The sequence below is a fragment of the Pseudomonas sp. R2-7-07 genome (assembly GCF_003852355.1).
Classification (GTDB): domain Bacteria; phylum Pseudomonadota; class Gammaproteobacteria; order Pseudomonadales; family Pseudomonadaceae; genus Aquipseudomonas.
The window spans coordinates 5,375,872-5,430,432 of the sequence record NZ_CP027759.1 but is presented as its reverse complement, the minus strand read 5'-3'; the positions used below and the strand labels follow the sequence as shown (position 1 = coordinate 5,430,432).

59 protein-coding genes and 2 pseudogenes (2 of these 61 cut by a window edge) are annotated in these 54,561 nt (G+C 61.7%); 33 read left to right on the top strand and 28 right to left on the bottom strand.

Annotated features, from left to right (window positions below):
- Together ftsX and rpoH are read left to right on the top strand one after the other, a co-directional pair.
- Positions 1-711 carry the 3' portion of a permease-like cell division protein FtsX gene (gene ftsX / locus C4J86_RS25060; protein WP_124368703.1) on the top strand. It extends 312 nt beyond the left edge of the window, so the window shows 711 of its 1,023 coding nt (coding positions 313-1,023); the start codon falls outside the window, past its left edge; its stop codon occupies positions 709-711.
- A gap of 130 nt (positions 712-841) precedes the next feature.
- Positions 842-1,696, top strand: a complete 855-nt coding sequence (gene rpoH, locus C4J86_RS25055; RefSeq protein ID WP_003176698.1) for an RNA polymerase sigma factor RpoH — start codon at positions 842-844, stop codon at positions 1,694-1,696.
- Between the two features lie 131 nt (positions 1,697-1,827).
- Here the strand turns inward: rpoH and mtgA are convergent, their stop codons facing one another.
- On the bottom strand, positions 1,828-2,550 hold the full coding sequence (gene mtgA / locus C4J86_RS25050) for a monofunctional biosynthetic peptidoglycan transglycosylase (RefSeq protein ID WP_124372178.1): 723 nt from the start codon (positions 2,548-2,550) through the stop codon (positions 1,828-1,830).
- 74 nt (positions 2,551-2,624) lie between these two features.
- Between mtgA and C4J86_RS25045 the strand changes: the two genes are divergently transcribed.
- The 4 genes from C4J86_RS25045 to trmB all read left to right on the top strand — a co-directional run bounded on the left by C4J86_RS25045 (position 2,625) and on the right by trmB (position 4,861).
- Positions 2,625-3,005: a DUF423 domain-containing protein gene (locus C4J86_RS25045; RefSeq protein ID WP_124372177.1), complete on the top strand. Its 381-nt coding sequence runs from the start codon at positions 2,625-2,627 to the stop codon at positions 3,003-3,005.
- 71 nt (positions 3,006-3,076) lie between these two features.
- Positions 3,077-3,277 carry a sulfur carrier protein ThiS gene (gene thiS / locus C4J86_RS25040; RefSeq protein ID WP_124430710.1) on the top strand — a complete coding sequence of 67 codons (201 nt, stop codon included), beginning with the start codon at positions 3,077-3,079 and terminating at the stop codon, positions 3,275-3,277.
- Positions 3,278-3,331: 54 nt separating this feature from the next.
- A complete protein-coding gene (locus C4J86_RS25035; protein ID WP_124372175.1) occupies positions 3,332-4,126 on the top strand; it encodes a thiazole synthase in 795 nt (264 codons plus the stop codon).
- Positions 4,127-4,135: 9 nt separating this feature from the next.
- Entirely contained in the window at positions 4,136-4,861 is a 726-nt protein-coding gene (trmB, locus tag C4J86_RS25030) for a tRNA (guanosine(46)-N7)-methyltransferase TrmB (RefSeq protein ID WP_124372174.1), read from the top strand.
- A gap of 142 nt (positions 4,862-5,003) precedes the next feature.
- Here the strand turns inward: trmB and C4J86_RS25025 are convergent, their stop codons facing one another.
- The 9 genes from C4J86_RS25025 to C4J86_RS24985 all read right to left on the bottom strand — a co-directional run bounded on the left by C4J86_RS25025 (position 5,004) and on the right by C4J86_RS24985 (position 11,647).
- Entirely contained in the window at positions 5,004-5,327 is a 324-nt protein-coding gene (locus C4J86_RS25025; protein WP_016972961.1) for a DUF3392 domain-containing protein, read from the bottom strand.
- Between the two features lie 19 nt (positions 5,328-5,346).
- Entirely contained in the window at positions 5,347-6,549 is a 1,203-nt protein-coding gene (hemW, locus tag C4J86_RS25020) for a radical SAM family heme chaperone HemW (protein ID WP_124372173.1), read from the bottom strand.
- Positions 6,546-7,142 carry an RdgB/HAM1 family non-canonical purine NTP pyrophosphatase gene (gene rdgB, locus C4J86_RS25015; RefSeq protein WP_164487805.1) on the bottom strand — a complete coding sequence of 199 codons (597 nt, stop codon included), beginning with the start codon at positions 7,140-7,142 and terminating at the stop codon, positions 6,546-6,548. Before rdgB ends, hemW begins: the two co-directional genes overlap by 4 nt.
- Positions 7,139-7,573, bottom strand: a complete 435-nt coding sequence (locus C4J86_RS25010; protein ID WP_124372171.1) for a DUF4426 domain-containing protein — start codon at positions 7,571-7,573, stop codon at positions 7,139-7,141. Before C4J86_RS25010 ends, rdgB begins: the two co-directional genes overlap by 4 nt.
- Positions 7,574-7,594: 21 nt before the next feature.
- Entirely contained in the window at positions 7,595-8,215 is a 621-nt protein-coding gene (metW, locus tag C4J86_RS25005) for a methionine biosynthesis protein MetW (protein ID WP_124364809.1), read from the bottom strand.
- A gap of 7 nt (positions 8,216-8,222) precedes the next feature.
- The gene (locus C4J86_RS25000; protein ID WP_124372170.1) at positions 8,223-9,362 is read right to left on the bottom strand and encodes a homoserine O-acetyltransferase; all 1,140 of its coding nucleotides are present in this window, start codon (positions 9,360-9,362) and stop codon (positions 8,223-8,225) included.
- A gap of 133 nt (positions 9,363-9,495) precedes the next feature.
- Positions 9,496-10,083 (bottom strand): YggT family protein, encoded by a 588-nt coding sequence (locus C4J86_RS24995; RefSeq protein WP_124372169.1) that lies wholly within the window; start codon positions 10,081-10,083, stop codon positions 9,496-9,498.
- 25 nt (positions 10,084-10,108) lie between these two features.
- The gene (gene proC, locus C4J86_RS24990; protein WP_124372168.1) at positions 10,109-10,927 is read right to left on the bottom strand and encodes a pyrroline-5-carboxylate reductase; all 819 of its coding nucleotides are present in this window, start codon (positions 10,925-10,927) and stop codon (positions 10,109-10,111) included.
- A gap of 33 nt (positions 10,928-10,960) precedes the next feature.
- Complete coding sequence (locus tag C4J86_RS24985) at positions 10,961-11,647, bottom strand: YggS family pyridoxal phosphate-dependent enzyme (RefSeq protein ID WP_124372167.1); 687 nt, start codon at positions 11,645-11,647, stop codon at positions 10,961-10,963.
- Between the two features lie 57 nt (positions 11,648-11,704).
- Here C4J86_RS24985 and C4J86_RS24980 point away from each other — a divergent pair, with 57 nt between their 5' ends.
- Positions 11,705-12,739: a type IV pilus twitching motility protein PilT gene (locus C4J86_RS24980; RefSeq protein WP_124372166.1), complete on the top strand. Its 1,035-nt coding sequence runs from the start codon at positions 11,705-11,707 to the stop codon at positions 12,737-12,739.
- Positions 12,740-12,875: 136 nt separating this feature from the next.
- Here C4J86_RS24980 and C4J86_RS24975 read toward each other — a convergent pair whose 3' ends face one another.
- Positions 12,876-13,514, bottom strand: coding sequence for a C40 family peptidase (locus C4J86_RS24975; RefSeq protein WP_124364803.1), 639 nt, complete (start codon positions 13,512-13,514; stop codon positions 12,876-12,878).
- Between the two features lie 249 nt (positions 13,515-13,763).
- Here C4J86_RS24975 and C4J86_RS24970 point away from each other — a divergent pair, with 249 nt between their 5' ends.
- Positions 13,764-14,192, top strand: a complete 429-nt coding sequence (locus C4J86_RS24970) for a TM2 domain-containing protein (protein ID WP_124372165.1) — start codon at positions 13,764-13,766, stop codon at positions 14,190-14,192.
- A gap of 132 nt (positions 14,193-14,324) precedes the next feature.
- Here C4J86_RS24970 and C4J86_RS24965 read toward each other — a convergent pair whose 3' ends face one another.
- From C4J86_RS24965 to gshB, 7 genes are all read right to left on the bottom strand, one after another.
- Positions 14,325-15,596 carry a dihydroorotase gene (locus C4J86_RS24965; protein WP_124372164.1) on the bottom strand — a complete coding sequence of 424 codons (1,272 nt, stop codon included), beginning with the start codon at positions 15,594-15,596 and terminating at the stop codon, positions 14,325-14,327.
- A complete protein-coding gene (locus tag C4J86_RS24960; RefSeq protein WP_124364800.1) occupies positions 15,593-16,597 on the bottom strand; it encodes an aspartate carbamoyltransferase catalytic subunit in 1,005 nt (334 codons plus the stop codon). The genes C4J86_RS24965 and C4J86_RS24960 overlap by 4 nt, the downstream gene beginning before the upstream one ends.
- A gap of 25 nt (positions 16,598-16,622) precedes the next feature.
- A complete protein-coding gene (pyrR, locus tag C4J86_RS24955) occupies positions 16,623-17,129 on the bottom strand; it encodes a bifunctional pyr operon transcriptional regulator/uracil phosphoribosyltransferase PyrR (RefSeq protein ID WP_124372163.1) in 507 nt (168 codons plus the stop codon).
- A gap of 147 nt (positions 17,130-17,276) precedes the next feature.
- Positions 17,277-17,714: a Holliday junction resolvase RuvX gene (ruvX, locus tag C4J86_RS24950; protein WP_003213744.1), complete on the bottom strand. Its 438-nt coding sequence runs from the start codon at positions 17,712-17,714 to the stop codon at positions 17,277-17,279.
- Positions 17,714-18,283 (bottom strand): YqgE/AlgH family protein, encoded by a 570-nt coding sequence (locus C4J86_RS24945; protein WP_124368687.1) that lies wholly within the window; start codon positions 18,281-18,283, stop codon positions 17,714-17,716. The genes ruvX and C4J86_RS24945 overlap by 1 nt, the downstream gene beginning before the upstream one ends.
- 61 nt (positions 18,284-18,344) lie before the next feature.
- The gene (locus C4J86_RS24940) at positions 18,345-19,250 is read right to left on the bottom strand and encodes an energy transducer TonB (RefSeq protein ID WP_124368685.1); all 906 of its coding nucleotides are present in this window, start codon (positions 19,248-19,250) and stop codon (positions 18,345-18,347) included.
- A gap of 77 nt (positions 19,251-19,327) precedes the next feature.
- Entirely contained in the window at positions 19,328-20,281 is a 954-nt protein-coding gene (gene gshB, locus C4J86_RS24935; protein ID WP_124372162.1) for a glutathione synthase, read from the bottom strand.
- A 239-nt stretch (positions 20,282-20,520) separates the two neighbouring features.
- Here gshB and pilG point away from each other — a divergent pair, with 239 nt between their 5' ends.
- From pilG to C4J86_RS24895, 8 genes are all read left to right on the top strand, one after another.
- Complete coding sequence (gene pilG, locus C4J86_RS24930) at positions 20,521-20,928, top strand: twitching motility response regulator PilG (protein ID WP_124364796.1); 408 nt, start codon at positions 20,521-20,523, stop codon at positions 20,926-20,928.
- 46 nt (positions 20,929-20,974) lie between these two features.
- Positions 20,975-21,340 (top strand): twitching motility response regulator PilH, encoded by a 366-nt coding sequence (gene pilH / locus C4J86_RS24925; protein ID WP_034116227.1) that lies wholly within the window; start codon positions 20,975-20,977, stop codon positions 21,338-21,340.
- Positions 21,341-21,352: 12 nt separating this feature from the next.
- The gene (locus C4J86_RS24920; protein ID WP_124372161.1) at positions 21,353-21,877 is read left to right on the top strand and encodes a chemotaxis protein CheW; all 525 of its coding nucleotides are present in this window, start codon (positions 21,353-21,355) and stop codon (positions 21,875-21,877) included.
- Positions 21,874-23,925, top strand: coding sequence for a methyl-accepting chemotaxis protein (locus tag C4J86_RS24915; protein WP_124372160.1), 2,052 nt, complete (start codon positions 21,874-21,876; stop codon positions 23,923-23,925). The genes C4J86_RS24920 and C4J86_RS24915 overlap by 4 nt, the downstream gene beginning before the upstream one ends.
- A 99-nt stretch (positions 23,926-24,024) precedes the next feature.
- Complete coding sequence (locus C4J86_RS24910) at positions 24,025-29,838, top strand: Hpt domain-containing protein (protein WP_124372159.1); 5,814 nt, start codon at positions 24,025-24,027, stop codon at positions 29,836-29,838.
- Positions 29,831-30,286, top strand: coding sequence for a chemotaxis protein CheW (locus C4J86_RS24905; RefSeq protein ID WP_124372158.1), 456 nt, complete (start codon positions 29,831-29,833; stop codon positions 30,284-30,286). Before C4J86_RS24910 ends, C4J86_RS24905 begins: the two co-directional genes overlap by 8 nt.
- A gap of 331 nt (positions 30,287-30,617) precedes the next feature.
- A complete protein-coding gene (locus tag C4J86_RS24900) occupies positions 30,618-31,001 on the top strand; it encodes a polymorphic toxin type 44 domain-containing protein (protein ID WP_124372157.1) in 384 nt (127 codons plus the stop codon).
- Entirely contained in the window at positions 30,979-31,398 is a 420-nt protein-coding gene (locus C4J86_RS24895; RefSeq protein WP_124372156.1) for a hypothetical protein, read from the top strand. Before C4J86_RS24900 ends, C4J86_RS24895 begins: the two co-directional genes overlap by 23 nt.
- Before the next feature lie 174 nt (positions 31,399-31,572).
- Here the strand turns inward: C4J86_RS24895 and C4J86_RS24890 are convergent, their stop codons facing one another.
- Complete coding sequence (locus C4J86_RS24890; RefSeq protein WP_020301914.1) at positions 31,573-31,860, bottom strand: HigA family addiction module antitoxin; 288 nt, start codon at positions 31,858-31,860, stop codon at positions 31,573-31,575.
- A gap of 14 nt (positions 31,861-31,874) precedes the next feature.
- A complete protein-coding gene (locus tag C4J86_RS24885) occupies positions 31,875-32,153 on the bottom strand; it encodes a type II toxin-antitoxin system RelE/ParE family toxin (protein ID WP_065938127.1) in 279 nt (92 codons plus the stop codon).
- 509 nt (positions 32,154-32,662) lie between these two features.
- Between C4J86_RS24885 and C4J86_RS27180 the strand changes: the two are divergent.
- Positions 32,663-32,901, top strand: a pseudogene (locus tag C4J86_RS27180) (DUF6124 family protein).
- A gap of 50 nt (positions 32,902-32,951) precedes the next feature.
- A pseudogene (locus tag C4J86_RS27175) lies at positions 32,952-33,398 on the top strand (hypothetical protein).
- Here C4J86_RS27175 and C4J86_RS24870 read toward each other — a convergent pair.
- Positions 33,380-33,937: a GNAT family N-acetyltransferase gene (locus C4J86_RS24870; protein ID WP_124372155.1), complete on the bottom strand. Its 558-nt coding sequence runs from the start codon at positions 33,935-33,937 to the stop codon at positions 33,380-33,382. The pseudogene C4J86_RS27175 and the gene C4J86_RS24870 sit on opposite strands and share 19 nt — an antisense overlap.
- Positions 33,938-34,338: 401 nt before the next feature.
- On the opposite strand from C4J86_RS24870, the gene mdcA reads away from it, so the two are divergent.
- From mdcA to madM, 9 genes are all read left to right on the top strand, one after another.
- On the top strand, positions 34,339-36,009 hold the full coding sequence (gene mdcA, locus C4J86_RS24860; RefSeq protein WP_124372154.1) for a malonate decarboxylase subunit alpha: 1,671 nt from the start codon (positions 34,339-34,341) through the stop codon (positions 36,007-36,009).
- Positions 36,010-36,843: a triphosphoribosyl-dephospho-CoA synthase gene (locus C4J86_RS24855; protein ID WP_124372153.1), complete on the top strand. Its 834-nt coding sequence runs from the start codon at positions 36,010-36,012 to the stop codon at positions 36,841-36,843. It abuts the gene before it with no gap.
- Positions 36,843-37,142: a malonate decarboxylase subunit delta gene (locus tag C4J86_RS24850; RefSeq protein WP_124372152.1), complete on the top strand. Its 300-nt coding sequence runs from the start codon at positions 36,843-36,845 to the stop codon at positions 37,140-37,142. Before C4J86_RS24855 ends, C4J86_RS24850 begins: the two co-directional genes overlap by 1 nt.
- A complete protein-coding gene (locus C4J86_RS24845) occupies positions 37,135-37,977 on the top strand; it encodes a biotin-independent malonate decarboxylase subunit beta (protein ID WP_124372151.1) in 843 nt (280 codons plus the stop codon). The genes C4J86_RS24850 and C4J86_RS24845 overlap by 8 nt, the downstream gene beginning before the upstream one ends.
- Positions 37,974-38,744, top strand: a complete 771-nt coding sequence (gene mdcE / locus C4J86_RS24840) for a biotin-independent malonate decarboxylase subunit gamma (RefSeq protein WP_124372150.1) — start codon at positions 37,974-37,976, stop codon at positions 38,742-38,744. Before C4J86_RS24845 ends, mdcE begins: the two co-directional genes overlap by 4 nt.
- Complete coding sequence (locus tag C4J86_RS24835) at positions 38,738-39,334, top strand: malonate decarboxylase holo-ACP synthase (protein ID WP_124372149.1); 597 nt, start codon at positions 38,738-38,740, stop codon at positions 39,332-39,334. Before mdcE ends, C4J86_RS24835 begins: the two co-directional genes overlap by 7 nt.
- Complete coding sequence (gene mdcH / locus C4J86_RS24830) at positions 39,331-40,230, top strand: malonate decarboxylase subunit epsilon (protein ID WP_124372148.1); 900 nt, start codon at positions 39,331-39,333, stop codon at positions 40,228-40,230. The genes C4J86_RS24835 and mdcH overlap by 4 nt, the downstream gene beginning before the upstream one ends.
- A gap of 67 nt (positions 40,231-40,297) precedes the next feature.
- Entirely contained in the window at positions 40,298-40,702 is a 405-nt protein-coding gene (madL, locus tag C4J86_RS24825; RefSeq protein WP_124364782.1) for a malonate transporter subunit MadL, read from the top strand.
- 1 nt (position 40,703) lies between these two features.
- Positions 40,704-41,468 (top strand): malonate transporter subunit MadM, encoded by a 765-nt coding sequence (gene madM / locus C4J86_RS24820; RefSeq protein WP_046069909.1) that lies wholly within the window; start codon positions 40,704-40,706, stop codon positions 41,466-41,468.
- A 119-nt stretch (positions 41,469-41,587) separates the two neighbouring features.
- Here the strand turns inward: madM and C4J86_RS24810 are convergent, their stop codons facing one another.
- Entirely contained in the window at positions 41,588-42,508 is a 921-nt protein-coding gene (locus C4J86_RS24810; RefSeq protein WP_124372146.1) for a LysR substrate-binding domain-containing protein, read from the bottom strand.
- Between the two features lie 144 nt (positions 42,509-42,652).
- Between C4J86_RS24810 and C4J86_RS24805 the strand changes: the two genes are divergently transcribed.
- Positions 42,653-43,270, top strand: coding sequence for a hemolysin III family protein (locus C4J86_RS24805; RefSeq protein ID WP_124372145.1), 618 nt, complete (start codon positions 42,653-42,655; stop codon positions 43,268-43,270).
- 76 nt (positions 43,271-43,346) lie between these two features.
- On the opposite strand, the gene C4J86_RS24800 is transcribed toward C4J86_RS24805, so the two are convergent.
- Positions 43,347-44,249, bottom strand: a complete 903-nt coding sequence (locus C4J86_RS24800) for a LysR family transcriptional regulator (protein WP_124372144.1) — start codon at positions 44,247-44,249, stop codon at positions 43,347-43,349.
- A 107-nt stretch (positions 44,250-44,356) separates the two neighbouring features.
- On the opposite strand from C4J86_RS24800, the gene C4J86_RS24795 reads away from it, so the two are divergent.
- The 3 genes from C4J86_RS24795 to C4J86_RS24785 are packed head-to-tail and all read left to right on the top strand — an operon-like array spanning position 44,357 to position 46,885.
- Positions 44,357-45,598, top strand: a complete 1,242-nt coding sequence (locus C4J86_RS24795) for a D-amino acid dehydrogenase (protein ID WP_124372143.1) — start codon at positions 44,357-44,359, stop codon at positions 45,596-45,598.
- Positions 45,599-45,607: 9 nt separating this feature from the next.
- A complete protein-coding gene (locus tag C4J86_RS24790) occupies positions 45,608-45,958 on the top strand; it encodes a RidA family protein (protein ID WP_124372142.1) in 351 nt (116 codons plus the stop codon).
- Between the two features lie 24 nt (positions 45,959-45,982).
- On the top strand, positions 45,983-46,885 hold the full coding sequence (locus tag C4J86_RS24785) for a transporter substrate-binding domain-containing protein (protein ID WP_124372141.1): 903 nt from the start codon (positions 45,983-45,985) through the stop codon (positions 46,883-46,885).
- Positions 46,886-47,023: 138 nt separating this feature from the next.
- Here the strand turns inward: C4J86_RS24785 and C4J86_RS24780 are convergent, their stop codons facing one another.
- Entirely contained in the window at positions 47,024-47,743 is a 720-nt protein-coding gene (locus C4J86_RS24780) for a 16S rRNA (uracil(1498)-N(3))-methyltransferase (RefSeq protein WP_124372140.1), read from the bottom strand.
- Between the two features lie 84 nt (positions 47,744-47,827).
- Positions 47,828-49,234, bottom strand: coding sequence for an adenosylmethionine--8-amino-7-oxononanoate transaminase (locus tag C4J86_RS24775; RefSeq protein WP_124372139.1), 1,407 nt, complete (start codon positions 49,232-49,234; stop codon positions 47,828-47,830).
- 272 nt (positions 49,235-49,506) lie between these two features.
- Here C4J86_RS24775 and C4J86_RS24770 point away from each other — a divergent pair, with 272 nt between their 5' ends.
- Together C4J86_RS24770 and C4J86_RS24765 are read left to right on the top strand one after the other, a co-directional pair.
- Positions 49,507-50,058, top strand: a complete 552-nt coding sequence (locus tag C4J86_RS24770; RefSeq protein ID WP_124364774.1) for a cytochrome b — start codon at positions 49,507-49,509, stop codon at positions 50,056-50,058.
- A gap of 32 nt (positions 50,059-50,090) precedes the next feature.
- On the top strand, positions 50,091-50,669 hold the full coding sequence (locus C4J86_RS24765; protein ID WP_124372138.1) for a YceI family protein: 579 nt from the start codon (positions 50,091-50,093) through the stop codon (positions 50,667-50,669).
- Between the two features lie 184 nt (positions 50,670-50,853).
- Here C4J86_RS24765 and C4J86_RS24760 read toward each other — a convergent pair whose 3' ends face one another.
- The 3 genes from C4J86_RS24760 to C4J86_RS24750 form a co-directional block, all read right to left on the bottom strand.
- On the bottom strand, positions 50,854-52,734 hold the full coding sequence (locus tag C4J86_RS24760; protein WP_124372137.1) for a DEAD/DEAH box helicase: 1,881 nt from the start codon (positions 52,732-52,734) through the stop codon (positions 50,854-50,856).
- Positions 52,735-52,956: 222 nt separating this feature from the next.
- Complete coding sequence (locus C4J86_RS24755; RefSeq protein ID WP_124372136.1) at positions 52,957-53,760, bottom strand: ABC transporter substrate-binding protein; 804 nt, start codon at positions 53,758-53,760, stop codon at positions 52,957-52,959.
- A gap of 63 nt (positions 53,761-53,823) precedes the next feature.
- A protein-coding gene (locus C4J86_RS24750; protein WP_124364770.1) for a hypothetical protein crosses the window boundary here: on the bottom strand, positions 53,824-54,561 show its 3' portion. 345 nt of this gene lie beyond the right edge of the window; 738 of the gene's 1,083 nt are visible here — the last part of the coding sequence; its start codon lies beyond the right edge, outside the window — the gene reads right to left on this strand; the stop codon is at positions 53,824-53,826.

Genomic DNA, 54,561 nt, shown 5'->3' with positions numbered 1-54,561 from the left:
CTGAACCTCGACGCCAGCACCAAGGACGGCGAGGGCCTGCGCGACGAGATCAAGAACCTGCCAGGCGTGGCGGATGCCGAATACATCAGCCGCGATCAGGCGCTGGAAGAGTTCCAGCAACAATCCGGCCTGGGCGAGGCGCTTAAAGAGCTGCCGCAGAACCCACTGCCGGGCGTGGTGCTGGTGACGCCCAATGAAGTGGACAAGCCGGCCCTGGAAGCCCTGCGACAAAAACTCGCAGAGATGCCCAAGGTGCAACAGGCGCAACTTGATCTAGTCTGGGTAGAGCGCCTGGCCGCGATCCTCAAGCTGGGCGACCGCTTCGTGTTCGGTTTGACGGTACTGTTGGTGTCTGCATTACTTTTGGTGATAGGTAATACCATTCGTCTTCATATTGAAAACCGCCGCACCGAGATAGAAGTGATTAAACTGGTCGGCGGCACGGACAGCTATGTGCGTCGTCCTTTTCTGTACATGGGCGCGCTTTATGGCTTTGGTGCCGGGATTTTGTCCTGGGGCGTGCTGGCTTTTGGCCTGGACTGGCTGAACGATGCGGTTATCGGGCTTGCCGGCTTGTACGGCAGCGATTTTGCCCTGGCAGGGGTGCCGGTAGCCGATGGTCTGAGCCTCTTGCTTGGCGCGGTATTGTTGGGGTATATCGGTGCGTGGATTGCGGTGGCACGGCACTTACGTGAGCTGGCACCGAAGTAGTTAATGTCAGGGTAATGTAGTTTCGTTTGTATTGACCTTGTCAGCAGTTTAGGGAACTTGTCCTACGGTTCCCCGGTCAATTTTCGCAGTGCTGAACTGCACGAGTTATGTGAGTCGGAGGTTTTTTCGTATGACCACTTCTTTGCAACCTGCTTATGCCTTGGTCCCGGGTGCGAACCTGGAAGCCTATGTGCACACGGTAAACAGCATTCCCTTGCTGACGCCCGAGCAGGAGCGTGAACTGGCCGAGAGTCTCTACTATGAGCAGGATTTGGGGGCGGCTCGGCAGATGGTGCTCGCCCACCTGCGTTTTGTCGTACATATCGCCCGTAGCTATAGCGGCTACGGCCTGGCCCAGGCTGACCTGATTCAGGAAGGCAACGTTGGCCTGATGAAGGCGGTGAAGCGCTTCAACCCGGAAATGGGTGTGCGCCTGGTGTCGTTCGCCGTGCACTGGATTAAGGCGGAAATCCACGAGTTCATCCTGCGCAACTGGCGCATCGTGAAAGTCGCGACCACCAAGGCCCAGCGCAAGCTGTTCTTCAACCTGCGCAGCCAGAAGAAACGCCTGGCGTGGCTGAACAACGAGGAAGTCCACCGCGTGGCCGAAAGCCTCGGCGTGGAGCCCCGTGAAGTGCGCGAGATGGAAAGTCGCCTGACCGGCCATGATATGGCCTTCGATCCGGCTGCCGAAGCAGACGACGACAGCGCCTTCCAATCGCCAGCCAACTACCTGGAAGACCACCGGTACGACCCGGCGCGTCAACTGGAAGACGCCGACTGGAGCGACAACTCCAATCACAACCTGCACGAAGCGCTGGAAGTGCTGGACGACCGCAGCCGTGACATTCTTTACCAGCGCTGGCTGGCGGAAGAAAAAGCCACGCTGCACGACCTGGCGCAGAAGTACAACGTGTCGGCCGAGCGGATTCGTCAGCTTGAGAAAAGCGCGATGAACAAGCTGAAGCTGTCGATCGCCGCCTGATCCAGCTGGCAATGCTGGGTCAAAATGTGGGAGGGGGCTTGCTCCCGATAGCAGAGTATCAGTCGACATATGAGTGACTGATCCACCGCTATCGGGGGCAAGCCCCCTCCCACATTTGTTTCTGTGTTGTGTCAGTCGGACCAGGGAGCCTTGCGGGAGTTGTGGAGCTCTACCAGGTAACCATCCCCGCCAAGCTGACTCATCTGCTGACGAATCCACGCCGCGCGCCGCGCCACATAGGCGGTCGGATGACTGGCACTCCACACCCGTGGGTTCGGCAACACCGCCGCCAGGTAGCTGGCCTGCTGACGCGACAGCCCTTTGGCGCTCACTCCAAAATGATGCCGCGCCGCTGCTTCTGCACCGAACACACCCTCGTCCCACTCCACGCTGTTGAGGTACACCTCAAGGATGCGCTGCTTGGGCCACAGTACTTCGATCAACCCGGTAAACCAGGCTTCCAGGCCCTTGCGCAGATAGCTGCGGCCGGTCCACAGGAACAGGTTCTTCGAAACCTGCTGGCTCAAGGTGCTGGCGCCGCGAATCGTGCCGCCGCGCTCGTTATGCACGATTGCCGCCTGGATCGCGCCAAAGTCGAAGCCCCAGTGCTGCGGGAAACGCTGGTCTTCACCGGCCATCACCGCCACTTTGAGGTCGTCGGAAATCTCGTCCCACGCCACCCAGCTGCGCTGCAGGTCGATAGGTTCGCCGTCGATCCAGGATTCGACCTTGCGCTCCACCATCAGCGCAGTGAACGGCGGCGGTACGACGCGAAACAGCAGCACCAGCAGCACACTGCCGATGGCGAACCATTTCACGACGTTGAGAAAGCGATTGATGAGGACACGCAGCATAGAGATGGCTTGGCCGAACCCGTTGAGCGGGCCATTATACAGACCCTGCCCGATGAGTCTGACTGGAGTTCCTCATGCTGCGTAGCTTTCTGATGCTGGCCGCCTTTTTTGGCTTTACCGGTGTCGCCCTCGGCGCGTTCGCCGCCCATGGCCTGAAAAACCGTCTGAGCGCCGACTACCTGGCGATCTTCCACACCGGCGTGACGTATCAACTGGTGCACACCCTGGCGTTGTTTGGCGTGGCGCTGCTGGCCGCGCATATTCCTGGCCGACTGGTCACCTGGGCGGGCATTTCATTTGTGGTCGGCATCTTGCTGTTTTCCGGCAGCCTGTATCTGTTGACCCTGACCGGCATCAGCAAACTCGGGATCATCACGCCGTTCGGCGGGCTGGCGTTTCTGCTCGGCTGGTTTTTCCTCGGCTTGCTCGCCTGGCGCCTGCAACTGACCGCTTGACGCTTGAAGCTGACCTTCAGCGCCCAATCGCGTTAGAATGCCGGCCCCTAAAAACGATGGCGGCCCGTGGCATGCGCATTCAGTTGAACGGCGAACCCCTTGAACTGCCCGACGGTGAAACCGTCGCGGCCCTGCTGACCCGCCTGGACCTCACCGGGCGTCGCGTCGCAGTGGAGCTCAACCTGGATATCGTCCCGCGCAGCCAGCACGAAGGCACCACGCTCAGCGATGGTGACCGTGTCGAAGTGGTGCACGCCATCGGCGGCGGCTAGTCGCCCCGGCCGTAACGCATTCTGCAGAACCTCACCCCATTACGAGGATTTCCCATGAGCATCGTTCGTAGCGACAAGCCTTTCGTCCTGGCCGGTCGTACCTACCAGTCCCGTCTGCTGGTCGGCACCGGCAAGTACCGCGACATGGAAGAAACCCGTCTGGCCATTGAAGCCTCGGGCGCCGAAATCGTTACCTTCGCCGTACGTCGTACCAACCTCGGCCAGATCGAGGGCGAGCCGAACCTGCTCGAAGTGCTGTCGCCGGACCGCTACACCTTCCTGCCGAACACCGCTGGCTGCTTTGACGCCATCGAAGCCGTGCGCACTTGCCGCCTGGCCCGTGAGCTGCTCGACGGCCACAACCTGGTTAAGCTGGAAGTGCTGGCCGACCAGAAAACCCTGTTCCCCAACGTGATCGAAACCCTCAAGGCCGCCGAGACCCTGGTCAAGGAAGGCTTTGACGTGATGGTCTACACCAGCGATGACCCGATCATCGCCCGCCAGCTGGCGGAAATCGGCTGCATCGCGGTGATGCCACTGGCTGGCCTGATCGGCTCCGGCCTGGGGATCTGCAACCCTTACAACCTGCAGATCATCCTTGAAGAAACCAGGATCCCGGTGCTGGTGGATGCAGGCGTGGGCACTGCCTCCGACGCTACCATCGCCATGGAGCTGGGCTGCGACGCGGTGCTGATGAACTCGGCCATTGCCCATGCCCAGCAACCGATCATGATGGCCGAAGCCATGCAACACGCAATCGTCGCGGGCCGCCTGGCCTACCTCGCCGGGCGCATGCCGAAAAAACTCTATGCCAGCGCCTCTTCGCCGCTGGATGGCCTGATCAAGTAAGAGCTATTGATGACTGAATCAAACGAAACGCCGAACCCCGTGGAAGCAGGCGACGAGTCCAAGCACCGCCGCATCAAGAGCTTCGTGATGCGCGCCGGACGCATGACCGAAGGCCAGCAAAAAGGCCTGAAGCAAGGCACGTCGCTGTTCGTGTTGCCCCTGGCCGATGCGCCGGTGGACTTCGACCAGGTGTTCGGTCGCTCGGCCCCGCGGTCCCTGGAAATCGGCTTCGGCATGGGCCATTCCCTGCTGGAAATGGCGGCGGCCGCGCCGGACCAGGATTTCATCGGTGTAGAAGTGCACCGCCCAGGTGTCGGCGCGCTGTTGAACGGCGTGCTGACCCAGGGCCTGACCAATCTGCGGGTCTACGACTGCGACGCGATTGAAGTGCTCAACCGCTGCATTGCCGACAACAGCCTCGACCGGCTGATGCTGTTCTTCCCCGACCCATGGCACAAGGCCCGTCACCACAAGCGTCGCATCGTCCAGGCTTCCTTCGCGGAACTGGTGCGCAGCAAGTTGAAAGTGGGGGGCATCCTGCACATGGCCACCGACTGGGAACCCTATGCCGAATACATGCTGGACGTGATGAACGTCGCCCCCGGCTACCGCAACCTGGCCGAAGACGGCAAATGCGTACCGCGCCCGGCAGAGCGCCCAGTCACCAAGTTCGAACGCCGTGGCGAGAAGTTGGGGCATGGGGTGTGGGATTTGAAGTTCGAGAAAGTCGACTGATAAGCCGTTGGCTTGAAATGCAGTAAAAATGTGGGAGGGGGCTTGCCCCCGATAGCGGTGGGTCAGCCAAACATGTGTTGTCTGACACCCTGCCATCGGGGGCAAGCCCCCTCCCACATTTGGATCTGTGTTGGGTTTGCGGTCAGCGGCGGTCGGCGACGACGCCAATCAACACCAGCACCACTACCAGCACCGGCGCGAGGCTGTAGTTATTGAACTGGCTCAGCCCGCGCACGATCCAGGGCGTGGCGTAGATCAGCGCCGCGCCGCTGCCGATCATGCACACCAACGCCATCAGGGGGACGCGCAACGCGCCGGCGATGCTGCCCAGGCGGGCTTCGACCCAGCCCTTGATGTCTGCGCCGAACAGCACCAGCAAACAGCCGACCAGCGCCAGGGAGATTTCCGACAGGTTGCTACGGCTCCAGCGGGATACGGTGGCGAGCAGGTCGAGTACCAAATCCATTCGATTTCCTTAAGAGCGATCAGCTCAAAAACGTCTGCAACAGGTCATTGAGAAAGAGTTGCCCGCGGTCGGTCGCCGCCAGGCGTGACGGTTCGACCTGCATTAAGCCACTTTGTTCTGCCTCGCGGCGGCCTTCGGCGAGGCTCGCCAGGTCAAGGCCGGTGCGCTCGGTGTAAAGCCTGGCGTCTACGCCTTCGGTGAGGCGCAGGGCGTTCATCAGGAACTCGAACGGCAGCTCTTCATTGGTCAGTTCTTTCGCCCCCGCCTGGAAGCTTTTGGCCGGGTTGAGGTAGTCCTTCGGTGCGCGGGTTTTCCAGGTGCGCACGATGCGCCCGTCCGGATGGCTGAGCTTGCCGTGGGCGCCCGCGCCGATACCGATGAAGTCGCCAAAGCTCCAGTAATTGAGGTTATGCCGCGCCGGTCGACCGGGTTGGGCATAGGCCGACACTTCATATTGTGTGTAGCCGTGCTCGGCGAGCAGCGCCTGGCCGGCTTCCTGGATGTCCCACAGGGTGTCGTCTTCCGGCAATGCAGGGGGCTGGTTCCAGAACACCGTGTTGGGTTCCAGGGTCAACTGGTACCAGGACAAGTGCGTCGGCTTCAATGCGATGGCTTGGCGCAGATCGGCCAGGGCATCGTCCAGCGACTGATCGGGCAAACCGTGCATCAGGTCCAGGTTGAAGTTATCGAACCCGGCCTGGCGCGCCATACCCGCAGCGCGAATGGCTTCATCGCCGTTGTGGATGCGGCCCAGGGCTTCGAGCTTGGCCTGCTGGAAGCTCTGGATGCCGATGGACAGGCGATTGATCCCCAGCTTGCGGTACGCCACGAACTTCTCTTGTTCGAAGGTGCCGGGATTGGCTTCCAGGGTGATTTCGATGTCGTCGGCAAACGCGATGCGCGCTTGCACCCCTTCGAGCAGGCGCCCCAACGCGGCAGCGCTGAACAGGCTCGGGGTGCCGCCGCCAAAGAAGATCGAGCTCAGTTTGCGGCCATGAACGGCGTGCAGGTCCTGGTCCAGATCCGCCAGCAAGGCGTCCACATACGCTTCTTCCGGCAGCACGGTGCTCGCGGTATGGGAGTTGAAGTCGCAATAAGGGCATTTGCGCACGCACCACGGGATGTGGATGTACAGCGCCAGGGGCGGCAGCACAGGCAACGCCGACCGGGGTGTTTGCGCGCCGCCGTGGATCAGTGGCAGCGCCTGGGTGTGGTGGGTCATTTCAGGCTCAGGCGTTGGCGCAGCAAATCCATTGCGCGGGCGCGGTGGCTGATCTGGTTCTTGTCGGCCGGGCTCAGTTCGGCGCTGGAGACATTGCGCTCCGGCACCCAGAACAGCGGATCGTAGCCAAAGCCATGCTCACCGCTGGCTGCATGCAGGATGCGCCCGTGCCACAAGCCTTCGCAGAGGATCGGCAAGGGGTCATCGGCGTGGCGCACCAATGCCAGCACACAGACGAACTGCGCACCGCGCATCGCGTCCGGCACATCCTTGAGCGCGTCCAGCAGCTTGGCGTTGTTGGCCGCATCGCCCTTGCCATCGGCATAACGCGCCGAATAGATGCCCGGTGCGCCACCGAGGTAGTCCACCGCCAGGCCCGAATCGTCCGCCAAGGCCGGCAGGCCCGAGAGGCGCGCGGCATTGCGCGCCTTGAGGATGGCGTTCTCGACGAACGACAGCCCGGTTTCTTCCGGCTCGACCTGGCTGAACTCACCGATCGAGCGCAGCTTCACCGCGTCACCGAGCATGGCCTGCAATTCTTTGAGTTTGCCGGCGTTATGGCTGGCGAGTACGAGTTGAGTGAGGTTCATCAGTCGGCCGGAAACAGTTCTTGGTTGAATTGGAAACCATGGGCTTTGCCGCCGGTTTCAACATTGATGGTAAACGTCTTGTATTCCCGCTGGGTCACGGAGTAGGGCGCAAGGTAGCTGACACCGCCTTTCTCTTCGATCTGCTTGAACGTCAGGATTTCGCTCTTGCCGCCCAAATCCTTGATGGTGCCGGTCACTTGGGCCGCGACGGGGGTTACGCCCTTGATCACGGTCACATTGATCAAGCCCTTGTCCTTGCTGCGCACCACGCCGACCTTCTGGGCGGTCTCCGGCGACAGAAAGCTTGAAGTGAAGGTGTTGTAGTGAACGGTGATATCGCCGAAGTCTTTCTTGCGGTTAGCGTCGATAGCGTCCGCAGCCATGGCGCTGGCGCCCAGGCAGGCGGTCAGGAGAAAAACAGCCAAACGACTCATGAGCGTCCCTCTTGATAATGATTAGACGGCAATCTTGTGGTCGGTCAGGCCAGGGCTGCTGACCCGGTAGATACCGATTTCGCCCAACAGGTTGGGCCATAGCTTACTCGCCCAGCCGTGGCGATGTTGTTGATCGACGGCAAGGCGGTTGATCACCTTGGCCTCACGCTCGCCACACAGGGCCTCGAAGTCTTCGAAGGTGCAGAAGTGGATGTTCGGCGTGTTGTACCAGGTGTACGGCAGGAAGTCCGACACCGGCATGCGGCCCTTGGTGGCCAGGTACCAGCGGCAGCGCCAGTGCCCGAAGTTGGGGAAGGTGATGATGCACTGGCGGCCGACGCGCAGCATTTCGTCGAGGATACGGTCCGGGTAGTGCACCGCTTGCAGGGCCTGGGTCATGACCACGATGTCGAAGCTGTCGCTGGCAAAGTTGCCCAGGCCCTTGTCCAGGTCCTGCTCGATCACGTTGATGCCCTTGGCCACGCATTGGGCGATGTTGTCCGGGTCGTTTTCCAGGCCGTAGCCGGTGACTTGCTTGTTGTCGCGCAGCCAGCTCAGCAGCTCGCCATCACCGCAGCCCAGGTCGAGCACGCGGCTGCCGGCGGGGATCCAGTCTTGGATGATTTCCAGGTCGGCTCTCATGGCGTTCTCACAAAGTAATACGGTTCATGTAGTTACTGAACGCCTGCAGATAACGGGGAATCGGAATCAGGAAGGCGTCGTGGCCTTGCGGTGCATCGATCTCCAGGTAGCAGACGTCTTTGCGCGCAGCCATCAGGGCGTCCACCAGCTCGCGGGAGCGCGCCGGCGAGAAGCGCCAGTCAGTGGTGAACGACATTACGCAGAACTTGGCCGTGGCCTGTTCGAAGGTCTTCGCCAGGTCGTCATTGAAGTTCGCGGCCGGGTCGAAGTAGTCCAGCGCCTTGGTCATCAGCAGGTAGGTGTTGGCGTCAAAACGCCCGGAGAACTCCTCGCCCTGATAACGCAGGTAGCTTTCCACCTGGAACTCGACGCTGTGGAAGTCGTAGTTGAGCTTCTCGCTTTTGAGGCCACGGCCGAATTTCTCGCCCATGGAATCATCGGACAGGTAGGTGATGTGCCCGACCATCCGCGCCAGCATCAGGCCACGCTTGGGGATCACCCCCGCTTCCTGGAACGAACCACCGTGGAACTCCGGGTCGGTGAGGATGGCCTGGCGCGCCACTTCGTTGAAGGCGATGTTCTGCGCCGACAACTTGGGCGCCGAGGCGATCGCGAGGCAGTGGCGCACGCGATCCGGGTAGGTGATGGTCCATTGCAGGGCTTGCATGCCGCCCAGGCTGCCACCGATCACAGCCGCCCATTGGCTGATGCCCAGCCGGTCGGCGAGGCGCGCCTGGCTGTGCACCCAGTCTTCCACGGTGAGTACCGGGAAGTCGGCGCCGAAGGGCTTGCCGGTCTCCGGGTTGAGGCTGCTGGGGCCGGTGGAACCGTTGCAGCCGCCGAGGTTGTTCAGGCTGACCACGAAGAACTTGTTGGTGTCGATGGGCTTGCCGGGGCCGATGCAGCTGTCCCACCAGCCGGGCTTGCGCTCGTCGACGCTGTGGAAGCCCGCAGCATGATGGTGGCCGGACAAGGCGTGGCATATCAGCACGGCGTTGCTCGCCGTGGCGTTGAGTTGGCCGTAGGTTTCGTAGATCAGGTCGTAGGCGGGCAGCGAGCGGCCGCAGGCCAGGGCCAACGGTTCGCTGAAGTGCGCCACTTGGGGCACGACCAGTCCAACGGAATCGGGGGGAAAGGCAGTTGGCATCGACCCTGCTCTCGTTTAAATGAGGCGTAAGTCTAAAGACCACTGGACCCAGCGGCAAGCAAAGGCCTGCGCCGGTACACAGATACAAAATGTGGGAGGGAGCAAGCCCCCTCCCACACTTTCCAGCGAATTGTCAGATCAGGCCGAATAGTTCTTTAGGCATGAACGCATAAAACGCCAGGCGTGGAATCACCCAGCTTTGAATCAGCTGGATCGCGATAAACGCGAAGATCGGCGAAATATCCAGGCCGCCCAAGTTGGGGACCAGGCGACGGAACGGTGCCAGCACCGGCTCGGTGATCTGGTAGACCAGTTCGGCGCCTGGGCTACGGCTGCCGGGGGCGACCCACGAGAGGATCACGCTGATGATCATCGACCAGAAGATGATCTTCAAAAACAGCGAGAAAATACCGATCAGCGCCCATGGCAACAGCAGCACGGTGAAGGCCTGGTAGCCGTTGAGCATCAGGATCACCACGAACAGCAGGATCTGCAGCAGCAGTGCCAGTACCAGCGACGACATGTCCAGCCCGAACAGGCTCGGGATCACCCGGCGCAGCGGCTTGAGCAGCGGTTGGGTGGCCTTGACCACGAACTGGCACAACGGGTTGTAGAAGTTCGCCCGCACCAGTTGCAGGATAAAGCGCATCAGCACGATCAGCAGGTACAGGCTGCCCAGGGTCTGGATGATGAAGATGGCAGCGTCATTGATTCCGAGCATGTTTGTTTACCTTGGTAAGTGACGACTATTTGCCCAGTTGCTCAGCCATTTCGGCGGAACGGTGTGCCGCAGCACCCAGTGCTTTTTCCACCAGGGCTTCAAAGCCGCCGGCCTGGAATGATTCGATGGCGGCATGGGTGGTGCCGCCCGGGGACGTGACGCGACGGCGCAGCTCGGCCGCATCCACATCGCTGGTCACCGCCATCTTCGCGGCGCCCAGGGCGGTTTGCTCGGCCAGTTGCTCGGCAACGTCGGCAGGCAGGCCCAGTTTCACGCCGGCGGCGGTCATGGCTTCGATCAACAGGAAGAAGTACGCCGGGCCGCTGCCGGAAACGGCGGTGACCGCGTCCAGTTGCTGCTCCTGCTCCAGCCACAGGGCAATGCCCACGGCGGATAACAGTTGCTCGGCCTGGTCACGCTGTGCGGCGCTGACGTCGGCGGTGGCGTACAAACCGCTCACGCCCTGGCGCAACAAGGACGGCGTATTCGGCATGCAACGTACGATCGGCTGGGCACCGAGCCAGGTGTTCATGCTGGCACAGGTGATGCCGGCGGCGATGGACACCACCAGCTGATGCGCCTGCAGGCTTGGGCGCAGGCTTTCGCACACGGCCTTCATGGCCTGGGGCTTGACCGCCAGCACAATGACGTCGACGCCCTGGATGGCCTCGGCGTTGTCGGCAAAGGTTTCAATGCCGTGTTCGGCGCTGACGCGGGCGCGGGTTTCGGCACCGGGATCGCTGGCGCGAATCTGCGCAGCGTCCAGACCCTTGGCCCGCAGGCCGCCGATCAGGCTGGCTGCCATGTTACCGGCGCCGATAAAGGCAATACGCATGTCTTTCATGACAGGTCCTTAGCTAGATGAACGTCAGCCATTTCACGGCTGGCCGTAGTCGCGGGCGCCAAACAGCGCGGTACCGATCCGCACCCAGGTGGCGCCTTGAGCGACGGCCGACTCGAGGTCGTGGCTCATGCCCATGGAAAGTGAGTCGAGTGGCAGGTTCAGGCTGGCTTGCAGCTCGCGCACCGTGGCGAACGCCGCATCCTGCGCCGCGCGATCGTCAGTCGGCTCGGGGATCGCCATCAGGCCCCGCAGCTTCAGGCGCGGCAGGGCGCTGATGGCGTTGGCCAAGGCCGGCAGGTCGGCGGGCGTACAGCCGGACTTGCTGGCTTCGCCACTGACGTTGACCTGGATGCAGATATTCAGCGCCGGCAGGTCGGCAGGGCGTTGTTCGGACAGACGTTGTGCGATTTTCAGGCGGTCCACGGAATGCACCCAAGCGAAGTTCTCGGCGATCGCGCGAGTCTTGTTCGATTGAATGGGGCCGATGAAGTGCCAACTCAAGGGCAGGTCGGTTAATTCGGCCTGTTTGCCCAGGGCTTCCTGCAGATAGTTTTCACCAAAGTCATGCATCCCGGCGGCAAAGGCTTCGCGCACGGCTTGCGCCGGTTTGGTCTTGCTCACGGCCAGCAGGTGGATGCTGCTTGCGTCACGCTGCACGGCGTCGGCGGCGGCGCGGATGCGCTGGCTAACCAGGCCGATGTTGTCTGCTATCGTCGACATTCAAGTTGTGCCCGTGGATATGGAGTCCGCGGCATTCTACTGGAAATGGAAAGCCCTATGGATATCACTGAATTACTGACGGCCAGCGTGCGCCGAGGCGCCTCCGACCTGCATTTGTCGGCCGGCCTGGCGCCGATGTTGCGCATCGATGGCGAGGTCTGGCCGCTGGACAGCCCGATACTGGCCGGGCCGCAGGTGGCGGATTTACTGAGCCCTTTGCTCAACCAATACCAACAAAAGGATTTCGAAACATCTCTTGAAACGGATTTTGCGTTCGAGCTGCCCGGCGTGGCGCGCTTTCGCGCGAATGTGTTCCAGCAGGCGCGTGGCGTTGGCGCAGTGTTTCGCACGATCCCCACCGACATCCAGAGCCTGGAAAGCCTTGGCTTGGGCGAGGTGTTCCAGCGTATCGCGCTGTTACCCCGTGGCCTGGTGCTGGTGACCGGGCCCACCGGGTCGGGCAAGTCCACCACGTTGGCGGCGATGATCGATTACCTGAATCGGCATCGGCGCCAGCACATCCTCACGCTGGAAGACCCCATTGAATTTATCCACAGGCCGAAAATGGCGTTGATCAACCAGCGCCAGGTGCATCGCGATACCCACAGCTTTTCGGTGGCCCTGCGCTCGGCGCTACGCGAAGACCCGGATGTGATCCTGGTGGGCGAGCTACGTGACCTGGAAACCATCCGCCTGGCGCTGACGGCCGCTGAGACCGGCCATCTGGTATTTGGCACCTTGCACACCACCTCGGCGGCAAAGACGGTAGACAGGCTGGTGGACGTGTTCCCGGCCGCGGAAAAGGCCATGGTCCGCTCGATGCTGTCGGAGTCGCTGCAGGCGGTGGTTTCCCAGGTGCTGGTGAAGAAGGTCGGCGGCGGACGGGTAGCGGCTCACGAGATCATGCTGGGCACGCCGGCCATTCGTAATCTGATCCGCGAAGACAAGGTGGCGCAGATGGTCTCGGCGATTCAGACCGGTGGGGCAGTGGGGATGAAGACGCTGGATATGAGTTTGAAGGCGTTGGTCGCGCAGGGCGTGATCAGCCGGGATGACGCGCGAGAAAAGGCGAGGGTGCCTGCAGACATATGATATTCAGCAAACAATGAAACCAAATGTGGGAGGGGGCTTGCTCCCGATAGCGGTTGATCAGCCAACAAATCTGTTGAATGACACTCTGCTATCGGGAGCAAGCCCCCTCCCACATTGACTGCATTTCAGCTTGGAATCAGCGCTGCACGATCCGCAGGGTGTTGTTCTGCTCTTTGGGCAGCACCCGCTTGGCGATCACATAGTTCTTGTCCCAGAACGGCTTTTTCAGCGTGTCGATGCTCACCGACTTGCCACGACGCGGCGCGTGGATGAAGCGGTCGTTGCCCAGGTAGATGGCAACGTGGTTGACCTGGCGGCTCTTGAGCTTGAAGAACAGCAAATCGCCCGGCTTCAGGTCTTTGCGATCGACTTTCAACCCGTGGCCGGCGGCCATGGCGTTGGACGTACGCGGCAAATCCACGGCCTTGACATCGTTGAACGCATATTTCACCAGGCCGCTGCAGTCGAACCCTTTACTTGGGCTGCTGCCGCCCCAACGATAAGGAGTACCGAGCACGTTGACGGCACGGCTGAGGACATCGCTGCTTTGCTTGGTATTCACGGCCAGCTGGGTGGAAAGCGTTTTACCGTGAGCCTTGCTCAGTTGAGTCGGGCGGCTGACAGTCGGCTTTACCGATTTGGCGGTGCTGGGCGTGCTATGAACTTTAGGGGTAAAACCGTTAACGTTTGGAAGACGTTGCTCACGATTGGTGGCGTGGGCGGCCAGTGGCATTAATAGGCAAATGGTTAGCCATGTCTTGAAAAATGGTCGCATTAGGCGTGGCTCTTATGGGTTTGCGCGCAACTTTATAACAGGTTTTGGTGTCGTTCTCAGGCCGTTTGTCGACTGAACCTTGGGGTCAAATTCAGCAAAAACGCGACGATTCGTCGCAATTGTCCGACACAAGTCAGGCGGTATAAGGCTTTGAGGGCAGGAAGATACCATTTGCCGTACGTCGGGCGCTCCTAAAAAAGTCACAAAAAAAATGAACAAATTTATCTATTGAGTGAAAAGGGGTAGTTCATGAACACCTATCAACAGGTTACTTCGCAGCAAGACACCCACAGCAAGGTGATCGGTTACCTGCTATGGATTTTCGGTTTTACCGGAGCGCATCGCTTCTATTACGGCAAACCGGTGACCGGCACGATCTGGTTTTTCACCTTAGGCCTGCTGGGCATCGGCTGGCTGATCGACCTGTTCCTGATCCCGGCCATGGACCGTGAAGCCGACCTGCGTTTTACCGCCGGGCCCATCGAGTACAACGTGGCCTGGATTCTGTTGGCGTTCCTGGGCGTGTTCGGTGTGCACCGGATGTACCAGGGCAAATGGATCACCGGCCTGATCTACCTGCTGACCGGTGGTTTGTTCCTGGTGGGGGTGCTGTATGACTTCTGGACGTTGAACAGCCAGATTTCGATCCGCAATGCCGAGCGCAATGCTGGACGCTGATCTTCAAGTCTGGTGAAAATCAAAATGTGGGAGGGGGCTTGCCCCCGATTGCAGTGGGTCAGCTAAAGATAAGCTGACTGATCCACAACTATCGGGAGCAAGCCCCCTCCCACATTTTTTACCGTGCCCGTTTCAGGCCTGGTAGCTGATCCGCCCATCCATCAATGTGTACCGCACCGTTGCCGGCAGGCTGTGGCCAATGAACGGGCAATTTTCTCCCTTGGACAGCCAGTGCTCCCCGGCAACCGTGGAGCTGGCCGGGTCAAACAGCACCAGGTCCGCCGCCGCACCCACCGCCAGCTGGCCCGCCGGCAAGCGCAAGGCCTGAGCCGGGCCGGTGCTCAGACGTGCCAGCAACGTAGGCAGGTCCAGCAAGCCATCCTCCACCAAGGTCATCGCCAGCGGCAGCAGCAGCTCGACGCTGCTGATACCCGGCTCGGTGGCGCCAAACGGCGCCAGCTTGGCATCGCGCTCGTGAGGCTGGTGGTGGCTGGAAATCGCCGAGACCACGCCCGACTTCACCGCCGCGCGCAAACCTTCACGGTCGGCCAGGGTGCGCAGCGGCGGCTGCACGTGATAGAGGCTGGAGAAGTCGATCAGCGCTTCGTCGGTCAGGATCAGCTGATACAGCGCCACGTCTGCCGTCACCGGCAAGCCGCGCGCCTGGGCCTGGGCGATCAGGGCGACGCCGCGGGCGCTGGTCAGTTGGCTGAAGTGCGCGCGTACGCCGCTTTGTTCCACCAGCAACAAATCACGGGCCAGGGCCACGGTTTCTGCGGTTTCCGGGATGCCCGGCAAGCCGAGGAAGCTGGCCACCGCGCCTTCATGGGCCAGGCCGCCTTCGGCCAGGTCGCGGTCCTGGGAATGAAAGATCACCGTCAGGTCGAAGGTGGCCGCGTATTCCAGGGCACGGCACAAGGTACGGCTGCTGCGAAAGCTTTCCAGGCCGTTGCTGAACGCCACGCAACCGGCGTCGCGCAAGGCGATCAGCTCAGCCAGTTGTTCGCCTTCCAGGCCTTTGCTCAAGGCGCCGACAGGGAACACTTTGCAATTACCCGCTTCCCGGGCACGGTCGAGGATCAACTCGGTGACCGCCGAGGTGTCCAGGATCGGCCTGGTGTTCGGCGGGCAGCACAGGCTGGTCACGCCACCGGCGGCGGCCGCGCGGGTTTCGCTGGTGATGTTGCCTTTGCGGCTGTAGCCCGGCTCGCGCAGGGCGACGTTAAGGTCCACCAGCCCTGGCGCGGCCACCAGGCCTTTGGCGTCGATGCTCTCAACGGCAAGGAAGCCTGCGGGAGCTGCGCCAATGGCGACGATCTTGCCGGCGTCCAGATGAAGGTCGGTAACGCGATCCAGGCCACTGGCCGGATCGATGACGCGGGCGCCGAGGATGCTGAGCTTCACTGGGCGTTCTCCTGCTCGAATTGACGTTGCGCGGTTTGCCCGCTCATGGCCATGGACAGCACGGCCATGCGGATGGCGATGCCGTAGGTCACCTGGTTGAGAATCACCGACTGCGGGCCGTCGGCCACCGCCGACTCGATTTCCACCCCTCGGTTGATCGGGCCGGGGTGCATCACGATGGCATCCGGCTTGGCACCGGCCAGGCGTGCGGTGGTCAGGCCGAACAGGCGGTAGAACTCGCCCTCGCTCGGCAGCAGGCCACCGGCCATGCGTTCGCGTTGCAGGCGCAACATGATCACCACGTCGACATCCTTGAGCCCTTCGGCCATGTCGGTGTAGACCTTCACGCCGTACTGTTCGACCCCAACGGGCAGCAAGGTTTTCGGCGCGATCACGCGAATGTCCGGGCAGCCCAGGGTTTTCAGGGCCAGCATGTTCGAGCGAGCGACCCGCGAGTGCAGGATGTCGCCGACGATGGCCACCGAGAGGTTTTCAAAACTGCCTTTATGCCGACGGATGGTGAGCATGTCGAGCATGCCCTGGGTCGGGTGGGCGTGGCGGCCATCGCCGCCATTGATGATCGCTACATTCGGGCAGACATGTTCAGCGATGAAATGCGCCGCGCCGGAATCGCCATGGCGTACCACGAACATGTCTGCGGCCATGGCCTCCAGGTTGCGCAAGGTGTCGAGCAGGGTTTCGCCTTTGCTGGCCGACGAGGTGGACACGTTCAGCGTGATCACGTCGGCCGACAGCCGTTGGGCGGCCAGCTCAAAGGTGGTGCGGGTGCGTGTGGAGTTCTCGAAGAACACGTTGCAGATGGTCTTGCCGCGCAGCAGCGGGACTTTTTTCACCGCCCGGCCACCGACTTCGAGGAACGAGTCAGCGGTGTCGAGGATTTCGGTGAGCAGTTCGCGGGGCAAACCATCGAGGGACAAGAAATGTTGCAACTGGCCCTGAGCATTGAGCTGCAGCGGGCGCTTGGCATCTAGAGGCGTCATCGCGGGGACTCTTTTACAAGGCGGGTTAAAGGGCAAGGTCTTGCAGTTCGAGTTCGAGCGGCGTTGGACCGGACAATTTTACCCGCTGGTGGGCTTGCAAAGACAGCGTCGCACCGACCACATCCGGGCTGATCGGCAATTCCCCAGCCTCCAGGTCCAGCAGGCACACCAGGGTGATACTGGCCGGGCGGCCGTAGTCGAACAGCTCATTCATGGCCGCGCGTATGGTACGCCCGCTCATCAATACGTCGTCGATCAGCACCAGGTGCTGGCCTTCGATCTCGAACGGCAGCTGCGAGGGGCGCACTTGCGGATGCAGGCCGTTCTGGCTGAAATCGTCACGGTAGAAGGACACATCCAGGGTGCCCAGGGGCGAATCGCTGCCCAACTCTCCCAGCAATGCCTGGGCCACCCACACACCGCCGGTGCGGATGCCGATAAAGCGCGGTTCGCTGATGGCGCGGTGTTCCAGGTGCGCATTGAGGCGTATCGCCATCTGGCTGATCAGTTCGGCGGGATTGGGCAGGCTCATGGTGGCTCCTCATTAAGTGTGTAGGAGCGAGCTTGCTCGCGAGAAACGTCAACGATAACGCGTGAAGCCTGGATGTACGCGGTGCCTGTGAGTTCTTCGCGAGCAAGCTCGCTCCTACAAAAGCGGCAAAGCAGCAAGCCGCGTCAGTCAGGATTCAAATAAAGCGGTGTTTTCATCCAGCCAGCCCTGCAGCAGCAGGGCGGCGGCGATAGCGTCCACGGGGTTGTCGCGGTAACTGCCCTTCTGCCCGCCACGGTCACGGCGCTCGCCCTTGGCTTCAAAGGTGGTCAGGCGCTCGTCGTGGGTATAGAAGGGCAGGTTGTAGCGGCCATTGAGGCGGCGCGCGAACTTTTCGGCGCGCAGGCACATCTCGCTGGGCGTGCCGTCCATGTTCAGGGGCAGGCCGACCACGACGGCATCGGGCTTCCATTCCTTGATCAGCGCCTCAACCTGGTTCCAGTCCGGCACGCCGTTCTGGGCCTTCAATGTGCACAGCTCGCGGGCCTGGCCGGTAATCACCTGGCCCACTGCCACGCCGATCTGTTTGGTGCCGTAGTCGAACCCCAGGATCAGACGCAAAGCCATCAGGCGTGCCCCGCCTGGCTGGTCAACAGGCTGAGGTTGACCCGCAGCTTGGCGGCGGCGGCTTCCAGGCGCAGTTCGCTGGCGGTGTTGAAGAGGATGTCGGCGTCGAACGGGCAAGTCAGCCAGGCATTGCTGGCCAGTTCTGCCTCCAATTGCCCGGCTTCCCAACCGGCGTATCCCAGAGTGATCACACTTTGCTCGGGGCCGACGCCGTCGGCAATCGCGAACAACACATCCTGGGACGTGGACAGCGAGACGCCCTCAAGGTCTACCGTGGCCTGGAACGTCGGCCCGGTGGGGTGCAACACGAAGCCGCGATCGGTCTGCACCGGCCCGCCGATGTAGATCGGCACGTCCTGGCAGCTGGCTGGCGGATCGATTTCCGGCCGCAACTGCTCGAGGATATCGGCCAGGTTCAGCTCCTGCGGGCGGTTCACCACCAACCCCATGGCACCATTGGCCGTGTGCTCGACGATGTAGGTCAAGGTCTGCGCAAAGTTCGGGTCGGCCATATGGGGCATGGCGATCAGGAAGTGGTGCTTGAGGTAGGTCGGGCTGACATTTTTCATGTCCACTAGTGTGGCGTTGGAGGGGCGAACTGACAAGCTGGGAGTTTGCTGGTGGCGAGGGTCAGTTGCTGGAAAGGCGGTCACCCTTGGCGAATTTCCAAGTGCGGATGATTTCAAGGCGGTCCACATCGTTCAAGTCGCCTGTAAAAGGCGCGAAGGGCGCGGCCAGGCGCACGATGCGCTGGGCGGCCTGGTCCAGCAAGGGCTGGCCGGACGACTCCAGTACCTGCACTTCATACAGCGAACCATCGCGGTTGATCGACACCAGCAAGCGCAAATTGCCGTAGATCTGCTGGCGGCGCGCCTCCTCCGGATAGTTGAGGTTGCCGATGCGCTCGACTTTCTTGCGCCATTCGTCCTTATACCAGGCGCCTTTGTCGCGCATGGTCGAGGCGGCGTTCAGGCGGTAGATGCGCGGGCGCTTGGCGTAGAGCTGCTGTTCGTGGGCCAGTTCGGCTTCCAGGCTGGAAATTTCGTCGGACAGGGTCGAACTGTCGAACGTTGGCGCAGGCTTGACGGGCTCGGGTTTGGGCTCGGTCTTGGTCTTTTCGCGCTGGGTCGGGGCTTTTTGCGGTTTGGGCGCAACCGTGGTCACGGCAGCCTTGGGCGTGGCCTGTTTGACTTCAGGCCTGGGAGCCGGCGGTGGGGTGACTTTGTTGACCTTGTTGTCCTGGAACGGCGCCACTTCGGTGGTCTTGGGCACGGCTTTCTTGTCGAGCGTGCCGCTGCCTTGCTGGTTCTCCTGGGCGAGAAAATCGGCCTTCTCGGGCTTTTTATCGCTCTTGAAGGTGGCCAGCGTGATTTCCAGGGTTTTGGTGATCTGCTTGGGCTCGACCATGGTGAAGCCCAGGCCGAGGATCAGTGCGAGGTGAATCAGCGCTGCCAGGAACAGGGTAAATCCGAGCCGATCAGCCGGGCGCACGCCGCTGTGGGAGAGTTCGGGGGGCAGTTCGGACGGGAGCGTCATGACAAGAAAACCAACATCGCGCGTTTCACAGGTGGCGCATGATAACGCAATGTTGGTTTATGTCCGGCTGTTCTATGTCACTTGGCTTGTAGCTTGCGCTCAATGGCCGCCATCAGCATTTCGCCGATGTTCGTGCCAAATGCGTTATCAATCTCGCGAATACAGGTCGGGCTGGTGACGTTGATCTCGGTGAGGTTTTCGCCAATTACGTCAAGTCCTACGAACAGCAGACCTTTTTCGCGAAGGGTCGGGCCGACTTGAGCGGCGATCCAGCGGTCCTTGTCCGACAACGGCCGCGCTTCACCACGGCCACCGGCCGCCAGGTTGCCACGGGTCTCGCCGGCCGCCGGGATGCGCGCCAGGCAATAATCCACCGGCTCGCCGTCGATCATCAGGATGCGTTTGTCGCCGTCCTTGATCGCTGGCAGATAGGCCTGGCCCATGATCTGCTGGGTGCCCAGCGCGGTCAGGGTTTCCAGGATCACCGAGAGGTTCGGGTCGCCCGCGCGGTGACGGAAGATCGAGGTGCCGCCCATGCCGTCCAGCGGCTTGAGGATCACATCACCGTGCTTGGCGGCGAACTCACGCAGCACGTCGGCGCGGCGGCTGACCACGGTCGGCGGTGTGCACTGCGGGAACAGCGTGGCGAACAGTTTTTCATTGCAGTCGCGCAGGCTTTGCGGCTTGTTGACGATCAACACGCCGGCGCGTTCGGCCTGCTCCAGCAGGTAGGTGGAATAAACGAATTCCATGTCGAACGGCGGGTCCTTGCGCATCAGGATCACGTCCAGGTCGCTCAGGGGGCTGTCGACTTCATCCTGCAGTTCGAACCACTTCTCGGGGTTGGCGAATACCTGCAACGGGCGCATCCGCGCGCGGGCCTCGCCGTCGCCCTGGTAAAGGTCGCGCTGTTCCATATAGAACAGGGTCCAGCCGCGGGCCTGGGCGGCCAGGAGCATGGCCAGCGAGCTGTCCTTTTTATAGGAAATGCTGGCGATAGGGTCCATGACAATGCCGACGCGAACGCTCATGGGGGATTTCCTCTAGCAAATTAGGGCGCATAAAAGTGGCGTCAGAGTGGCGCTGCGGCTGTTGTGGGTCAAGGAAAAACCACCAGGCGGGCGCCTCGATAGATTGCGCCCGGAGACTGTGCTAAAAAGACTGCCACGGCGCAGCAGCCCTTGAATTCCAAGGCTTGTGGCGCTCATTCTGTGAGAGATCAGGCAGTACACACCGAAAACCGATTCGCTGTGGCGATGGTAGAGCAACTATGGAACAGCATTCCAACGCCTTGAGAGTGATGGTGATCGACGATTCGAAAACGATCCGCCGCACCGCCGAGACGCTGTTGAAGAACATGGGGTGCGAGGTCATCACGGCCATCGACGGTTTCGATGCGCTGGCCCGAATCGTGGACCATCACCCGCACATTATCTTTGTCGACATCATGATGCCGCGCCTGGATGGCTACCAGACCTGCGCGCTGGTGAAGAACAACCCGGCGTTCAAGTCGATCCCGGTGATCATGCTGTCCTCCAAGGACGGCCTGTTCGACAAGGCCAAGGGGCGTATCGTGGGTGTCGATCAGTTTTTGACCAAGCCTTTCAGCAAGGAAGAACTGCTGGGTGCGATCAAGGCCTATGTGCCTGCCTTCGCCGCAGTAGAACAAGCACACTGACGCCGCCTCAAAGGGGCCGGCGCCGACCAATGTAGTGGGGAAAACCATGGCACGTGTTCTGATCGTCGACGATTCGCCGACCGAAATGTACAAACTGACCGGCATGCTGGAAAAGCATGGTCACGAGGTTCTCAAGGCCGCCAATGGCGGCGATGGTGTGGCGCTTGCCCGCCAGGAAAAACCTGACGCGGTATTGATGGACATCGTAATGCCGGGCCTCAACGGGTTCCAGGCCACGCGCCAACTGACCAAAGACAAAGAAACCGAGCACATCCCGGTGATCATCATCACCACTAAAGACCAGGAAACCGACAAGGTGTGGGGCACTCGCCAGGGCGCCAAGGACTACCTGACCAAGCCGGTCGATGAAGAAACCCTGATCGCCACGCTGAACAAGGTGCTGGCCGGCTGACGGCACGCCATCATGACCGAGTCGCAAACCGCCTTTGAGCTGCTGCTGGACATCGACCGCCGCTGCCGCCTGCTGGCCGCCGATCTGCCGTCCCAGGAAACCCGCCTGCAACGCTGGAGCGGGATTGGCTTTCGCCTGGGGCAGCAATGGTTTGTGGCGCCCATGGGCGAAGTCGCCGAGGTACTGCATGAGCCGCGCTGCACCCTGATGCCTGGCGTCAAGCCCTGGGTCAAGGGCGTGGCCAACCTGCGCGGGCGCCTGCTGCCGGTGATGGACCTGGGCGGGTTCCTCGGCCAGGCACTGTCCAAGGCGCGCAAGCAACGGCGGGTGCTGGTGGTGGAATTCAACGATCTGTTTGTCGGGTTGCTGGTGGACGAGGTGGTGGGCATGCAGCATTTCGCACTGGACGCCTGGCGGGCGAGTACCGCCGCTGGCGCGCCGTTTATCCAGGGCCAATTCGATGGCGACCCGCAGTGGCAGGTCTTCAGCCCCTTTGCCCTGGCCCAGGCTCCAGGCTTCATGGATGTTGCCGCATGAGCACCGTCATCCCGCCCAAACCCCAGGCCGCCTCGCGCAGCCGCTCGCAGATCATCGTGCTGTTTATCGCCCTGATCGTGTTCATCATGCTGTTGTTCGCCAACTTCGCGTACCTCAACACCCAGTCCACCTACGACAAACAGTACATCGGCCACGCGGGTGAGCTGCGGGTGCTGTCCCAGCGCATCGCCAAGAACGCCACCGAAGCCGCCGCCGGCAAGGCGGCCGCGTTCAAACTGCTGGGCGAGGCGCGCAACGACTTTGCCCAGCGCTGGGGCTACTTGAAAAAAGGCGACCCGCAAACCGGCCTGCCGGCCGCACCCAGCGCCGTACGCGCTGAAATGCGTGCGGTGCAGACCGACTGGGAAGCCCTGCTGAAAAATACCGATGCCATTCTCGCCAGCGAACAGACCGTGCTGTCATTGCACCAGGTGGCCGCCACCCTCGCCGAGACCGTGCCGCAGTTGCAGATAGAGTCGGAAAAAGTCGTCGACATATTGCTCCAGCGCGGCGCCCCCGCGAGCCAGGTGGCACTGGCCCAGCGCCAGTCATTGCTGGCGGAGCGCATCCTGGGCGCGGTCAACACCGTGCTCGCCGGCGACGAAACCGCGGTGCAGGCCGCCGATGCCTTCGGTCGCGACGCCAACCGTTTTGGCGTGGTGCTCAATGGCATGCTCAACGGCAACCCCGGCCTGCGCATCACCCAGGTCGAAGACCCTGATGCCCGCGCCCGGTTGGGGGAAATTGCCGAACTGTTCGAATTCGTCTCGGGTTCCGTCGATGAAATTCTCGAAACCTCACCACAGCTGTTTCAGGTACGCGCTTCGGCGGGCAATATTTTCAACCTGTCGCAAACCCTGCTCGATGAAGCCTCGCACCTGGCCACCGGTTTTGAGAACCTGGCCGGCGGGCGCAGCCTGGATACCCTGGGTGGCTATGGGCTGGGGCTGCTGGCGCTGGCCTCGATCATCCTGATCGGCCTGGTGATGGTGCGCGAGACCAACCGCCAACTGCATGAAACCGCCGAGAAAAATGAGCGCAATCAGAACGCGATCATGCGTCTGCTGGACGAAATCGAAGACTTGGCTGACGGCGACCTGACCGTCACGGCCTCGGTCACCGAAGACTTCACCGGCACCATTGCCGATTCGATCAACTATTCGGTGGATCAGCTGCGCGACCTGGTGGCGACCATCAACCTCACCGCCGGGCAAGTCGCCGGCGCGGTACAGGAGACCCAGGCCACCGCCATGCACCTGGCCCAGGCCTCGGAGCATCAGGCCCAGCAGATCGCCGAAGCCTCCACCGCGATCAACCAGATGGCCCAGTCCATCGACCAGGTGTCGGCCAACGCCGCCGAGTCCTCAGCGGTGGCGGAGCGTTCGGTAGAGATCGCCAATAAGGGCAACGAGGTGGTGCACAACACCATCCACGGCATGGACAACATCCGCGAACAGATCCAGGACACCGCCAAGCGCATCAAGCGCCTGGGGGAATCGTCCCAGGAGATCGGCGACATCGTCAGCCTGATCGACGACATCGCCGACCAGACCAACATTCTCGCCCTGAACGCTGCGATCCAGGCGAGCATGGCCGGGGATGCCGGGCGTGGTTTTGCGGTGGTGGCCGATGAAGTGCAACGGCTGGCCGAGCGCTCATCAGCCGCCACCCGGCAGATCGAAACCCTGGTGCGGGCGATCCAGGCCGACACCAATGAAGCCGTGATTTCCATGGAACAGACCACCACCGAAGTGGTGCGCGGCGCACGGCTGGCCCAGGACGCCGGGGTGGCGCTGGAAGAGATCGAAGGCGTCTCGAAAACCCTGGCGGCGCTGATCCAGAGCATCTCGAACGCGGCGCAGCAGCAGACCTCGTCGGCGGGGCAGATTTCCCTGACCATGAATGTGATCCAGCAGATCACCACGCAGACGTCGTCCGGTTCCACGGCGACCGCCGAAAGTATTGGTAACCTGGCGAAGATGGCCAGTCAGTTGCGCAGGTCGGTGTCAGGTTTTACCTTGCCGGCAGCCAAACAGGCAGATGACTGAAATGCGATCCAAATGTGGGAGGGAGCAAGCCCCCTCCCACAGTTGATCTCCATTGGTTTCAAGAACACCAGCAACTCATGAATTCTAAGCGGAGCAGTTATGGTTGATCGGCACGACTACGTGGCCCTCGAATGGGTCAAGGGCGACATTGCCGAAACCCTGAAACAGGCCCGTTCGGCGCTGGACGCTTATGTTGAAACCGGCGACGGCATTGATGCGTGCCTGGCCGGTATCCACCAGGTGCACGGCGCGCTGCAAATGGTCGAGTTCTACGGCGCGGCCCTGCTGGCTGAAGAGATCGAAGCCCTGGCGCTCGCGCTGCAGGCCGGGCAGGTCAGCCAGCGCGACGAAAGCATCCGCCTGCTGCAACAGGCCCTCGGCCAATTGCCGCTGTACCTGGACCGCGTGCACAGCGCCCGTCGCGACCTGCCGCTGGTGGTGTTGCCGCTGCTCAACGATTTGCGCAGCGCCCGCGGTGAAAGCCTGCTGTCGGAGACCAGCCTGTTCAGCCCGCAGCTGCTGACGATCGCACCGCTGCCCGATGAGGCGCTGGCTCAACGCACACCGCCGGACATTCACCAACAACTGCGCCAATGGCACGCACTGCTGCAGCAAGCCCTGGCCGGGTTGCTGCGCGAGGACCACGGCCCGAGCAACCTGGAAGACATGGCGCGGGTGTTCGCGCGCCTCGAAGCTTTGTGCCAGGGCGCGCCGCTGTTGCCGTTGTGGCAGGTCACCTCGGCGTTGGTCGAAGGCATGCTCACCGGGGTGATCGCCAACAGCCCGGCACTGCGCAGCCTGCTCAAGGCCAGCGGCAAGCAACTCAAGCGCCTGCTGGCCCAGGGCATTGTCGGGATCAACCAGCCGGCGCCGGATGAGTTGCTCAAGAGCCTGCTGTTCTACGTCGCCAAAGTCACCCGGCCGACGCCGCGCATGCAAAGCCTGAAGGAGCGCTACGGCCTGGATGAGGCCCTGCCCGACAGTGCCGTGGTCGATGCCGAGCGGGCGCGCCTGGCCGGGGCGGACCGCAACGCCATGGGCTCGGTGCTCGGCGCATTGTGCGAAGAGCTGGTGCGGGTCAAGGAACGCCTCGATCTGTTCGTGCGCAGCGACCGCCAGCACACCCAGGACCTTGACCCGCTGCTGGCGCCGCTGCGGCAGATCGCCGACACCTTGGCGGTCCTCGGTTTCGGCCAGCCGCGTAAAGTGATCATCGACCAGCTCGCCGTGGTATTGAGCCTGGTGCAGGGCCAGCGCGAACCCAGTGACGCCGTACTGATGGACGTTGCCGGGGCGTTGCTCTACGTCGAAGCCACGTTGGCCGGGATGGTCGGCACGGTGGAGCCGGAGAGCCGCGAAGAGAGCCGTCTGCCGACCACCGACCTGACCCAGATCCACCAATTGGTGATCCGCGAGTCCTGCCAATGCCTGCGCCAGGCCAAAGAGTTGGTGATCGATTGCATCGAGGCCGATTGGGACCGCCAACGTCTGGAATCCCTGCCGGAGCTGCTGAGCCAGGTGCGCGGCGCCCTGGCGATGATTCCACTGCCTCGCGCGGCGAGCTTGATGCGCGGCTGTACCGATTATGTCGATGAGCAGTTGATGGTCAACGATACCGCGCCCGGCGAAGCGCCGTTGGCGCATTTCGCCGAGGTGATCAGCAGCCTGGAGTACTACCTGGAACGCATGCTCCAGGACCCCGACGCCGCTGGGGAAAAAGTGCTGGAACTGGCCACCCAGGGCCTGAGTGCGCTGGGCTACCTGCCGGTGGAAAAACCCTGGCGCCAGGCACTGGCTGCGCCCGACGGCGCCCTGTCCGGCGACAGCGCGCCAAGCCAATCCCAATTCGATGCGCTGGCCAGTCCCACCTCGCGCCTTAACCCGCCGGCCCTGCAGCGTCCAGGCAGCCTGCAGCCGCCCCCAGCCGATGAAGCGCCGATTGACGATGAGTTGCGCGAAGTCTTCCTCGAGGAAGCCGATGAAGTCCTCGACGTGCTGCACCGTTACCTGCCTGACAGCACTGAAAAAACCGCCCAGGGCGAAATGCGCCGTGCCTTCCACACCCTGAAAGGCAGCGGCCGTATGGTCCGCGCCCTGGTGATGGCGGAACTGGCCTGGGCCGTGGAAAACCTGCTCAACCGCGTGCTTGAGCGCAACGTCGCCATGGGCCCTGAAGTGCAGCAGGTGCTGGATGACGCGGTGGCGCTGCTGCCGGAGTTGATCGCCGACTTCGCCACCGACGACCAGCGCCAGCGCGATGAGGTCGACGCCCTCGCTGCCCGCGCCCACGGGTTGGCCAGCGGCGCCCAGGTACCGGTTGCCGAGCCCCACGACCCGATGTTGCTGGAGATCTTCCGCAATGAAGCCCAGAGCCATCTGGACAGCCTCGACCAGTTCCTGCAACAGGCCGCCGAACACCTGCCGCTGCAGGTCAGTGATGAATTGCAACGCGCCCTGCATACCCTCAAGGGCAGCGCCTACATGGCCGGCGTGTTGCCGATTGCCGAATTGGTACGTCCGCTCGACCACCTGACCCGCGAATACAAGGCGCACCGTGTGCCGCTGGACCTGGACGAAATCGAGTTGTTGCTGGAAGCCGAGGGCCTGTTGCAAAAGGGATTGCGTGACCTGGACGGCGATCCCCTGGCGCCGATCAAGGGCGCCGCAGACTTGATCACGCGCACCCAAGGCCTGTTGGACCAACAGCTCGAAAACCTGCTCAACGCCCCCGGCACCGGCCTGCGCGTCAAGTGCGACCCGCAACTGATCAGCAACTTCCTGGCCCAGGGCATGGACATCCTGCTCGACGCCGAAAGCCTGCTGCGCCGCTGGCAGCAACACCCCGGCGAGCGCCAGGAACTGACCGCGCTGCTGGACGAACTGACCACCCTGGGCGAGGGCGCGCACATCGCCGACCTGCACCCTATCGATCAATTGTGCGAAGCCTTGCTTGATCTGTATGGCGCGGTGGAAGAAAGCAGCCTGGCGGTCAGCGAGCGGTTCTTCCAGGAGGCCGAGCAGGCCCATGAAGCGCTGATCAATATGCTCGACCAACTGGCGGCCGGGCAGGAAATCAGCCCGGCGCCGGCACGGGTACAGGCCCTGCGCGCGTTGCTGGATGACGCCCTCGATCCCTCCGCCACCGGCCTGATCAAACGTGACGGCAGCCGTGGCCTGAGTGTCGCCGAGCTGGGTGCCGCGACCGAAGCGCTGAACCGGCACACGGCGATGGACGATGAGATCGTCGACATCTTCCTTGAAGAGGCGGTGGACATCCTCGACAGCGCCGGTCAATCGCTCAAGCGCTGGTTGCTGGAGCCCGACGGCCTGGCGCCGTTGTCCTCGTTGCAGCGGGACCTGCACACCCTCAAGGGCGGTGCGCGCATGGCCGAAATCGGCCCGGTGGGCGACCTGGCCCAGGAGCTGGAATGTGTCTACGAGGGTCTGGTAGACCGCCGCTACAGCTATTCCACCGAGCTGTCCCAGCTGCTGATGGCCAGCCACGAACGCCTGGCCTTGCAGTTGGACGAACTGCACCAGCATCAGCCCCTGAGCGACAGCGCCGAGCTGGTCGCCCGGTTGCGCGAACTGCGCCACAGCAGCCTTCCGGCGGCCCCGGTTGCATCACCGGAAGCCTCGGGTGCCGACCCCGAACTGTTGGATATTTTCCTCGAGGAAGCCGCCGATATTCTCGACAGCTCCGGCAGCGCGTTGCTGCGCTGGCAGGCCGAACCCGGCAACCGCCAGGAAGTGGAAACCCTGCTGCGTGACCTGCACACCCTCAAGGGCGGCGCACGCATGGTCGAGATAGGCCCGATTGGCGACCTGGCCCACGAGTTGGAGTTTCTCTACGAGGGGCTGTCCGCAGGGCTGCTCGCGCCGTCACCCGAGCTGTTCGCGCTGCTGCAAGGTTGCCACGACCGGCTGGCGCAGATGATTGATGCGGTGGCGGACGGCTTGCCAGTGGGCTCGGTGGACAAGCTGATCGAGCGCATCAAAAGCTTGGTGCATCCCAGCGATGAGCCGGTAGTGCCGGTGGCATTGTCGGTGGGTAAGACGGAAGCGGCGGTCGATCCGGCCGCCGACATGGTGAAGATCTCCGCCGAACTGCTCGACGACCTGGTCAACCTGGCCGGCGAAACATCGATCTTCCGCGGCCGTATCGAGCAACAGGTCAACGACGCACGCACTGCGCTCACGGAAGTGGAAACCACCATCGAGCGCATGCGCGACCAACTGCGCCGCCTCGACACCGAAACCCAGAGCCGGCTTTTCAGCCGCCAGCAGGCCGAGGCCGAACGCCTGGGCTACGAAGAATTCGACCCGCTGGAAATGGATCGCCATTCGCAATTGCAGCAGTTGTCCCGCGCGCTGTCCGAATCGGCCTCCGATTTGCTCGACCTCAAGGAAACCCTCGAGCGCCGCAATCAAGACGCCCATGACCTGCTGCAGCAACAGGCGCGTATCAACACCCAGTTGCAGGAAGGCCTGATGCGCACGCGCATGGTGCCGTTCGAGCGCATGCTGCCGCGCCTCAAGCGCATCGTGCGCCAGGTCGCCGGCGAGCTGGGCAAGGACGTCGAGTTCGTGGTCGGCAATGCCGAGGGCGAAATGGACCGCAACGTCCTGGAACGCATGGCGGCGCCGCTGGAACACATGCTGCGCAACGCCGTCGACCATGGCCTGGAGTCCCGTGAGGTGCGCCTGCAGGCGGGCAAGCCGGAGAAGGGGCGCATCACCCTGGACCTGACCCACGAAGGCGGCGACATCGTCTTCGACATGCGCGACGACGGCACCGGTGTGCCCCTCGAAGCTGTGCGCCGCAAGGCGATCAAACGCGGCCTACTCGACCCCAATCAAGAGATCAGCGACCGCGACGTGCTGCAGTTCATCCTGCAACCGGGGTTTTCCACGGCGGAAAAGATCACCCAGATTTCCGGGCGCGGTGTGGGCATGGACGTGGTGCACGAAGAAGTGCGCCAGCTTGGCGGTTCGATGGTGATCGACTCGATCCCGGGCGTGGGTGTGCATTTCAGGATTCGCCTGCCGTTTACCGTGTCGGTCAACCGTGCGCTGATGGTGCAGTGCGCGGACGATCAGTATGCGATTCCGCTCAATACCATCGACGGCCTGGTGCGCGTGCCGCCCCATGAGCTGGCGGGGCACTACCAGCAAGATCCGCCGCGCTATGCCTATGCCGGCCAAGTCTACGAACTGTTTTACCTTGGCGACCTGCTGCACACCGTCAGCCGTCCCAAACTGCTCGGCCAGTACCAGCCGGTGCCGGTGTTGCTGATGCAGTGCAATGAGCGACACGTGGCGGTGCATGTGGATGCCATGGCCGGGACCCGCGAGATTGTGGTCAAGGGCCTGGGGCCGCAGTTTGCCGGCGTTCAGGGCTTGTCCGGGGCGACGATCCTGGGCGATGGCCGCGTGGTGTTGATCATCGACCTGCTGGCGCATATCCGCGCGCGGCAACCGGCGTTGCCGGCGCAGTCGGTGGATGCGCCGCTGATCCTCAACGACCCGCTGAAAAAGCGCCCGCTGTTGGTGCTGGTGGTGGACGACTCGGTCACCGTGCGCAAAGTCACCAGCCGCCTGCTGGAGCGCAATGGCATGAACGTGCTGACCGCCAAGGACGGCATCGACGCCCTCGCCGTGCTCGAGGAACACACCCCGGACCTGATGCTGCTCGACATCGAAATGCCGCGCATGGACGGCTTTGAAGTGGCGATCCAGGTGCGCAACGATCCACGCCTGATGCGCCTGCCGATCATCATGATCACCTCGCGCACCGGCCAGAAACACCGCGATCGCGCCATGGCCATCGGCGTCAACGACTACCTCGGCAAGCCGTACCAGGAGTCGGTGCTGCTGGAAAGCATCGCGTATTGGAGCAAGTCCCATGCTTGACCATCGCGCAAGCCAACTCACCGGGCTGTTGCTGCCGCTGGCTGACCGTCACCTGATAGTGCCCAACGTTGCGGTAGCCGAACTGATCGACTTCCAGCGCGGCGAACCGGCCAGCGATGCACCGCCGTGGTACCTGCGCCAGGTGACCTGGCGCGATCGGCAAATCCCCTTGATCAGCTTCGAAGCCGTGTGCGGCGAAGCCAGCATGACCGGCGAGCGTTCACGCATCGTCGTGTTGAATGCACTGGGTGGGCGGCCGACGTTGAAGTTCATTGCGCTGGTGATCCAGGGAATCCCGCGCTCGTACAAGCTCGACAGTGAACTGAGCTACGTGGACGTCCCGCTGTGCCCGCTGGAGCTGGCAGCGGTACAGGTGGGCGAACATGTGGCGAAGGTGCCGGACTTGATGGGGCTTGAAGAGTTACTGGCCGAGTCCGGACTGGCCTGAACCCAAGCCCTATGAAAATCCAATGTGGGAGGGGGCTTGCCCCCGATGGCGGTGTGCCAGTCTCAGCAACTGTCACTGAACCACCGCTATCGGGAGCAAGCCCCCTCCCACACTGATTGTGCTCATCTCCAGACCTCAAACAATAGGATCGCCCGTGGTGGGGTTGGATGAAAAAAAGGTTAGAGAGAAAGGTTCCGAGCAACAACCTGAACATCTTGTAGGAATGAGATGTGGTTGTTGTCGGCGAGTTCTGCATTTGTATTTATTGGGTTTTCAGGCCTGAGCGGGGTGGCTAAGTTCTGCGCTCCTCACTGCCAGCATGGACCTGCAAATGGCCGTACCATTAATGCCGCCTGGTGTTTCAATGCTTGAAAACATGGCGATATCCAAATGCAAGCGCATTCATCTCAAGCCCGGTTCGGCATTCGCCTATTCGTGGTTTTATTCCCAAGTTCGTGCAGCCGGCCCATGGAACTACAAGAAGCGGGGGCGTCAGTACGAAGCTTTTGGTAACTTCAATTACGGTGCTACGGGCACGGTGCTGGGCATTCCCGAAAATGTGTTGCTGCGAGCCGCCGGTGTCGCTCAAACCGTCGCCAAAACGACCCGTCCGGATTTTGGATCATGGTGGGGCGGTGAGCCTTTTGGTGATGACCCACGGGACCAATATTGGATAAGAAGAGGTATTGAATATGCCATTTCGCAAGGCCACTGAGCGCCTCATGCCTGTTCTGCGTAATTGCCTGCTTGTGGTCTGCCTGATCTATATCGGCGGCAGTTGGATCCTGTCGCCCGGAACACCGGACTTGGATGAAGTGGTGTTGAAGCATTCCCTGGGCAACGGTATGTCGATCTATGGTGCGCGAGATAGCCAAGGTGGTGCGACGGTGGGGTTTTCCTACAGGTACTACGTGCATAAGGATTTGGGAAGTGATCAGGAAATCCTCAGCGCATTAGTGTCTGCACCCCCTTTTCTCAAAACAAAAGAGCCGGATGTCCAAGTCAATAATGAAGGGGGGGGCCTGCAGCTGGTTATTCAGGGAGAAGTGTATGAGTACCACAGTTATGCACTGGAAGGCCTGGGAAAGGTCAAGGTGATGATGGTGTTGTGATGGGCCAGCCCTCGGATTTTTCCTGCAAGATTTTGGTCCGCGCGTGACCTTCTCGGGGACTGCTATCAGATAGATGTGGGAGGGGGCTTAAAACCCCCGATATCGGTGTATCAGCCAGAAATTTGTTAGCTGACCCACTGCTATGGGGGTAAGCCCCTCCCACTTTCTCCATTTTCAATCAATCCGCGCAAACCGCTCAATCACCGGCTGCTCCCGATGCTCGGCCTGCCACAAGTCGTAGGCACTCTGCATCGACAACCATAACTGGGCTGTACTCACACCGGCCCGCTCCAACCGGACGGCGAGGTCCGGGCTGACCGGGGCGTGGCCATGCAAGATCCTTGAAAACGTCTCACGGGCGAAACCAAGACGTCGCGCCATTTCGGTGATGGTGATGCCCAGGGCGGGGATCACATCTTCAAGCAGGATCTCACCTGGGTGAGGTGGGTTATGCATACCCATATCGATGCCTCTACTCAGTGGTAGTCAAGATAGTCGACCAGTTCGACCTGATCGTCGAACATCCGAAAAATGATGCGCCAGTTACCACTTATGCTGACGGACCAGTAGTCGATCAGGTCGCCCTTCAAACGATGGAAGCGCCAGCCGGGTAGGTCCAGTGCATCTGGGTGCTCGGCTTTGTCCAGAATGAGCAGAACGCGGCGCAAGCGCTTTGCATGATTTGCGTTGATGCCTCTGGTTGAACCGGTCTCATAGAAGGCCCTGAGTCCCTTATGTTTCCAGCTGACAATCATGGCACGATTGTGATGTGATGCATCACGCTCTGCAATGGCCTTGCATCGGGTTTAACGGTCGGATTCATGATCTCTGCCCGTGGCACGATTCGGATGGAAAAGGCTAGAGAGGCGAGTTCCGAGCAACAACCTGAAAAGCCTGTCGGAGCATTCTTTGCTGCCTATCGGAAGGATGACAGTGGGTGTGGGCTTAGGATTTTTCCTGCAAGATTTTGGGCCGCGCATGAACTTGTGATGAGAGGCCCGCGCGCCTAGTCTTCGTCCCGTCATCGCAAAAAACGGTGACACGGACGTGCAAGTCCGGTTACATGTCGGCGCATCGGCGCCCATAGCCATTCAACGGGCGTTTTTTATGCCTGCTGTATATGTTATGGCGGCTGTGCGTGGGAGATCCCTTGGGGTCTGCCGGGGTCCGATATGCCCGGTCTTGCACACCTGCGTACAGCTGCCACCTTATTCGCGTGCAAGTGAAAGAGGGCAGTCTCCATCACATATCGGAGCTGTAAATCATGGTCAAACCTACCCCCAATCCGCCCTTTTCACCGTAACCCCCCACCAAGACACCGAAACCCTGCTGGTCAACGCCAGCGAAACCCTGTCCTCCCTGAACGCACTTACCTGCAATCTGGCCTTCGACCTGGACGCTTCCCCGCGCGCGATCATGCTGGGGATTCAGCAAATGGCTGAGTTCGGACAGCTATTGGTAGATCAAGCACTGGAACAGATGTCCCCTTCTTCAAAAGCTTAAAGCTTGATCGTTCCCTTTTTGGGAATCTTTGGTCGACGCCATGCACCACCTTGCCGCTCAGCACTGCGCTCTTCACCGTCACCCAGCAAAAGGTGCTTGGGCTGCTGTTCGGCAAGCCCGATCAGAGTTTCTTCACTAACGAAATTGCCCGGTGGGCACAAGTGGGCAGGGCAGCCTTACCCGTGAACTGGAGCGGTTGAAGTCGGCGGGCATCTTGAGCATGATGCGCCAAGGCAACCAGACCCACTATCAAGCCAATCCCCAATGCCCGATCTATTCGGAGCTCCTGGCCATCGTGCGCAAAACGTTGAGCCTGGACGGGAAGAGCAACTGGGCCGAACCCGACGCTTTACACCCCGGAAGACTGGACCGGCAAATGGAAGGCCGGGAACAGTTTTGTGCAACGGGTCGTACAGCAGGACAAGATCAACCTAATTGGAGCGCAAATGGGCGGCGGCTTATGTGAAATTCGGCGCGCTTACATCGGGTACGCGTAGATGCAAGTGTCATCCATTACCCCAGCATTATCGAATCGCGCGTTGGGGATCACCATTTCTAATTGAAAACCACAGCGTTCTGCGACCTTAATACTACGAACGTTTCTTCGAGCAGTTTTGATTTCAACCCTTTTTGCTTTTAAGCGAGTAGTGGCTATTTTACGAATTAATCCGCATGCTTCTGCCGCATATCCGTTGCCACGGCTATTACTACCTATCCAGTATCCTATCTCAAAAGAAGGAATGCTCGGATTGCGAATAAATAAGCTTATGCAGCCAACTAACAGTTGGGAGCCTTTTTCGATAATTAAGAATTTATACTCACTTGTCCCTAATTTGAAATTTATCTTCGCCTTTTGCATATTTAAGTAAGTTTCTTCAAGGCTGATGTTTTGATTTGCCCAAGTCAGAAATTCTTTGTGGGTGAGGTCGAAGTTACATATGAGAGCATGCATTTCTTTTGCGCGCTTCAATGCTGGCGGTATTAGTCGTATTCTTCCACCGTTTAATAGTGCTTGTGGAATGGTGGAATATTTCATGAGTAAGCGCCTGGCGTGGAGTTGAAGATAGTTAAAGCAGCTAGGGTTGCCTTTATAGGCAAAGGTATCCCCTGAAATTTAAAAAAGAATAATACGGCTCTATGTGAGAAAACCCGCATTCATGGAAAAGCTGAATATTTTCCTCATGTAAAAAAGGTATTAGCTTGTTTTCCAATGTTAGACAGTAAATTTATATGCATTGAGAATGCACTTTTATTCAACGGTCATGCAGGGTCTGAAATTAAAAGGTTAATATTTCTGAACATTTCAGCATCTCAGCGCATATCTCCTGTTTGTAGGTTCATTACCCCCGCCGTAACAATCCATCACCCAGGTTGATTGATGCCCCCCTGAATCACTCCTAAGGTACAGCCCACGACAGCAAACCCCGTGGAGCGACCATGACAACAATAACTACCCCCGACTCGCGCTGGACGCGGCGGCGCGACGAGAAGCAGCGGCGGCTCGGGCTGGTTAAACCGTTTGCAGACGGGACGGTATTGCCCAGTGACCGGATCGTCGAGGCGCTTGAGGCGTTGATCCTGCCCGGCGACCGCGTGGTGCTTGAGGGCAATAACCAGAAACAGGCCGATTTCCTCTCGCGCTCCCTGGCCAAGGCCGACCCGGCCAAGCTCCATGATTTGCACATGATCATGCCCAGCGTCGGGCGCTCCGAGCACCTGGACCTGTTTGAAAAGGGCATCGCGCGCAAGCTCGACTTTTCCTTCGCCGGCACCCAATCCCTGCGCATCAGCCAGTTGCTCGAAGACGGCCTGCTGGAAATCGGCGCGATCCATACCTACATCGAACTCTATGCACGGCTGGTGGTGGACCTGATCCCCAACGTGGTGCTCTCCGCCGGTTTCATGGCCGACCGTGCCGGCAACATCTACACCGGCGCCAGCACCGAAGACACGCCGGCGCTGATCGAGCCGGCCGCGTTCAGCGATGGCATCGTTATCGTGCAGGTCAACCAGTTGGTGGATGACGTCACTGACCTGCCTCGCGTCGACATCCCAGCCAGTTGGGTCGATTTTGTGGTGGTGGCCGACAAGCCGTTCTACATCGAGCCGCTGTTCACCCGCGACCCGCGCCACATCAAACCGGTGCATGTGCTGATGGCGATGATGGCGATCCGTGGCATCTACGAAAAACATAATGTGCAGTCGCTCAACCATGGCATCGGTTTCAACACCGCCGCCATTGAATTGATCCTGCCCACCTACGGCGAATCCCTCGGCCTCAAAGGCAAGATCTGCCGCAACTGGACCCTTAACCCGCACCCCACGCTGATTCCCGCGATTGAAAGCGGCTGGGTGCAAAGCGTGCATTGCTTCGGCACCGAACTGGGCATGGAAAACTACATCGCCGCGCGCCCGGATGTGTTCTTCACCGGCCGTGACGGCTCGATGCGCTCCAACCGCATGTTCTGCCAATTGGCTGGCCAATACGCGGTGGACCTGTTTATCGGCGCCACCCTGCAAGTCGACGGCGATGGCCATTCCAGCACCGTGACCCGTGGCCGCCTCGCTGGCTTTGGCGGCGCGCCGAACATGGGCCACGACCCACGCGGCCGCCGTCATGGCACGCCGGCCTGGCTGGATATGCGCCACGACGATGCGCCGGTCGCACTGCTCGAGCGCGGCAAAAAGCTCGTGGTGCAGATGGTCGAGACCTTCCAGGAAGGCGGCAAGCCCACCTTCGTCGAAACCCTCGATGCGGTGGAAGTGGCACGCAAAAGCGGCATGCCCTTGGCGCCGATCATGATCTACGGCGACGACGTCACCCACCTGCTCACCGAAGAAGGCATCGCCTACCTCTACAAGGCCCGGTCTCTGGAAGAACGCCAGGCGATGATCGCCGCCGTCGCCGGGGTGACCGCCATCGGCCTGCGCCATAACCCCAAGGACACCGCCCGCATGCGCCGTGAAGGCTTGATTGCCTTGCCCGAAGACTTGGGCATCCGCCGCACCGACGCCACCCGTGAACTGCTGGCCGCCAAGAGCGTGGCCGACCTGGTGGAGTGGTCCGGTGGCTTGTACAACCCGCCCGCCAAATTCAGGAGCTGGTAAATGCGCGCACTCAAACTGCATGAAGTGAGCCTGGCCGATCGCCTGGCGGATATGGCCGTCGATGCGCTGATCGACGAAGCCGACCTGTCGCCCAAACCGGCCCTGGTGGACCGTCGCGGCAACGGAGCCCACAGTGATTTGCACCTGGGGCTGATGCACGCGTCGGCGCTGTCGCTGTGGCCGATGTTCAAGGCAATGGCCGAGGCTGCGCTTGAGTTCGGTGAAATCGGGTTGCCCCTGCGTGAAGCCCTCGGGCGAATCGGCCGCGAGGGTGAACAGGCAATGCTCGCGACCACCCATGGCGTGAACACCCATCGCGGCGCGATCTGGGCCCTCGGTTTACTGACGGCAGCGGCAGCGCTGGAGCCCCGCGCCATCCCGCTGAACGCCGCCAGATTGGCCCTGCTCAACGACCGCTACGCCCCGCGATCCTTGAGCCACGGCGCACAGGTTGCCCAACGTTATGGTGCGCGCGGTGCCCGTGAAGAAGCGCAACTGGGCTTCCCGTCAGTGGTGCAACGTGGCCTGCCGCAATTGCACAAAAGCCGCCTGCAGAACGTGGGCGAACAGAACGCGCGTCTCGACGCCTTGCTCGCGATCATGACCAACCTGGCCGACACCTGCGTGCTCTACCGCGCTGGCCTGGAAGGCCTGCGGGCCATGCAGCGCGGCGCCCAGGCCGTGCTCGACGCCGGCGGCAGCGCCAGCCTCGTCGGTCGCCGCCAACTGCACGCGCTGGACCAACAACTGCTGGCCCTGAATGCCTCTCCCGGCGGCGCCGCCGATTTGTTGGCCGCCTGCCTGTTTATCGACCGCCTCGACGGAGCGTTGTGATGGAAACCTTATCCTTTGAATTCCCCGCCGGGCAGCCAGCAAAAGGCCGCGCGCTGGTGGGGTGCGTCGGCTCCGGCGACCTTGAAGTGCTGCTGGAACCGGGCACCGCCGGCACGTTGACCATCCAGGTACAGACCTCGGTGAATGGCGCCGAACAACGCTGGCAGCACCTGTTCGAACGCATCTTTCAGGAGCAGACACCACCGGCCCTGAACATTGATATCCACGATTTCGGCGCCACCCCCGGCGTGGTGCGCTTGCGCCTGGAGCAGGGTTTCGAGGAGATCGGCCATGACTGACTTGCTCGCCAAACACAGCTTTGTCGAACTGGGTGCGCGGCAGCGGGCCAAGGCCTTGTTGGATGCCGGTACTTTTCGCGAACTGATCGACCCCTTCCAGCGCGTCATGTCGCCCTGGCTCAGCCGCCAAGGTGTGGTGCCCCAGGCCGATGACGGCGTGGTGATCGCCAAGGGCAGCATCGGCGGCTTGCCTGTGGTGATTGCAGCGATTGAAGGCAACTTCCAGGGCGGCAGCCTCGGTGAAGTCGGCGGCGCGAAAATCGCCGGGGCCCTGGAACTGGCGGCTGAAGATAACCGCACCGGCGTCCCGACCCGCGCCGTGCTACTGCTGGAAACCGGTGGTGTGCGGCTGCAGGAAGCGAACCTGGGGCTGGCTGCGATTGCCGACATACACGCGGCGATTGTCGACCTGCGCCAGTACCAGCCGGTGATCGGCGTGGTGGCGGGCAGCGTGGGGTGTTTCGGTGGCATGTCCATCGCGGCCGGGCTGTGCAGCTACCTCGTCCTCACCCGTGAAGCGCGCTTGGGCCTCAATGGTCCGCAAGTGATCGAACAGGAAGCCGGGCTGGAAGAATACGACTCGCGCGACAGGCCCTTTATCTGGAGCCTCACCGGCGGCGAACAGCGTTTCAACAGCGGCCTGGCCGACCGTTACGTGGCCGACGATGTGGCGCAGATCCAGCAGACGGTCAATGCGTTGTTGCAGCAAGGCGTGCCCGCGCAACAACGCAGTCGCCAGGCCGATTATTACCTCACACGCTTGGCCGAATTGGACGCCGTACCGCAAATCGACCCGGCGACGGTGCGCGAGCTGTATCAAGGAGAACGCTCATGAGGGGCTTGCAGTGGTTCAACGCATTGAGCGCCGGCGCTGCGCCTGTAGCAGGTTTGCCGGCGTCGCTGCGGGTTGCCGACGCGGTCTTGGGTGAGCAAAAGGTGCGCTTTGTCGCCGTGGTCACGGACGCGCAAAACCGCTTCCCCCGGGCGCGCAATGGCGAAGTCGGCCTGCTCGAAGGCTGGGGCCTGGCCAAGGCCGTCGATGAGGCCGTCGCGAGAGGCGACAAGCGGCCCATCATCGCCATCGTCGATGTGCCCAGCCAAGCCTACGGCCGTCGCGAAGAAGCGCTCGGCATCCATCAGGCCCTGGCCGCTGCTGCCGACAGCTACGCTCGCGCCCGTCTCGCCGGGCATCCGGTGATCGCATTGCTGGTGGGCAAGGCCATGTCCGGTGCGTTCCTGGCCCACGGTTACCAGGCCAACCGCCTGATCGCCCTGCGTGACCCCGGCGTGATGGTGCACGCCATGGGCAAGGCTTCGGCGGCGCGGGTAACGCTGCGCAGCATCGAAGAGCTGGAAGCCCTGGCCGCCAGCGTGCCGCCCATGGCCTACGACATCGACAGTTATGCCAGCCTCGGCTTGCTCTGGGAAACCTTGGCCGTCAGCCAGATTGAACAGCCCACGGCGGACGATGTGGCGCGGGTCAGCGATTGCCTGGCGAATGCGATCAAGGATGTCGGCAGCACCGATTTGAGCGGACGCCTCGGCGCGACTAATCGCGCAGCCTCCAGCCACGTTCGCCAACTGCTGCGGGAACAATGGTGAACGCCCACGACTTGCTCTGGGGCATGACCCCGGCGCATGTGCCCGCCGACGCACCGGCCTGGGTGCGGGAGACGCTCGGTGCCGGCCACCCGGTGGTGGTGCGCCGTGCCATCGCCGAACCGGGTTATGTGGCGATCGGTGTGCGCGGGCGTTTGCGCGAGCACCGTTTTGCCGGGTGGATGCCGCTGGCGTCGGTGCGGCGGCGGGTGACACCGGAAGCGTTGCGCGGGGTGATTTCGCCGAGGGATTTACCGGCGTTGCGCGCGCTCGACCAACTGCGGCCGGTGCTGGCGCAGGAAACGTGGGGCGTCACAGGCAGCGCGGGTTTCGAGTTGGCCAGCGGGATTGAAGCGCTGCATGCCCAGAGTGACCTGGATTTGCTTCTGCGCACGCCCGAACCTTTGGCCCGCGATGATGCTGAAGACCTCCTGGCGATGCTTGATAGGGCAGAGTGCGCCGTCGACCTGCAACTGCAAACCCCGTTCGGCGCCGTCGCCTTGCGCGAATGGGCCAGCGGTTCACCCCGCGTGCTGCTGAAAACCGCCAGCGGCGCACACCTGGTGCTCGACCCCTGGCAGGCCGTGGCATGAGTAGCCTGCTGGTGTTTCCGGGGCAGGGTGCCCAACGACCAAGCATGCTCCAGTCGCTGCCCGAAGCTGTGCTGGAGGAAGCCAGCGATGCCCTTGGCGAAAACGTGCGCCTGCTCGATTCGGCGCAAGCCCTGGCCAGTACCCGCGCCGTGCAACTGTGCCTGTTGATCGCCGGCACTGCCCACGCCCGTCTGTTGGAGCGCACCCCGGATTACGTCGCGGGCCTGTCCATCGGCGCCTATCCCGCCGCTGTCATCGCCGGCGCGCTGGATTTCGCCGACGCCGTCAGGCTGGTCAGCCTGCGCGGTGAGTTGATGCAGCAGGCTTATCCACAGGGCTACGGCATGACCGCGCTGATAGGCCCTGAGTTATCCACCGTTGAAACGTTGCTGGCCGAGATCCACAGCGCGCAAACCCCCGTGTACCTGGCCAATATCAACGCCGATAGCCAAACGGTCATCGCCGGCAGCGACGAGGCGATGAAGCAGGTGGCAGCGCGCATCAAAGGCAACGGCATCGCCAGGCGCCTGGCCGTCAGCGTGCCGTCTCACTGCGCGTTGCTGGATGCACCCGCCAAGGTTCTCGCCCAGGCCTTCGTTCCGCTCAAGCCGCCGCGCATCACCTACCTGAGCAGCACCCGCGCGCGGCCGATCCACAACCCCGAACAGCTTTGCGACGACCTGGCCTTCAACATGTGCCGCGTCGTCGATTGGCGCGGCACCGTACAAAGCGCCTATGAGCGCGGTGTGCGCCTGCAAATCGAACTGCCCCCGGGCGCCGTGCTCACCGGCCTGTCACGCCGCGTGTTCGAACAAGGCACGGTGATCGCCTGCGAAGGCGCGCGCCTGGACACCTTGCAGGCCTTGCTGGAAGAGGAGGAGCGCCGCCACCGATAAAGCACTACCCAAGGCTTTCGAAGCACAACAACAACAATTTCGATCGAGCACTTTGAGGACAACAACGATGATTATCTACGGTGTGGCATTGCTGGCGATCTGCACGCTTGCAGGCGTGATCATGGGCGACATGCTCGGCGTTTTACTAGGCGTCAAATCCAACGTGGGCGGCGTGGGCATCGCCATGATCCTGCTGATCTGCGCACGGTTGTGGATGCAAAAGCGCGGCGGCATGACCAAGGAGTGCGAGATGGGCGTGGGCTTCTGGGGCGCCATGTACATTCCCGTGGTGGTGGCGATGGCCGCGCAACAAAACGTCGTGACCGCCCTGCACGGCGGCCCGGTCGCGGTGCTGGCGGCGATTGGTTCGGTGGTGGTCTGTGGTTGCACCATCGCCTTGATCAGCCGCACGCACAGGGGCGAGCCTCTGCCCGCCGAAGAGCCGCTGATCGTTCCTGCGGGAGGTCGCTGAGATGTGGGACCTCATCGAGAAAGGCTTGGAGCATAACGGTCTGATCACTGCGTTTGCCTTTGTGGGCGTGGTGATGTGGATTTCCGTGGTGCTGTCCAAGCGCCTTACGTTCGGGCGCATCCACGGCTCGGCGATTGCCATCGTCATCGGCCTGGTGCTGGCCTGGGTCGGCGGCACGCTCACGGGTGGGCAGAAGGGCCTGGCGGACCTGGCCCTGTTCTCTGGTATCGGTCTGATGGGCGGTGCGATGCTGCGGGATTTCGCCATTGTTGCCACGGCGTTTGAAGTGCAGGCGACCGAGGCGCGCAAAGCCGGCATGATCGGTGTGATTGCGCTGCTGCTGGGCACGATCCTGCCATTCATCGTCGGCGCGAGCATGGCCTGGGCGTTCGGTTATCGCGATGCGATCAGCATGACCACCATTGGCGCGGGCGCGGTGACCTACATTGTCGGCCCGGTGACCGGAGCGGCGATTGGCGCGACCTCGGATGTGATGGCGCTGTCGATTGCCACCGGGTTGATCAAGGCGATTCTGGTGATGGTCGGCACACCGGTGGCGGCGCGCTGGATGGGCCTGGACAACCCGCGTTCGGCGATGGTGTTTGGTGGCTTGGCCGGCACCGTGAGCGGGGTGACGGCGGGGCTGGCGGCGACGGATCGGCGGTTGGTGCCGTATGGCGCGCTGACGGCGACATTTCATACCGGGCTTGGGTGTTTGCTCGGGCCTTCGCTGCTGTACTTCATTGTGCGGGGGTTGGTGGGCTGAGTGATCGTTCCCACGCTCCGCGTGGGAATGCAGCCCTGGACGCTCCGCGTCCGCTCTTGAAGTCGGGACGCGGAGCGTCCCAGGAGGCGTGTCCCGCGCGGAGCGTGGGAACGATCAGCTCAGGCTGACCCCTGCCGATTGGCATACATCCGGCACTCCGCCAACAGCGCCAGCAAGTTCGGATCGCGCTCCTTGGCCTTCAAGAACACCACGCCGATATGCTGCTGCAGCCGATACCTGGGCTGCAGCGGTATCAGCTTCACGCGGTTCTCATACACCGCTGCAATCCTGCCCGGCAGCAGCGCATAACCCACGCCCGAGCTGACCATGCTCAGCAGCGTGAAGATGTCGTTGACCTGCATCGCCACTTTCGGCTCGAACCCGGCCTGCTTGAACACGCGGTTGCCGTCCTGGTGCGTGGCAAAGCCTTGGGTGAGGGTGATGAAGGTTGCGTCGCGCACGTCGGCCAGGTCGATCTGCTGTTCGCGGTCGAAGGGGGAGTCGGCTGGAGTGGCGAGGAAGATATCGTCGCTGAACAGCGCAATCTGCGCGCAGTCCGGGTCGTTCGCATGGTCGTCGAGAGCGATGAGGATCGCGTCCACTTCCATGTTCTTGAGCTTGTAGAGCAGGTCGAAATTGGAGCCCAGGATCAGGTCGATATTCAGTTCGCTGCGCCTGATTTTCAGGCCCATGATCAGTTGCGGCACGGTCTTGACCGTCAATGAATACAGCGAACCCAGCTTGAATCGTTCGGCGGAAAAGCCGGCGGCTTCGCGGGTCAGGCGTACGCTGTCGACCACATCGGCCACCAGTTTCTGGGCGCGCTCTTCGAGTACGTAGGCGCTTTCCAGCGGCGTGAGATTGCGCCCTTCGTGCTTGAACAACGGGCAGCGCAGGGCGTTTTCCAGCGAATGAATGGCGCGGTGCACGCTGACGTTGCTGGTTTGCAACTCGGCGGCGGCGCGGGCCAGGTTGCCGGTGCGCATGAATGCCAGGAAGATTTCCAGCTTTTTGAGGGTGAATTCTTCGTCGATCAACATGGCCGTGGCTCTTGTTCGAATGCTCTCGATTGTGCCCGCAAATGCGCTCGGCGTCCTCGGAACGTCATAAGGCGCTTGCACTCTTATGACGAAGGCTGGAGGCTTGCCAGCCAACCCTTATTGGTCACGGGAGGTCGGTTGCAGATGTACCACGGGGAACGATTCAACGCCTGGAGCCATTTGCTCGGTGCAGTCGCGGCGTGTATTGGCGTCGTGTGGATGTTGGTGGTGGCGAGCCTGGACGGCAGCCCCTGGAAAATCGTCAGTGTGGCGATTTATGGCTTTACCTTGATGGTGCTGTACAGCGCGTCCACCGTGTATCACAGCGTGCGCGGGCGGCGAAAAGAGATCATGCAGAAGGTCGATCACTTTTCGATCTACCTGTTGATCGCCGGCAGCTACACCCCGTTTTGCCTGGTCACGCTACGCGGGCCGTGGGGCTGGACGCTGTTCGGGATTGTGTGGGGGCTGGCGGTGATCGGCATCCTGCAAGAGATCAAGCCACGCTCGGAGAAACGCATCCTGTCGATCGTGATCTATGCGGTGATGGGCTGGATCGTGCTGGTGGCGGTCAAGCCGCTGCTCGCCGCGCTGGGTACGGCAGGGTTTACCTGGCTGGCGGCGGGTGGGGTGTTGTACACCGTTGGCATTATCTTTTTTGCTTTGGAGGATCGCCTGCGTCATTCCCATGGCATCTGGCATTTGTTTGTGATCGGCGGCAGCCTGCTGCATTTTGTGGCGATCATGCATTACGTGCTTTGAATGTGGCCAGCACTTGTATGGATTGATCCGCCGTCATCGGGGGCAAGCCCCCTCCCACATTGGATCTCGGGTGTGTTTAGAGACGGTTCAACAGCTCACAGGCGCGACTGCCGACAATCTCCAGCAGCCTGGCCAGCATATGCGGCGGGGGCTCGTTGGCGCGAGTCAGTGCGTAGAGGGTGATCGGCAGCGGTGGGGTGAGCGTGCGGATGTGGGTGGTGGCCGTTGAAGCACCCAGCGCGGTGAACGGATCGATCACGGTGAGGCCGGCGCCGGATTCGACCATCGCACGGGCTAGGGAATAGGTTTGCACCGAGATCGTCACCCGTGGCGGCGGGTCGACATTTTCCAGGTAGCTGCCCAGCTTCGCCGCCAGCGGGTCAGCGCTGGACAGGCCGATCAAGGGCGCGCCGGCCAGTTCGGCCAGCGGCAAGGGCATGTGCCGTTCAGCGTCCGACCAATAGCCTTTTGACGCCAGCGCTACCAGCACGCCGTTGGCCAGCACCTGGGTGGTGAGCCCCGGATGGCCGGAGAACGTGAGTGTCAACGCCAGGTCGATCTCGCGCATCAACAGCTTCTGCACCAGCTCGCCGCTATGGTCGCTGGACAGCTCACAGGCGATGTCCGGGTAATCACGCTTCCATTCCAAGATTGACGGCGGCAGCAGCGACAGCGCCAACGCCGGGATCGCACCGATGCGGATGCTTTGCCCCGGTTCGCGCCGCAAGCTCTTGGCCAGGCGCCGCACACCTTGCAGGCTTGCGCTGACTTTTTCGACTTCGCTTTCCAGCGCCAGGGCTTCCGGCGTGGGCTGCAATTTGCCGCGTACCCGCAGGAACAACGCAAAGCCCAGTTGCAGTTCGGCGTGCTGCAACACTTTGGTCACCGCCGGTTGCGAGACGTGCAACAACTGCGCGGCGGCACTGATAGAGCCGGTCTGGCGGATGGCCTGGAAGATTTCGATATGACGCAAGCGCATGGCGAGTCCCATAACCTTTGTTTATAGGTGAGCCATCTTTATTCATTGTCGGTGGCCTGTCACCTGGCTCTACGCTGAGCGCTGTCAATTAACGGCGGGAGGCGGGGATGGCCAGGCAGGTTTGCATTATTGGCGGTGGGGTTATCGGCCTGGCGAGCGCTTATGCGTTGGTGCGTGCCGGCCATAGCGTGACGCTGATCGAGGCGCGCGACAGCCTGGGCAGTGAAACCAGTTACGCCAATGGCGGGCAGTTGTCCTACCGCTATGTTGCGCCGCTGGCCGACGCTGGGGTGCCGCTGCAAGCGATTGGCTGGTTACTGCGCGGTGACTCGCCGTTGAAGCTGCGCCCGCGTCTCGATCCCCAGCAATGGCGCTGGATGGCCGCCTTTATCGGCGCCTGTCGTAGTTCGGTGAACCAGCGCAATGCCGCTCACTTGCTGCGCCTGGCATCCCTGAGCCAGGACACCTTGCAGCAATGGCGCGAGGAGGACCGCCTGGACGACTTCGATTGGCGACGCAATGGCAAGCTGGTGACGTTTCGCAACGCCAATACCTTTGAACATGCCCGCAGTAAAGTGACCAATGTCCTGCAACAGCAGGTGTTGTCCGCTACCGATTGCGCGCACCTGGAGCCGGCGCTGGCCGGTGATGGTTTTGTCGGCGGGATCTACACGCCCAACGAGGAAGTAGCGGATTGTCATGCCTTTTGCCAGCAATTGGCGGCGCGGCTGGAAGCATCGGGGCGTTGCACATTTTTGTTGGGGCGCAAGGTTACCCGGATTCGTCATACCGACGGTGTGGTGCACGCCCTCCAATTGGATGATGAGGTGATGCCGGTCGAGCAACTGGTGCTGGCGGCAGGGCATCGCAGCGCTGAACTGGGCTTGCCGGGGTTGTCGCTGCCGCTGTATCCGCTCAAGGGCTATAGCCTGAGCGTGCCGATTGGCGCGCAGCACCGGGCGCCGAATGTGAGCATCACGGACTACGATCGCAAGATCGTCTACGCGCGCATCGGTGAGCAACTGCGGGTCGCGGCCATGGTGGACATTGTCGGCTTCGACGCGGGTCTTGAGCCCAAGCGCCTGGCTTTGATGAAACGCCAGGCCCTGGAGACATTTCCCAATGCCGGCGACTACGCCCACGCGGTTGAATGGGCCGGTATGCGCCCGGCCACGCCGACTGGGGTGCCGCTGATTGGTGCCAGTGTCTATCGCAACCTGTGGCTGAACCTCGGTCACGGCGCCCTTGGTTTTACCTTGGCCAGCGGCAGCGCCCAACTGTTGGCTGAACTGATCAACCAACAGGTTCCTTCCATTGACATGCAGGGCCTGACGCCCCGCGCCACTTGAGGATGCCCCATGACCATCAACCGAATCAGCAGCAACGAGCGTCTCAGTGGCGCAGTCACTTTCAAGGACTTGGTGTTCCTTTCGGGCCAGGTGCCGGGCGAAGGGCAGGACGTGATGACGCAAACCCGCGAAGTGCTGGCCAAAATCGATGCACTGTTGGCCGAGGCGGGCAGCGACAAGGATCACCTGCTGAACGCGACGATTTACCTGAAGGACATCGGCAGCGGTTTTGCGCCGATGAACGAGGTGTGGTCCGCGTGGCTGTCGCCGGGGATGGCGCCTACACGCACCACCCTGCAAGTGGAGCTGGCGCGGCCGAATGTGCTGGTGGAAATCAGCGTGATTGCTGTACGTAAATAATTCAAAGACCAACGGAGCATAACAATGAAAAGAATCCTGTTGACCGGCTGCACCCTGGGACTTTTGTTCGGCGCACAGGCCCATGGGGCCCAAGCGCCGCTGGAGGGCACCCTGGGCAAGATCGCCAACACCAAGTCCATCACCCTGGGATACCGCGATGCGTCGGTGCCGTTTTCCTACGTGGGTGATAACACTGGCAAACCCATGGGCTATTCAGTGGACCTGGCAAGCAAGATCGTCGAGCGTATCCAGCAGAAAACCGGGGTGGCCAACCTCAACGTCAAGTACACCCTGGTGACCTCACAGACCCGGATTCCGCTGGTGCAGAACGGCACCGTCGACCTGGAATGCGGCTCTACCGGGGTGACGGCTGACCGGCAGAAGCAGGTAGCATTTTCCTACGGGTTTATTTACGTGAAGGGGCAATTACTGACGGCGAAGGACAGCGGCATCAAGGGCTTTGCCGACCTTGACGGCAAGAACGTGGTCACCACCGCCGGTACCACCAACGAACGATTCCTCAAAAGCTACAACGCCGAACGCAAGGCCAATATGTTTGTCATCAGCGCCAAGGACCATGGTGAGGCGTTCAAGATGCTCGAGACCGGCCGTGCGGTAGCGTTCTACATGGATGACGCGCTGCTCTACGGCGAACGCGCCAAGGCCCGGGACCCGCACAACTGGGTGGTGGTGGGCGAGGAGCAGTCGCGGGAGATCTACAGCTGCATGGTGCGCAAGGATGATCCGCAGTTTCTTGCGGTGGTCAATGAGACGCTCGGTGACCTGTACCGCTCGGGGGAGATCAACGGGATTTACCAGCGCTGGTTTGAACAACCGATTCCGCCGAAGGGCTTGAATCTGGAATTCCCGATGACTACGGAGTTAAAGCAGATTATCGCCAAGCCAGTCAGCGACCCAGTGGAGTAAAAATTGGTAACCCAATCCAAATGTGGGAGGGGGCTTGCCCCCGATAGCGGTGTGTCAGCCGATACAGGTGCTGGCTGATCTACCGCTATCGGGAGCAAGCCCCCTCCCACAGTGTTGACTGGGTTTGCAAAGGGGTAGTTAGAAGTCGCCCCAGAGTTGTTGGGCGACGGCCAAGGCGACCACCGGTGCAGTCTCGGTGCGCAACACGCGAGGGCCGAGGCGGGCGGCGTGGAAGCCGGCGCCTTGGGCTGTTTCGACTTCGCCGTCGGTCAGCCCACCCTCAGGCCCGATCAGGAAGGCCAGGCTCGCAGGCCTGGCATGGCTGACCATCGGCTCGGCCACTGGGTGCAGCACCAGCTTCAAATCCGCTTCGGTTTGCTTCAACCAGTCCGCCAGTAACAGCGGCGGGTGAATCACCGGCACCGTCGAACGCCCGCATTGCTCGCACGCGCTGATCGCCACCTGGCGCCAGTGCAGCAGGCGCTTGTCGGCGCGTTCGTCCTTGAGGCGCACTTCGCAACGCTCGCTGAAAATCGGGGTGATGGCGTTGACGCCCAGTTCGGTGGCTTTCTGGATCGCCCAATCCATGCGCTCGCCCCTGGACAGACCTTGGCCGAGGTGGATATGCAGCGGCGATTCGGCCTGGCCTTTGAAGCTTTCCGTGAGCTGCACGCTGACGCGTTTTTTACCGACTTCCAGCAAGCTGCCGAGAAACTCCTGGCCGGAGCCATCGAACAGTTGCACGGCGTCGCCCTCGCTCATGCGCAGCACACGGCTGATGTAATGCGCCTGCGCCTCGGGCAACTCGTGATCGCCGAGGCTCAGCGGGGTGTCGGTGAAAAAGCGGGACAGTTTCATATGTGTTCTCTGGAAAAGGGTGTGCAGAGCGGACGCGGAGCGTCCAGGGCTGCATTCCCACGCGGAGCGTGGGAACGATCATGGTTAACCTGGGTCGCGAAAGCCTGGGTGAAAATCCTTCGGCACGGCAACGCTGACCTTGCTGTTGGTGGCGATATCGATGCCTTCACTCGCAACCTCGGCAAGGAAATCGATCTGCTCCGGGGTAATCACATACGGCGGCAGGAAGTACACCACGCTGCCCAACGGTCGCAACAGCGCGCCGCGTTCCAGGGCGTGCTCGAACACCTTCAGGCCACGGCGTTCCTGCCAGGGGTAGGCGGTCTTGGTGGCTTTGTCCTGCACCATCTCGATGGCCAGGACCATGCCGGTCTGGCGTACTTCAGACACATGCGGATGGTCGACCAGATGCGCCGTGGCCGTGGCCATGCGCTGGGCCAAGGCCTTGTTGTTTTCGATGACGTTGTCTTCTTCGAAAATATCCAGGGTGGCCAGGGCCGCCGCGCAGGCCAGCGGGTTGCCGGTGTAGCTGTGGGAGTGCAGGAAGGCGCGCAGGGTCGGGTAGTCGTCGTAGAAGGCGTCGTACACGTCGTCGGTGGTGACCACGGCGGCCAGCGGCAGGTAGCCGCCGGTCAGGGCCTTGGACAGGCACAGGAAGTCCGGGCGGATGCCGGCCTGTTCACAGGCGAACATGCTGCCGGTGCGGCCAAAGCCCACGGCGATTTCGTCGTGGATCAGGTGCACGCGATAACGGTCACAGGCTTCGCGCAGCAGCTTGAGGTACACCGGGTGATACATGCGCATGCCACCGGCGCCCTGGATCAGCGGTTCGACGATCACGGCGGCGACGCTGTCGTGGTGCTCGGCCAGGGTCTGTTCCATGGCCTGGAACATCGTGCGCGAATGCTCTTCCCAGCTCACGCCCTCGGGGCGCAGGTAGCAGTCAGGGCTCGGCACTTTGAGGGTGTCGAGCAACAATGCCTTGTAGGTTTCGGTAAACAGCGGCACGTCGCCCACCGACATCGCCGCGATGGTTTCACCGTGGTAGCTGTTGGTCAGGGTGACGAAGCGCTTCTTGTTCGGCAGACCACGGTTGAGCCAGTAGTGAAAGCTCATTTTCAGCGCGACTTCGATACACGATGAGCCGTTATCGGCGTAGAAGCAGCGCGTCAGGCCTTCGGGGGTCATCGCCACCAGGCGCTCGGACAGCTCGATCACCGGCTGATGGCTGAAGCCGGCGAGGATCACGTGTTCCAACTGGTCGACCTGATCCTTGATGCGCTGGTTGATGCGCGGGTTGGCGTGGCCGAACACGTTGACCCACCAAGAGCTGACGGCATCGAGGTAGCGCTTGCCTTCGAAGTCTTCCAGCCATACGCCTTCACCGCGCTTGATCGGGACCAGTGGCAGTTGCTGGTGGTCTTTCATCTGGGTGCAGGGATGCCACAGCACCGCGAGGTCGCGTTGCATCCACTGGTTGTTCAAGCCCATCGGTGATCTCCTCGAAGCGGTCCCGCAACCTGCGCGGGCGAAACAATCGCGCAAGCCTATGCAATGGTGGCGTGGGTCACAAGCCATTGTGGGGAAATTCGCGGTAAATGCAGGACGGTCTGTCACGTTTCTTGGGAATAGTCTTAATCCCTTGTTAATTTATGATGCATAGCCTTCAGATCGCATTTCTCGATATTTCAAAGCGAAATTTTTCGCTTTAATTCGATAGGTAAAGCGCTAGTCTTGGGCACAGTTCTTACGGGATTAAGTTCATGCAGTTACGCAATTCATCGGCCCGCTATGGCTGGGTCAGCATGGTTTTGCACTGGGGCGTGGCCTTGGTGGTATTTGGATTGTTCGCCCTGGGCCTGTGGATGGTCGGTCTCGATTACTACAGTGCCTGGCGCAAAGACGCGCCGGACCTGCACAAGAGCATTGGCATCACGCTCTTCGCCATCATGCTGGTACGTATCGTCTGGCGCCTGGTCAGCCCGCCGCCCGCACCGCTGGCCAGCTACAGCCGGCTGACCCGCATCGGCGCCGCGTTTGGTCACGCGTTCCTGTATGTGGGGCTGTTTGCCGTGATGATTGCCGGTTACCTGATTTCCACCGCAGACGGTGTCGGTATCCCGGTGTTTGGCCTGTTTGAGATTCCTGCCGTGGTTTCCGGGCTACCGGACCAGGCAGACACCGCCGGCGTGGTGCACCTGTACCTCGCCTGGGTGTTGGTGGTCTTCGCCGGCTTGCATGGCGTGGCTGCGCTGAAACACCACTTTATCGATCGTGATGTGACCCTTAAGCGAATGCTGGGGCGCAAAGCCTGATGTTCAACCTCGACTCACAAGGAATAGAAAACATGTTGAAAAAGACTCTCGCTGCTCTGGCTATCGGTACCGCCCTGCTGTCCGCAGGTCAGGTGATGGCTGCTGACTACAAGATCGACAAGGAAGGCCAGCACGCCTTCATCGACTGGAAAATCAGCCACCTGGGCTACAGCTACATCCACGGTACCTTCAAGGACTGGGATGGTACTTTCAGCTGGGATTCGGCTAAGCCTGAAGCCAGCAAAATCGCAGTCGACGTGAAAACCGCCAGCCTGTGGTCCAACCACGCTGAACGTGACAAGCACATCGCCAGCAAAGACTTCCTCGACGTAGCCAAGTTTGCCGACGCCAAGTTTGTGTCCACCGCGGTTAAATCCACCGGCGACAAAACCGCTGACGTGACCGGCGACCTGACGTTCCACGGTGTGACCAAGCCTGTGACCTTCAAGGCCACCTTCAACGGTGAGGGCAAGGACCCATGGGGCGGCGAGCGTGCTGGCTTCAACGCCAAGACCACGATCGACCTGAACGACTTCGGCGTGAAAGGCCCTGGCCCGACTTCGCAGACCGTCGACCTGGATATTTCGCTGGAAGGTGTGAAGCAGAAGTAATGTCCGCCTGACAATGCGGGCCTTTGTGGGAGGGGGCTTGCTCCCGATAGCGGTGGGTCAGCCCCAGCAGTGCTGGCTGACCCATTGCTATCGGGAGCAAGCCCCCTCCCACATTTGATCTGATCGAGTCAAAAAAAATGCCCCGCATCCAAGATGCGGGGCATTTTTTATGGCGCCTTGGAACTCAGCGGTTGCGGGTCAGCAACGCTGGCTTTTCACCACGAGGACGGCCAGGCAGTTGATCCAACTGCTCGGGTGTCGGGAAGCGATCCGCTTTCGACTCCTTGTGGATGATCTTCGGTGCCGGGCCACCGCGCGGGTTTTGCACGGCTGGCTCGGACAGCGGCTGGTCGTCACGGGCCGGGCGGCGGTTGTTGCTGCGCGAGTCTTCGCGACGGGCCTGGCCATCACGCGGTGCGCCGTTGCGCGGGCCGCTGCGTTTGGCCGGTGGTGTGCCGGTGGTGCCGCCGCTGCTGTTGCGCGGGCCGTTCTGGCGCGCGCCCTGTGGCTGACCACCACGTGGAGCGGCTGCGCCTGCGCCTTGTGCCGGGGCACCTGGGCGACGGCCACGGCCTTGCGCCGGCTTGGCTTGTGGCACGTAGTCAACGCGGTTACCGAAGTTATCCACATCGTCGTCGAGGAATTCGTCCGGGGCACGGTCGGATGCGGCGCGTGGAGGCTGGCTCGGCTGGCGCTGTTCGCGGGCCGGGGTGCCTTCACGGGGCTTCTGCTCGCGGGCCGGGCGTTCGCCACGGCTGCTGGTCGCAGTTTTTTCCTTGCCCTTGTCCTTGCCCTTGTCGCGACGGCCACCACCGCCACCGCCGCCGTTCGGGCCATCGCCCTTCGGACCGCGTGGGTTGCGTGGGTTACGCACGTCCGGACGCTCGCGCGCTTCAGGCTTTTCGGCCTCCACGGCGCTGGAATCGAAGCCCATCAGGTCGCCGTCGGCGATTTTCTGCTTGGTCATGCGCTCGATGCTTTTCAGCAGTTTTTCTTCGTCCGGTGCGACCAGGGAAATGGCCTCGCCCGAGCGACCGGCACGGCCAGTACGGCCGATACGGTGCACATAGTCTTCGTCGACGTTCGGCAGCTCGAAGTTGACCACATGGGGCAACTGGTCGATATCCAGGCCGCGCGCGGCGATATCGGTGGCGACCAGGATGCGCACACTGCCGGCCTTGAAGTCGGCCAGGGCTTTGGTGCGCGCGTTCTGGCTCTTGTTACCGTGGATGGCGACGGCGGTGAGGCCGTGCTTGTCCAGGTACTCGGCCAGGCGGTTGGCGCCGTGCTTGGTGCGGGTAAACACCAGCACCTGTTCCCAGGCACCGTGGGTAATCAGGTGCGCGAGCAGCGAGCGCTTGTGGCTGGCGGCCAGGCGGAACACGCGTTGCTCGATACGCTCGACCGTGGTGTTGGGCGGCGTGACTTCGATGCGTTCCGGGTTGTGCAGCAACTTGCCGGCCAGGGCGGTGATGTCCTGGGAGAACGTTGCCGAGAACAGCAGGTTCTGACGTTTGGCCGGCAGGCGGGCGAGGACCTTCTTCACGTCATGGACAAAGCCCATGTCGAGCATGCGGTCGGCTTCGTCCAGCACGAGGATTTCCACGTGGGACAAGTCGACGCTGCCTTGGCCGCACAGGTCGAGCAAGCGACCCGGGCAGGCCACCAGCACGTCAACACCACGGGACATGGCCTGAACCTGGGGGTTCATGCCGACGCCGCCGAAGATGCAGGCGCTGACGAACTTCAGGTCGCGGGCATACAGCTTGAAGCTGTCGTGCACCTGGGCGGCGAGTTCGCGGGTAGGGGTCAGGACCAGTACGCGCGGTTGGCGCGGGCCGTGACGCTGGGATTTGTCCGGGTGACCGTTGGGGAACAACCGCTCCAGAATCGGGAGGGCGAAACCACCGGTTTTACCGGTACCTGTCTGCGCCGCAACCATCAGGTCGCGACCTTGCAACACGGCGGGAATGGCCCGCTGTTGCACCGGAGTAGGCTCGGTATAGCCCGCTGCCTCGATGGCGCGGACTAAAGCCTCGGAGAGACCGAGGGAAGCAAAGGACATGAGTAATCCTGTTTTAGTTAGGGCTTGGCCCAGAGGGATAATCTTGCCGGGCGTGAATGGCGCTTAGGGGAGCGTAATCCCGTCCGGTCCTGCTGCGTCTGGCGGGCACTCCACCGGCTCGCGCGGGCTGCAAAGCTGCGCTGTAGCGGGGTTGGGTGCCTTTTTCAAGACCTCAGCGGCCGGGCGTAAGCCTGGCGGAAAGGCCGGAGTATAACAGAGCAATCACTGCGCGCTGCTTTCCTGCTGCTCAACGGTGTATTCGGAGGCGCTGATGGGCGCCGTTTGCGCCTGGATACCGCCATATTTGGCGCTCAAGGCGGCGTAGGCCGGCTCTTGCTTGAAGCGCCTGAGCTCAGCGGCAAAGCGCTGGACCAGCAAATCCATGCCCGCGCCACGGCGTACGGCAAGAAACTGCTGCTGGCGGCTGACCACCAGCGGCGCCTGGCTGACCTTGTCTTCCAGGCCCAATTGCTTGATCACGTGCTGCCCCACGCGACGGTCAGTGACCACCATATCGATGCGCCCCAGCATCAGCTTGCCGAAGTTGGCCTCATGGCTGGGGGCGGGTTCACGGGCAAAGGTGGCGGACGCGCCGAAGGCTTCGCCATACAGGTAACCGGGAGAGATCCCCACGCTCAGGCCGCGCAGATCGTCGAGGGTTTCGGCGGGGTGCGGACGCTCATTGGCGTAGAACAGCACGAATTCGACCGTCGACAAGGGTTCGCTGGGGTAGAGCAGCAAGGCGTCGCGCTCGTGGCTGTGGAAAATATCCAGCGCGCCGTCGGCGTGGCCTTGGTCAAGCATCGCCAGGCAACGTTTCCAGGGCAGGAACTGCCATTGCACATCCACGCCGAGGCGCTGGAACACGATCACCGTGGTTTCGTAGTCCAGGCCACGCATGCTGCCGTTGTCGTCGTAGACGTAGGGCGCCCATGGTTCGGTGACAATGCGCAGTTTCTCGCCATAAGCGGCCAGGCTCAGGCAAGTGAAAAGCGTAGCGATCAACAACTTGAAAATGACGGGCATTCCCTGAGGTTACGACGCTACCGAGATAAAGAGAAGCTCTGGCACGCGCGTTGGCGCCGGGTCTCAGTTTACTGGCGCGTCCATCAGGTGAGCGTGGATCGCGGCACGCCGCTCGCCGAGGATCAGGCGCACCACCGGGTTGGCGAACCAGCGTTCGAGCTGGTGCGCGTCAATCGGGCGTTGCTGGCGCTCTTCCTGGTTCTGTCGGGCCTTGTCCCACCAAACGGGGCCGCAGGCCTGGTCGAACTCGTTTTCGTGTTCATAGCAACCGTAGAGGATTTCACGGATGAACTGCTGCTGGTGCTTGGGCAGCAACAGCGTAATCAGCTTGTACAGCGTGCGCTGCAAACGCGGCGGGCGCGGCAAGTGGGCGGACACCTGGCGCGTGTCGGCCAGGGCCAGTGCACTGGTGGGCGCGGCGGCGTGCTTGGCGATCCAGGCCTTGACCTTGGCCCGGAACAGCTGCTTGCGGCTCCAGTAATGGTGGATCAGGTCCGGGCACTCGCGCACGTTGACGGTGCGGTAGGCGGCGATGGACAGGCAGAACTCTTCCAGTGTGTAGGCACCCTGGGCATGGGGAAACAGTTCGTCCATCAACTCGATCGAACGGTCGAGGATGTGCGCGTCCTGCTGGGTCAGGCCCATCACGCCGGAGTTGAGGGTCATCATGTCATCGTCGGCCACACCCATCTCCAACAGGCGCTGGCGCAGGGCGGTGTAGAGGATGCTTTCGTGGTTGTCGCCGTACTTGGTGTAGAAGGCGTTGCACAGCAAGGTGCCCGGCTGCACACGCTCGAACAG

Bases quoted from the DNA above. Each gene is read 5' to 3' on its own strand.
- pyrR (WP_124372163.1), bottom strand. From the start codon at position 17,129: ATGAGCCTGCCCAATCCCGCCGAACTGATCAGCCAGATGGCGATACGC.
- thiS (WP_124430710.1), top strand. From the start codon at position 3,077: ATGCGCATTCAGTTGAACGGCGAACCCCTTGAACTGCCCGACGGTGAA.
- C4J86_RS24905 (WP_124372158.1), top strand. From the start codon at position 29,831: ATGCTTGACCATCGCGCAAGCCAACTCACCGGGCTGTTGCTGCCGCTG.
- C4J86_RS24785 (WP_124372141.1), top strand. From the start codon at position 45,983: ATGAAAAGAATCCTGTTGACCGGCTGCACCCTGGGACTTTTGTTCGGC.
- C4J86_RS24790 (WP_124372142.1), top strand. From the start codon at position 45,608: ATGACCATCAACCGAATCAGCAGCAACGAGCGTCTCAGTGGCGCAGTC.
- C4J86_RS24770 (WP_124364774.1), top strand. From the start codon at position 49,507: ATGCAGTTACGCAATTCATCGGCCCGCTATGGCTGGGTCAGCATGGTT.
- ruvX (WP_003213744.1), bottom strand. From the start codon at position 17,714: ATGGCTTTGCGTCTGATCCTGGGGTTCGACTACGGCACCAAACAGATC.
- mdcH (WP_124372148.1), top strand. From the start codon at position 39,331: ATGAGTAGCCTGCTGGTGTTTCCGGGGCAGGGTGCCCAACGACCAAGC.
- C4J86_RS24915 (WP_124372160.1), top strand. From the start codon at position 21,874: ATGAGCACCGTCATCCCGCCCAAACCCCAGGCCGCCTCGCGCAGCCGC.
- C4J86_RS24970 (WP_124372165.1), top strand. From the start codon at position 13,764: ATGAACACCTATCAACAGGTTACTTCGCAGCAAGACACCCACAGCAAG.
- C4J86_RS24755 (WP_124372136.1), bottom strand. From the start codon at position 53,760: ATGCCCGTCATTTTCAAGTTGTTGATCGCTACGCTTTTCACTTGCCTG.
- C4J86_RS24795 (WP_124372143.1), top strand. From the start codon at position 44,357: ATGGCCAGGCAGGTTTGCATTATTGGCGGTGGGGTTATCGGCCTGGCG.
- gshB (WP_124372162.1), bottom strand. From the start codon at position 20,281: ATGAGCGTTCGCGTCGGCATTGTCATGGACCCTATCGCCAGCATTTCC.
- C4J86_RS25010 (WP_124372171.1), bottom strand. From the start codon at position 7,573: ATGAGTCGTTTGGCTGTTTTTCTCCTGACCGCCTGCCTGGGCGCCAGC.
- C4J86_RS25035 (WP_124372175.1), top strand. From the start codon at position 3,332: ATGAGCATCGTTCGTAGCGACAAGCCTTTCGTCCTGGCCGGTCGTACC.
- hemW (WP_124372173.1), bottom strand. From the start codon at position 6,549: ATGACCCACCACACCCAGGCGCTGCCACTGATCCACGGCGGCGCGCAA.
- C4J86_RS25000 (WP_124372170.1), bottom strand. From the start codon at position 9,362: ATGCCAACTGCCTTTCCCCCCGATTCCGTTGGACTGGTCGTGCCCCAA.
- C4J86_RS24780 (WP_124372140.1), bottom strand. From the start codon at position 47,743: ATGAAACTGTCCCGCTTTTTCACCGACACCCCGCTGAGCCTCGGCGAT.
- pilG (WP_124364796.1), top strand. From the start codon at position 20,521: ATGGAACAGCATTCCAACGCCTTGAGAGTGATGGTGATCGACGATTCG.
- mdcE (WP_124372150.1), top strand. From the start codon at position 37,974: ATGAGGGGCTTGCAGTGGTTCAACGCATTGAGCGCCGGCGCTGCGCCT.
- C4J86_RS24810 (WP_124372146.1), bottom strand. From the start codon at position 42,508: ATGTTGATCGACGAAGAATTCACCCTCAAAAAGCTGGAAATCTTCCTG.
- C4J86_RS24910 (WP_124372159.1), top strand. From the start codon at position 24,025: ATGGTTGATCGGCACGACTACGTGGCCCTCGAATGGGTCAAGGGCGAC.
- C4J86_RS24850 (WP_124372152.1), top strand. From the start codon at position 36,843: ATGGAAACCTTATCCTTTGAATTCCCCGCCGGGCAGCCAGCAAAAGGC.
- proC (WP_124372168.1), bottom strand. From the start codon at position 10,927: ATGAAAGACATGCGTATTGCCTTTATCGGCGCCGGTAACATGGCAGCC.
- C4J86_RS24980 (WP_124372166.1), top strand. From the start codon at position 11,705: ATGGATATCACTGAATTACTGACGGCCAGCGTGCGCCGAGGCGCCTCC.
- C4J86_RS24870 (WP_124372155.1), bottom strand. From the start codon at position 33,937: ATGAAATATTCCACCATTCCACAAGCACTATTAAACGGTGGAAGAATA.
- C4J86_RS25045 (WP_124372177.1), top strand. From the start codon at position 2,625: ATGCTGCGTAGCTTTCTGATGCTGGCCGCCTTTTTTGGCTTTACCGGT.
- C4J86_RS24920 (WP_124372161.1), top strand. From the start codon at position 21,353: ATGACCGAGTCGCAAACCGCCTTTGAGCTGCTGCTGGACATCGACCGC.
- C4J86_RS24975 (WP_124364803.1), bottom strand. From the start codon at position 13,514: ATGCGACCATTTTTCAAGACATGGCTAACCATTTGCCTATTAATGCCA.
- C4J86_RS24855 (WP_124372153.1), top strand. From the start codon at position 36,010: ATGCGCGCACTCAAACTGCATGAAGTGAGCCTGGCCGATCGCCTGGCG.
- C4J86_RS24775 (WP_124372139.1), bottom strand. From the start codon at position 49,234: ATGGGCTTGAACAACCAGTGGATGCAACGCGACCTCGCGGTGCTGTGG.
- C4J86_RS24760 (WP_124372137.1), bottom strand. From the start codon at position 52,734: ATGTCCTTTGCTTCCCTCGGTCTCTCCGAGGCTTTAGTCCGCGCCATC.
- C4J86_RS24845 (WP_124372151.1), top strand. From the start codon at position 37,135: ATGACTGACTTGCTCGCCAAACACAGCTTTGTCGAACTGGGTGCGCGG.
- C4J86_RS24985 (WP_124372167.1), bottom strand. From the start codon at position 11,647: ATGTCGACGATAGCAGACAACATCGGCCTGGTTAGCCAGCGCATCCGC.
- C4J86_RS24900 (WP_124372157.1), top strand. From the start codon at position 30,618: ATGGCCGTACCATTAATGCCGCCTGGTGTTTCAATGCTTGAAAACATG.
- rpoH (WP_003176698.1), top strand. From the start codon at position 842: ATGACCACTTCTTTGCAACCTGCTTATGCCTTGGTCCCGGGTGCGAAC.
- madL (WP_124364782.1), top strand. From the start codon at position 40,298: ATGATTATCTACGGTGTGGCATTGCTGGCGATCTGCACGCTTGCAGGC.
- metW (WP_124364809.1), bottom strand. From the start codon at position 8,215: ATGAGAGCCGACCTGGAAATCATCCAAGACTGGATCCCCGCCGGCAGC.
- trmB (WP_124372174.1), top strand. From the start codon at position 4,136: ATGACTGAATCAAACGAAACGCCGAACCCCGTGGAAGCAGGCGACGAG.
- C4J86_RS24995 (WP_124372169.1), bottom strand. From the start codon at position 10,083: ATGCTCGGAATCAATGACGCTGCCATCTTCATCATCCAGACCCTGGGC.
- C4J86_RS25025 (WP_016972961.1), bottom strand. From the start codon at position 5,327: ATGGATTTGGTACTCGACCTGCTCGCCACCGTATCCCGCTGGAGCCGT.
- madM (WP_046069909.1), top strand. From the start codon at position 40,704: ATGTGGGACCTCATCGAGAAAGGCTTGGAGCATAACGGTCTGATCACT.
- C4J86_RS24890 (WP_020301914.1), bottom strand. From the start codon at position 31,860: ATGGGTATGCATAACCCACCTCACCCAGGTGAGATCCTGCTTGAAGAT.
- C4J86_RS24940 (WP_124368685.1), bottom strand. From the start codon at position 19,250: ATGACGCTCCCGTCCGAACTGCCCCCCGAACTCTCCCACAGCGGCGTG.
- C4J86_RS24805 (WP_124372145.1), top strand. From the start codon at position 42,653: ATGTACCACGGGGAACGATTCAACGCCTGGAGCCATTTGCTCGGTGCA.
- mdcA (WP_124372154.1), top strand. From the start codon at position 34,339: ATGACAACAATAACTACCCCCGACTCGCGCTGGACGCGGCGGCGCGAC.
- mtgA (WP_124372178.1), bottom strand. From the start codon at position 2,550: ATGCTGCGTGTCCTCATCAATCGCTTTCTCAACGTCGTGAAATGGTTC.
- C4J86_RS24885 (WP_065938127.1), bottom strand. From the start codon at position 32,153: ATGATTGTCAGCTGGAAACATAAGGGACTCAGGGCCTTCTATGAGACC.
- pilH (WP_034116227.1), top strand. From the start codon at position 20,975: ATGGCACGTGTTCTGATCGTCGACGATTCGCCGACCGAAATGTACAAA.
- C4J86_RS24960 (WP_124364800.1), bottom strand. From the start codon at position 16,597: ATGACGCCTCTAGATGCCAAGCGCCCGCTGCAGCTCAATGCTCAGGGC.
- C4J86_RS24800 (WP_124372144.1), bottom strand. From the start codon at position 44,249: ATGCGCTTGCGTCATATCGAAATCTTCCAGGCCATCCGCCAGACCGGC.
- C4J86_RS24945 (WP_124368687.1), bottom strand. From the start codon at position 18,283: ATGAAAAATGTCAGCCCGACCTACCTCAAGCACCACTTCCTGATCGCC.
- C4J86_RS24835 (WP_124372149.1), top strand. From the start codon at position 38,738: ATGGTGAACGCCCACGACTTGCTCTGGGGCATGACCCCGGCGCATGTG.
- C4J86_RS24765 (WP_124372138.1), top strand. From the start codon at position 50,091: ATGTTGAAAAAGACTCTCGCTGCTCTGGCTATCGGTACCGCCCTGCTG.
- C4J86_RS24895 (WP_124372156.1), top strand. From the start codon at position 30,979: ATGCCATTTCGCAAGGCCACTGAGCGCCTCATGCCTGTTCTGCGTAAT.